49 protein-coding genes (2 of these 49 running past the window's edge) are annotated in these 57,671 nt (G+C 43.2%); 32 read left to right on the top strand and 17 right to left on the bottom strand.

Annotated features, from left to right (window positions below):
• Nucleotides 1-162 carry the beginning of an NUDIX domain-containing protein gene (locus tag GQR89_RS15880; RefSeq protein ID WP_158770944.1) on the bottom strand. Its footprint begins 453 nt before the window's first position, so the window shows 162 of its 615 coding nt (coding positions 1-162); its start codon is at nucleotides 160-162; its stop codon lies beyond the left edge, outside the window.
• A gap of 72 nt (nucleotides 163-234) precedes the next feature.
• Nucleotides 235-1,452, bottom strand: a complete 1,218-nt coding sequence (locus GQR89_RS15875; RefSeq protein WP_158770943.1) for a multifunctional CCA addition/repair protein — start codon at nucleotides 1,450-1,452, stop codon at nucleotides 235-237.
• 239 nt (nucleotides 1,453-1,691) lie between these two features.
• On the opposite strand from GQR89_RS15875, the gene GQR89_RS15870 reads away from it, so the two are divergent.
• From GQR89_RS15870 to GQR89_RS15830, 9 genes are all read left to right on the top strand, one after another.
• Nucleotides 1,692-2,603, top strand: a complete 912-nt coding sequence (locus GQR89_RS15870) for an ExeA family protein (protein ID WP_158772292.1) — start codon at nucleotides 1,692-1,694, stop codon at nucleotides 2,601-2,603.
• Nucleotides 2,596-3,678 (top strand): general secretion pathway protein GspB, encoded by a 1,083-nt coding sequence (locus GQR89_RS15865; protein ID WP_158770942.1) that lies wholly within the window; start codon nucleotides 2,596-2,598, stop codon nucleotides 3,676-3,678. The genes GQR89_RS15870 and GQR89_RS15865 overlap by 8 nt, the downstream gene beginning before the upstream one ends.
• Before the next feature lie 68 nt (nucleotides 3,679-3,746).
• Entirely contained in the window at nucleotides 3,747-4,682 is a 936-nt protein-coding gene (locus tag GQR89_RS15860; protein WP_233268989.1) for an ABC transporter substrate-binding protein, read from the top strand.
• 974 nt (nucleotides 4,683-5,656) lie between these two features.
• Complete coding sequence (locus GQR89_RS15855) at nucleotides 5,657-5,833, top strand: hypothetical protein (protein ID WP_158770941.1); 177 nt, start codon at nucleotides 5,657-5,659, stop codon at nucleotides 5,831-5,833.
• 53 nt (nucleotides 5,834-5,886) lie between these two features.
• On the top strand, nucleotides 5,887-8,907 hold the full coding sequence (locus GQR89_RS15850; RefSeq protein WP_158770940.1) for a TonB-dependent receptor: 3,021 nt from the start codon (nucleotides 5,887-5,889) through the stop codon (nucleotides 8,905-8,907).
• A 134-nt stretch (nucleotides 8,908-9,041) separates the two neighbouring features.
• Nucleotides 9,042-10,523 (top strand): tryptophan halogenase family protein, encoded by a 1,482-nt coding sequence (locus GQR89_RS15845; protein ID WP_158770939.1) that lies wholly within the window; start codon nucleotides 9,042-9,044, stop codon nucleotides 10,521-10,523.
• Between the two features lie 140 nt (nucleotides 10,524-10,663).
• Complete coding sequence (locus tag GQR89_RS15840; RefSeq protein ID WP_158770938.1) at nucleotides 10,664-12,226, top strand: tryptophan halogenase family protein; 1,563 nt, start codon at nucleotides 10,664-10,666, stop codon at nucleotides 12,224-12,226.
• 357 nt (nucleotides 12,227-12,583) lie between these two features.
• Complete coding sequence (locus GQR89_RS15835; protein ID WP_158770937.1) at nucleotides 12,584-14,125, top strand: MFS transporter; 1,542 nt, start codon at nucleotides 12,584-12,586, stop codon at nucleotides 14,123-14,125.
• A gap of 47 nt (nucleotides 14,126-14,172) precedes the next feature.
• On the top strand, nucleotides 14,173-16,644 hold the full coding sequence (locus GQR89_RS15830) for a GH36-type glycosyl hydrolase domain-containing protein (protein ID WP_158770936.1): 2,472 nt from the start codon (nucleotides 14,173-14,175) through the stop codon (nucleotides 16,642-16,644).
• 140 nt (nucleotides 16,645-16,784) lie between these two features.
• Here GQR89_RS15830 and GQR89_RS15825 read toward each other — a convergent pair whose 3' ends face one another.
• From GQR89_RS15825 to GQR89_RS15785, 9 genes are all read right to left on the bottom strand, one after another.
• Complete coding sequence (locus GQR89_RS15825) at nucleotides 16,785-17,249, bottom strand: CreA family protein (RefSeq protein WP_158770935.1); 465 nt, start codon at nucleotides 17,247-17,249, stop codon at nucleotides 16,785-16,787.
• Between the two features lie 61 nt (nucleotides 17,250-17,310).
• Nucleotides 17,311-18,333 carry a LacI family DNA-binding transcriptional regulator gene (locus tag GQR89_RS15820; RefSeq protein ID WP_158770934.1) on the bottom strand — a complete coding sequence of 341 codons (1,023 nt, stop codon included), beginning with the start codon at nucleotides 18,331-18,333 and terminating at the stop codon, nucleotides 17,311-17,313.
• A gap of 262 nt (nucleotides 18,334-18,595) precedes the next feature.
• The gene (gene leuD / locus GQR89_RS15815; protein WP_158770933.1) at nucleotides 18,596-19,222 is read right to left on the bottom strand and encodes a 3-isopropylmalate dehydratase small subunit; all 627 of its coding nucleotides are present in this window, start codon (nucleotides 19,220-19,222) and stop codon (nucleotides 18,596-18,598) included.
• Between the two features lie 15 nt (nucleotides 19,223-19,237).
• On the bottom strand, nucleotides 19,238-20,644 hold the full coding sequence (gene leuC, locus GQR89_RS15810) for a 3-isopropylmalate dehydratase large subunit (RefSeq protein ID WP_158770932.1): 1,407 nt from the start codon (nucleotides 20,642-20,644) through the stop codon (nucleotides 19,238-19,240).
• Nucleotides 20,645-20,658: 14 nt separating this feature from the next.
• Nucleotides 20,659-21,759, bottom strand: coding sequence for a 3-isopropylmalate dehydrogenase (leuB, locus tag GQR89_RS15805; protein WP_158770931.1), 1,101 nt, complete (start codon nucleotides 21,757-21,759; stop codon nucleotides 20,659-20,661).
• A gap of 6 nt (nucleotides 21,760-21,765) precedes the next feature.
• Complete coding sequence (gene leuA, locus GQR89_RS15800; protein WP_158770930.1) at nucleotides 21,766-23,325, bottom strand: 2-isopropylmalate synthase; 1,560 nt, start codon at nucleotides 23,323-23,325, stop codon at nucleotides 21,766-21,768.
• A 336-nt stretch (nucleotides 23,326-23,661) separates the two neighbouring features.
• Complete coding sequence (locus tag GQR89_RS15795; RefSeq protein WP_158770929.1) at nucleotides 23,662-24,324, bottom strand: hypothetical protein; 663 nt, start codon at nucleotides 24,322-24,324, stop codon at nucleotides 23,662-23,664.
• A 79-nt stretch (nucleotides 24,325-24,403) separates the two neighbouring features.
• The gene (gene eno, locus GQR89_RS15790) at nucleotides 24,404-25,696 is read right to left on the bottom strand and encodes a phosphopyruvate hydratase (protein ID WP_158772290.1); all 1,293 of its coding nucleotides are present in this window, start codon (nucleotides 25,694-25,696) and stop codon (nucleotides 24,404-24,406) included.
• A 77-nt stretch (nucleotides 25,697-25,773) separates the two neighbouring features.
• The gene (locus GQR89_RS15785; protein WP_158770928.1) at nucleotides 25,774-27,405 is read right to left on the bottom strand and encodes a CTP synthase; all 1,632 of its coding nucleotides are present in this window, start codon (nucleotides 27,403-27,405) and stop codon (nucleotides 25,774-25,776) included.
• Between the two features lie 220 nt (nucleotides 27,406-27,625).
• Between GQR89_RS15785 and GQR89_RS15780 the strand changes: the two genes are divergently transcribed.
• Nucleotides 27,626-27,988, top strand: coding sequence for a response regulator (locus GQR89_RS15780; RefSeq protein ID WP_158770927.1), 363 nt, complete (start codon nucleotides 27,626-27,628; stop codon nucleotides 27,986-27,988).
• A 72-nt stretch (nucleotides 27,989-28,060) separates the two neighbouring features.
• On the opposite strand, the gene mutS is transcribed toward GQR89_RS15780, so the two are convergent.
• Nucleotides 28,061-30,730: a DNA mismatch repair protein MutS gene (gene mutS, locus GQR89_RS15775; protein ID WP_158770926.1), complete on the bottom strand. Its 2,670-nt coding sequence runs from the start codon at nucleotides 30,728-30,730 to the stop codon at nucleotides 28,061-28,063.
• Between the two features lie 122 nt (nucleotides 30,731-30,852).
• On the opposite strand from mutS, the gene pncC reads away from it, so the two are divergent.
• The 4 genes from pncC to recA all read left to right on the top strand — a co-directional run bounded on the left by pncC (nucleotide 30,853) and on the right by recA (nucleotide 33,622).
• Nucleotides 30,853-31,332, top strand: a complete 480-nt coding sequence (gene pncC / locus GQR89_RS15770) for a nicotinamide-nucleotide amidase (protein ID WP_158770925.1) — start codon at nucleotides 30,853-30,855, stop codon at nucleotides 31,330-31,332.
• Between the two features lie 85 nt (nucleotides 31,333-31,417).
• A complete protein-coding gene (locus tag GQR89_RS15765; protein ID WP_158770924.1) occupies nucleotides 31,418-31,789 on the top strand; it encodes a DUF3224 domain-containing protein in 372 nt (123 codons plus the stop codon).
• A 98-nt stretch (nucleotides 31,790-31,887) separates the two neighbouring features.
• The gene (locus GQR89_RS15760) at nucleotides 31,888-32,298 is read left to right on the top strand and encodes a GFA family protein (RefSeq protein ID WP_158770923.1); all 411 of its coding nucleotides are present in this window, start codon (nucleotides 31,888-31,890) and stop codon (nucleotides 32,296-32,298) included.
• 283 nt (nucleotides 32,299-32,581) lie between these two features.
• The gene (gene recA, locus GQR89_RS15755) at nucleotides 32,582-33,622 is read left to right on the top strand and encodes a recombinase RecA (RefSeq protein WP_158770922.1); all 1,041 of its coding nucleotides are present in this window, start codon (nucleotides 32,582-32,584) and stop codon (nucleotides 33,620-33,622) included.
• 197 nt (nucleotides 33,623-33,819) lie between these two features.
• Here the strand turns inward: recA and GQR89_RS15750 are convergent, their stop codons facing one another.
• Together GQR89_RS15750 and GQR89_RS15745 are read right to left on the bottom strand one after the other, a co-directional pair.
• Nucleotides 33,820-34,158 (bottom strand): EscU/YscU/HrcU family type III secretion system export apparatus switch protein, encoded by a 339-nt coding sequence (locus GQR89_RS15750; RefSeq protein WP_158770921.1) that lies wholly within the window; start codon nucleotides 34,156-34,158, stop codon nucleotides 33,820-33,822.
• Between the two features lie 36 nt (nucleotides 34,159-34,194).
• Nucleotides 34,195-36,912, bottom strand: coding sequence for a flagellar hook-length control protein FliK (locus GQR89_RS15745; protein WP_158770920.1), 2,718 nt, complete (start codon nucleotides 36,910-36,912; stop codon nucleotides 34,195-34,197).
• Between the two features lie 338 nt (nucleotides 36,913-37,250).
• Between GQR89_RS15745 and ccmA the strand changes: the two genes are divergently transcribed.
• From ccmA to GQR89_RS15695, 10 genes are read left to right on the top strand one after another with little or no spacing between them, the layout of a single operon-like run.
• Nucleotides 37,251-37,880 (top strand): cytochrome c biogenesis heme-transporting ATPase CcmA, encoded by a 630-nt coding sequence (ccmA, locus tag GQR89_RS15740; RefSeq protein ID WP_158770919.1) that lies wholly within the window; start codon nucleotides 37,251-37,253, stop codon nucleotides 37,878-37,880.
• A complete protein-coding gene (gene ccmB, locus GQR89_RS15735; RefSeq protein WP_158770918.1) occupies nucleotides 37,877-38,545 on the top strand; it encodes a heme exporter protein CcmB in 669 nt (222 codons plus the stop codon). Before ccmA ends, ccmB begins: the two co-directional genes overlap by 4 nt.
• Entirely contained in the window at nucleotides 38,545-39,291 is a 747-nt protein-coding gene (locus GQR89_RS15730; protein WP_158770917.1) for a heme ABC transporter permease, read from the top strand. Before ccmB ends, GQR89_RS15730 begins: the two co-directional genes overlap by 1 nt.
• 3 nt (nucleotides 39,292-39,294) lie before the next feature.
• Nucleotides 39,295-39,552, top strand: coding sequence for a heme exporter protein CcmD (gene ccmD, locus GQR89_RS15725; RefSeq protein WP_158770916.1), 258 nt, complete (start codon nucleotides 39,295-39,297; stop codon nucleotides 39,550-39,552).
• Nucleotides 39,542-40,036, top strand: coding sequence for a cytochrome c maturation protein CcmE (ccmE, locus tag GQR89_RS15720; protein ID WP_158770915.1), 495 nt, complete (start codon nucleotides 39,542-39,544; stop codon nucleotides 40,034-40,036). Before ccmD ends, ccmE begins: the two co-directional genes overlap by 11 nt.
• A gap of 1 nt (nucleotide 40,037) precedes the next feature.
• Nucleotides 40,038-42,071 (top strand): heme lyase CcmF/NrfE family subunit, encoded by a 2,034-nt coding sequence (locus tag GQR89_RS15715; protein WP_158770914.1) that lies wholly within the window; start codon nucleotides 40,038-40,040, stop codon nucleotides 42,069-42,071.
• A complete protein-coding gene (locus GQR89_RS15710) occupies nucleotides 42,071-42,643 on the top strand; it encodes a redoxin family protein (protein WP_158770913.1) in 573 nt (190 codons plus the stop codon). Before GQR89_RS15715 ends, GQR89_RS15710 begins: the two co-directional genes overlap by 1 nt.
• Nucleotides 42,640-43,089: a cytochrome c-type biogenesis protein gene (locus GQR89_RS15705; RefSeq protein ID WP_158770912.1), complete on the top strand. Its 450-nt coding sequence runs from the start codon at nucleotides 42,640-42,642 to the stop codon at nucleotides 43,087-43,089. The genes GQR89_RS15710 and GQR89_RS15705 overlap by 4 nt, the downstream gene beginning before the upstream one ends.
• Complete coding sequence (ccmI, locus tag GQR89_RS15700) at nucleotides 43,086-44,354, top strand: c-type cytochrome biogenesis protein CcmI (protein ID WP_158770911.1); 1,269 nt, start codon at nucleotides 43,086-43,088, stop codon at nucleotides 44,352-44,354. Before GQR89_RS15705 ends, ccmI begins: the two co-directional genes overlap by 4 nt.
• On the top strand, nucleotides 44,351-45,115 hold the full coding sequence (locus tag GQR89_RS15695) for a VacJ family lipoprotein (protein WP_158770910.1): 765 nt from the start codon (nucleotides 44,351-44,353) through the stop codon (nucleotides 45,113-45,115). The genes ccmI and GQR89_RS15695 overlap by 4 nt, the downstream gene beginning before the upstream one ends.
• Before the next feature lie 106 nt (nucleotides 45,116-45,221).
• Here GQR89_RS15695 and galE read toward each other — a convergent pair whose 3' ends face one another.
• The 3 genes from galE to GQR89_RS15680 form a co-directional block, all read right to left on the bottom strand.
• Nucleotides 45,222-46,238, bottom strand: coding sequence for a UDP-glucose 4-epimerase GalE (gene galE, locus GQR89_RS15690; RefSeq protein WP_158770909.1), 1,017 nt, complete (start codon nucleotides 46,236-46,238; stop codon nucleotides 45,222-45,224).
• A 4-nt stretch (nucleotides 46,239-46,242) separates the two neighbouring features.
• Nucleotides 46,243-46,542 (bottom strand): DUF6170 family protein, encoded by a 300-nt coding sequence (locus GQR89_RS15685; protein WP_158770908.1) that lies wholly within the window; start codon nucleotides 46,540-46,542, stop codon nucleotides 46,243-46,245.
• Between the two features lie 139 nt (nucleotides 46,543-46,681).
• Nucleotides 46,682-48,169, bottom strand: coding sequence for a peptide MFS transporter (locus tag GQR89_RS15680; protein WP_158770907.1), 1,488 nt, complete (start codon nucleotides 48,167-48,169; stop codon nucleotides 46,682-46,684).
• A 560-nt stretch (nucleotides 48,170-48,729) separates the two neighbouring features.
• On the opposite strand from GQR89_RS15680, the gene wecA reads away from it, so the two are divergent.
• From wecA to GQR89_RS15640, 8 genes are all read left to right on the top strand, one after another.
• On the top strand, nucleotides 48,730-49,794 hold the full coding sequence (gene wecA / locus GQR89_RS15675) for a UDP-N-acetylglucosamine--undecaprenyl-phosphate N-acetylglucosaminephosphotransferase (RefSeq protein ID WP_158770906.1): 1,065 nt from the start codon (nucleotides 48,730-48,732) through the stop codon (nucleotides 49,792-49,794).
• Nucleotides 49,795-50,266: 472 nt separating this feature from the next.
• Nucleotides 50,267-52,027 carry a polysaccharide biosynthesis/export family protein gene (locus GQR89_RS15670; RefSeq protein WP_158770905.1) on the top strand — a complete coding sequence of 587 codons (1,761 nt, stop codon included), beginning with the start codon at nucleotides 50,267-50,269 and terminating at the stop codon, nucleotides 52,025-52,027.
• 18 nt (nucleotides 52,028-52,045) lie between these two features.
• Nucleotides 52,046-52,831, top strand: a complete 786-nt coding sequence (locus GQR89_RS15665; RefSeq protein WP_158770904.1) for an ABC transporter permease — start codon at nucleotides 52,046-52,048, stop codon at nucleotides 52,829-52,831.
• Nucleotides 52,828-53,478, top strand: coding sequence for an ABC transporter ATP-binding protein (locus GQR89_RS15660; protein ID WP_158770903.1), 651 nt, complete (start codon nucleotides 52,828-52,830; stop codon nucleotides 53,476-53,478). Before GQR89_RS15665 ends, GQR89_RS15660 begins: the two co-directional genes overlap by 4 nt.
• A gap of 2 nt (nucleotides 53,479-53,480) precedes the next feature.
• Nucleotides 53,481-54,932 (top strand): lipopolysaccharide biosynthesis protein, encoded by a 1,452-nt coding sequence (locus tag GQR89_RS15655; protein ID WP_158770902.1) that lies wholly within the window; start codon nucleotides 53,481-53,483, stop codon nucleotides 54,930-54,932.
• A gap of 47 nt (nucleotides 54,933-54,979) precedes the next feature.
• Entirely contained in the window at nucleotides 54,980-56,023 is a 1,044-nt protein-coding gene (gene gmd, locus GQR89_RS15650) for a GDP-mannose 4,6-dehydratase (protein ID WP_158770901.1), read from the top strand.
• Nucleotides 56,007-56,918: a GDP-mannose 4,6-dehydratase gene (locus GQR89_RS15645; protein WP_158770900.1), complete on the top strand. Its 912-nt coding sequence runs from the start codon at nucleotides 56,007-56,009 to the stop codon at nucleotides 56,916-56,918. The genes gmd and GQR89_RS15645 overlap by 17 nt, the downstream gene beginning before the upstream one ends.
• Nucleotides 56,911-57,671, top strand: partial view of a glycosyltransferase gene (locus tag GQR89_RS15640; RefSeq protein ID WP_158770899.1) — the start only. The gene runs 1,738 nt beyond the window's last position; 761 of the gene's 2,499 nt are visible here — the first part of the coding sequence; the start codon lies at nucleotides 56,911-56,913; its stop codon lies off the right edge, out of view. Before GQR89_RS15645 ends, GQR89_RS15640 begins: the two co-directional genes overlap by 8 nt.

Below are 57,671 nucleotides of genomic sequence, written 5' to 3'. Positions count from 1 at the left end.
AGAAATAGGTAAAAGTTGGCGGAAGGTATCATCTTTCTCAAGAGATGCTCGCTGTCCAAGCATCAGATCAGCGCTATTTAGTTCGTACTCAACAAATCCATGTTCGCGGTTTTTTACAGTCTCAGATTTAATGCACACAATGTGTTCTTGGTGTTTTTTCATAAAGTATCTCGATGTTGGATATGTATTTGCGTAGCTGGACTATGGTCTGGTTGCTACAAAAGCGGACGAGTATTATGCCACGTTTGCGGCAATAGCATGAATGCGTTTTTGACTGAGTTGCTGTTTTATTTCCACGCCTTTGTAACCTGCTTGCACTATTTCTTGTACGTTGACCTCTTTGGCGAGCAAATAGGCTTGCCAAATATAATCTGCGTTGGGGTAGGGGCGCTCTTCAAAGCCGGTTCGCCCTTTCGCATCCGCAGTGCAGGCCAACAATAAATCAGCAAAGCGCTCAGGTTTTCGCCACACGTCACATTTGTCTAAAAAATCATTAATCGTGGCGGCTTTGAGCTTAAACGCGTGATGCACATGACTATGAAATTCACTCATTAATAACGCTAAATCACGACAGTCATTGGGTACTTTTAGCCGCTCACAAAGGGTGTTAATGGGCGCGAGGCCACGTTTTTCATGCCCGCGGTGTGATGGCCATTCTTCTGGTGGAGTTAAACCCTTGCCCAAGTCGTGTACTAAGGCGGCAAAACGCACACTAAGTTTCTTCGATACGCGTACAGATTGCTCAAGTACCATCATGGTATGAATACCGGTATCTATTTCTGGATGCCATTTGGCCGGGTTTGGTATGCCCCATAAACAATCTAATTCAGCAAACCATACCTTTAACGCAGTGCACTCGCGCAATGTCTCAAAATACACTTGCGGGGTATCTTCAAGCAGGCTTTTAGCCGTTTCGACCCACACACGTTCGGCGCTTAAATTCGCAAGTTCACCCGATTGGCTAATCTCGCGCATGAGTACTTTGGTTTCATCGGCAATGGTAAATCCGTAACTTGCATAGCGTGCAGCGAAGCGAGCGACGCGTAAAACGCGCAGGGGATCTTCAACAAAAGCGTTCGATACATGGCGTAAAATACGCTTATTAAGATCGCCTTGACCATCAAATGGGTCGATGATATTTCCAGCGTCATCCATAGCCATGGCATTCACCGTAAGATCCCGGCGCATTAAGTCTTGCTCAAGGGTGACATTGGGCGATGTATCGCATTCAAAACCCGCATAACCTTGACCTACTTTGCGTTCAGTGCGAGCCAAGGCATATTCTTGTTGGGTGGTTGGGTGCAGAAATACCGGGAAATCTTTACCTACCTGCTGGTAACCCTTAGCAAGCATGTCCGCTACGCTCGCACCCACAACAACCCAGTCTTTATCTTTTATCTGGCGATTAAGGAGTTTATCGCGCACCGCCCCACCGACTAAATATACCTGCATACATACCTTAAATAATAAAATCACCTTATTATGCCTGATTTCCACAGATAGCAAAAATCTTCGCTGATTGACAACGTGCGTTATCCTTCGAATCAACGTCCTGAAAAATTATCAACTTGTCGTTCGAAGAGGTCTAGACATAGGCTGTTTCACTAAACTCGGGTATATCTTTGACAAGTTTAGATGAAGTGGTTAGTTTATCTTCCGCTTATCCTCAAACTGCCATTAGAATCGTTGTTATGTATCTCAATTATTTCGGACTCTCAGATAATCCGTTTTCCATCGCGCCCAATCCCGCGTACCTATACATGAGCCCCAGACATAAAGAAGCCTTAGCGCACTTAACGTTTGGTTTGCGTGAAAGCGGCGGTTTTGTGATGCTAACTGGGGAAGTGGGTACGGGTAAAACCACTGTATCGCGGAAATTAATGCAGCAACTACCTGATAATACGCAAGTAGCCATGGTACTTAATCCGACATTATCGGCCATAGAGCTACTTGCCACCATTTGCGATGAACTAGGAATCGAATACCTTTATGAGAGGGCGAGTCTTAAATATTTTACTGATTTGATCCTTAATAAATTAGCGACCAATCATAACAGCGGCTTAAATACGATTTTGATTGTAGATGAGGCTCAGCATCTGTTACCTGAAGTGCTTGAGCAATTGCGTTTACTAACAAATCTCGAAACAAATCGAGAAAAGTTGTTGAAGGTGGTGTTGATAGGCCAGCCTGAATTACAACTGCTACTTAAACGCAATGAATTGCGTCAGTTGGCTCAGCGGATCACGGCTCGTTATCATCTGTTACCGCTCACCTCAGGCGAAGTGAAAGCCTATATTAGTCATCGCTTGAGCGTGGCAAATGGCGACAGTAGTATTTTTAGCCCCGGCGCGTTAGGTGCGGTGTATCAAGTGACGGGAGGTATACCCAGAGTTATTAATTTATTGTGCGATCGCGCGCTAACCTTGACGTTTACTAAGCAATCCCCCGTGGTACACACCCATATTTTTTATGCCGCAGCTGAGCAGATTTTAGGCGCTGATGTGGTCGCGCAGCGCAGGGGGAAGCAACGACGCTTAATATTAGCGCTCTTGTTTGTCGTCGCCTTGGGTGTAGGTTTTTTCGGAGGCAGATGGTTTGGATAATATCGTAAACATAGACGCGTTATTGCCTGGCATGGTGATTGTTAAAATTACCCAACAGAATGGCCCGATAAAAATACGTAAGTCAGGCCTAGTAACCAGTATGGAAATGGTCATTGGGCTCGGTGAGATGGGGGTTCAACAAGTGGAGATTGACCCAGCACAAACCGTCGAAATAGATAAACCAAAAGTACAAAAGTCACAGACGCAAAAGCTATTAGAAAGTGAGCGTTTAAGTGAGCATGGCGCAAATGCGGCTGTGTCTGATCAGTTCAATCGCAGCTTATTTCTGCCATCAGTGCAAGCATTGCCGTCACGGTGGCATTACTATGCGAAGCCGTTAATGCAAGGTTTTCTGGTTATTTGCATCGGTTTTGCATTGGGGTGGGGTGCGTCAGTTGCGCCAACGTGGCTGGTAAAGCTTGATATGACAGGGGAAACGATACAAATCAATGATAACGAACATATTGATTTAGCGCCGCAAGCGGCCAATTCAAATCCTGCGGGCACTAAGCTTGTTGTTACCCAAACTAGTGAAGGGGCAAAAGATGTCGTCAGTCCTGAAACGCTTCCAATTTCGAAAACTGAAACGGTCAATACCTCGCCAAATGCTACTCAGCCCAAGCAAGCACAATCAGAGCGCGCAGCCAAAACAGATCGTAACGAATCACAAGGTGAAATGGTAAACACGGTTAATAGTGCGAGTAACTGGAATAATGGGACGGATGAATCGAGTTCTAGAATCTCAGCAGATTTACTAAAACGATTTGAAAAAGCCATTACCGAAATAGACAATGAACCGAATAAACCGTTTGAAACAACTCAAACGAAAAGCGAAGACACTCCCCGTATTGATCAGTTGCCAGCTTGGGTGCTCACTCGTTTACCTCCTATGATATTTTCAATGCATATGTATTCGTCCTCTGAACAAGACCGCTGGGTCGAGGTTAACAACAGACGACTTCACGAAGGAGATATGATCGACAATAAGGTGCGTATCGAACACATAGAGCAGCAAAACGTCATCCTGAATTTCCAAGGGCAAACATTTAGTATGTCAGCTCTTAGCGAGTGGTAAACAGTCAACACCGCAGACCACCTGGTTAAACACGTCATTGGCTAGAAATAAACGGTTTAATGTGCATAATGCGATTACTGAACACCGATTATCGCGATTATGGACACATAACAGACATGTTAGCCAAGGAACTGCACTGCATCACTGCTATATTGATATCAGTGTCTTGCATGTGGCTAAGTTTTATCAGCCACGCAAGTGAATTAAAAATTCAGAGTACGTCAAAGGCCAGCCAGCAGAGCGAGCCACTAGAAAACCGTACTTTTGTGGCGAGTGTCTCTGGTACTTCTCCCGCGCTTGTAAATTCGACCAGTGAACGGATCAGATTGGCAACGGGAAAAGGTTATTATCCTTATGTCTCTCAACGATTGCCTCAGGGGGGATGGTCACAAGCTTTGGTTACAGGCACATTTTTAGAAATGGGTCATAAGGTTGATATTCATACTTTACCTTGGGGGCGCGGTCAGATGTGGACCGAAGAAAAACGATTTTTAGGAACATTTCCCTATGTTTATTCTGCGCAAAGAGCAGAGAAATTTTTCTTTTCCACTGCGATTAATTATATTTCTGTGCGTTTCTATGTAGCTAAGACTTCCAATATCACTGATGTTCAGCAGTTAAAAAATAAGCGTTTATGTCTTCCTTTTGGGTATAGCGACGATTTTGTCGATGATGGTGTCATTGAAAAACTAAATTTAAAGATAAATCGGGTACTTGATGGCGCAGCATGTATTGGCCACGTACAACGGGGGTGGAGCGATGCAGGGCTAACCAACAGTTATGTATCGTTAAATGAGGTAAGTAATAATCGGTTGAATGATAGCGAGTTACGCGTGCTACCTACAGACCTAGAAAAAGTCGATTTGCATTTTATTATTTCTAAATCTTACCCTGATGCCCACGCTTGGATTGAAAAATTCAATCACGCATTTAACACCCTATCTAAAGATGGCCGCAAAGGTGCCATAGACCAAAAATTTATGCAGTTAATCGATCTCCAATAACACCAATTAGCAATACTACGTAAATTAACCGAATAAAGTGAAAACGCTTTCTATCTGTTTTATCTAGGCGGGCTATGCAAATAATTATCTCATTGTTATTTCGCACAGAAATGACGAGCCTAGATGTGTGGGGGGAATTTAGGTTGCTAGCCGTTTCTCAGGAACACTTTATCCATCAGTTTCCAAAAATATAGCGATTTTACAAGGGCTTACATATGGACAAGGGCATCGGCGTTTACCCCCTCATATGAAGCTAATGGGGCCTGCGTTTAGCTATTAATAGCTGATTTGCAATTGTTCTTTATTTCACATTGTGGTGATAAAGTTTTAGAGCCTCGCCTTATACTTGATGAGCCAAACGTTTAGTATCGGAATAATGAACTACTCGTTATCTTCTAAGAGTGACAGTAGCTGAAACAGCTCTGTTACTTTCACCTTTGATTGACTAAAAATACCTAGACATCGACGAACTCCACTCTTCTTGAAAGTCTTTCTGTAACGCCCATGATGAAATATTAGCAGCGGCTAAACACAGATATGTTTCCGTTTTCAGGCTTTTTATTCCGAGAGAATTTAATGCTTAATTTTAAAGGTAGATAATTTAACCGCAATACTTTAATGAAATTAAGAGTTGTTAATAAAGGTGACTAAATTGAGTGTGACAGTTTGTAGATAATTCAATGACTTTAAGTGTTATTTGAAAGTTTATTTTTAACATTTATATATTCGCACATTATAAAAAATAGATTTCTTTGATTTTTAATTATCCACTAAACCCCTCTATTTATGGGATTGTAATGAGGTGTCGTTAAATTTAACGCCGAATTTGTCATAGTTATGACCGATTTTTTAATACCCCATATCACTAAATTGCATTAATGTATTTATAACATTTGACTATCCTGCTGGCGTAAGTCTAAATTTCAAAACTATTGAACAGTAAAATGTTGACGAAATGTTAAAATAACCCTAGCATGATGAAAACGTTTACATTGCGTGGTTTTTTTAGCGTAATGGATGAAGCGCATACCGAAAAATGCCATGCAATACGCATTGCAGCGAAGTACCTAGCAGTACAATGCATTTTAGTGACGCGTTTCTTAAGCATGGTGAATAAGTGGGGGCAATTTGAAATAGGTACTTCCCCCTAGCTTGGATCGTTTTCAAGTAACTCTACTAATAGAAACACAAAGGACACACAATTATGAACACATACGCGAAGTTTAATAAATCGCTGCTAACCAAAAGTATTTCGATACTGCTAGGCAGCGCGGTGCTTGCACCGGTAGTCGCTGTTGCACAAGAAACGGCCAGTGATCTGGAAGTGATCCAAGTGCGTGGAATGCGCTCTAGTATTCAAGAATCTATGGGTATTAAACGTGATTCGGCAGGGGTAGTAGATGCTATCTCAGCTGAAGATATCGGTAAGTTCCCAGATACTAACCTAGCGGAATCCTTGCAGCGTATTACCGGTATTTCTATTAGTCGGAGTAACGGCGAAGGGAGCCAGATCACAGCTCGAGGCTTCGGCCCTGATTTTAACATGGTTACGCTAAACGGCCGTGCTATGCCCGGAGCAGCTATACCTGGTGGCGGTGGCACGCCTAATTCGCGGGCATTTGATTTCGCAAACCTAGCCTCTGAGAGTGTGCGCGGCGTTGAAGTTTATAAAACAGGTCGCGCAAGCATCGCTACCGGCGGTATTGGTGCAACAGTTAATATTAAAACCGCTCGGCCTCTTGAGGCTGTAGAAAGTGGCTTTACCGGCTCAGTGGGTGCTAAAGCATTAATGGACACCACAAATCGAGTGGGTGATGACGTGACACCAGAAGTGTCAGGCTTCTTTAACTTTGTTGATGACGACGGTATTTTTGGTGTGTCATTGTCGGCCAGTGTGCAGGAGCGAGATAGCTCTGCAGTGGGGGCATTTGTTAATGAATGGCGCGTTAACCCTTATGAGGGCACGATCCCTCAAACGCCTAATCAGACGGATCCAAGCTTACCAGGTTTTAACGGTCCTGCGGTCGTGATAAATAACGGCCCTGCTGATGGGCAGCTATTCGCTATTCCTGCAGATTTACGTTACTCCATCGCTGATCGCGAGCGTAAACGGACCAATGCACAGCTGACTTTTCAGTACGCACCCAGTGAAGATTTAACCGCAACTTTAGATTATACCTACTCTAAGCAAGATTTATTTGAAGCGCGCGCTGAGCAATCAATTTGGATGGATGACGGTTATTTTTCTGAACTAACATTTGATGATGGTATCGTTAAAACACCGGTACTTATTGAACAAGAACGTCGTGATTTATTGCCACGAGATCTAGGTTTAGCAATGCAAGAACTAAACCAAATTAATGAAAATAAATCCATTGGTTTCAATGTTGAATACCATGTGAATGATAGATTAGCCTTGTTCTTCGATGTGCATGATTCATCGGCTGAAGGTCGTCCTGATGCGCCTTACGGTACGTGGGCCAATCTAGGTTTAGGCGCTAACGTGAATCGTGGTCAAGGAGCTGATTTCTCAGGTGAGTTCCCTATTATGACCGTGGATTTTGATGATGTTTCGCGTGATAACCTAAATGGCAATGGGGTGCTTGACCAAGACGATGTGGGTACCGCTATTCTTGATATGAACTTTAATTCGCAGCGCACAGATATTACTCAGTTCCGTTTAGACGGTGAATACGCATTTGATGACGGCGGTATTAACTTTGGTGTTGAATCACGCTCAATGGAGAGTACTTCATTACAAGCGTTGACCCGCCGTACCATGGGGAACTGGGGGATCGAAAACCCTGGTGAGTTACCAGCAGATTATTTAACGCCATTTAGTTTTGCAGATGAATTTGAAGACTACAACACTAACGGTATCTTTAGCCAAGGGTTTACAGGTAGCGTGGCGCAACTTGGCGCTTTTGCGGCCCAAGAATACGGCTTTGCCTTCGAAGCGGATAATCCTTACGCAACTAATCGTACTATTGAAGAAGATATATTTGCTGCCTATGTGGAGTTCGAATTAGACGGCGAACTAGGTGGTCGTCCATATAATATTTTGGCCGGCGTACGCTACGAGAGTACAGATTCAAAATCCGTTGCTAATATTAGTTTACCAAGTGCAATAGCATGGGAGGGAAACAATGACTTCAACGTGCGCTTTGGCTCTGAAAGCCAAGATGTGGCAGTTGACTCTGACTATGACCATGTTCTGCCGAGTATCGATTTCGACATCGAAGTTATAGATGGTGTGAAAGCGCGTTTGTCTTACAGCAAAACCATTGCACGCCCGACATATAATAATTTGAGCGCCGCCGCTTCTGTTGGCACGCCAAGTGGACCAACCCTCATTACTCAGGGGGCAACAGCCACCGCGAGTTCTGGCAACCCGTCACTTGTGCCGTTAGAGTCAGACAACCTCGATTTGTCGGTTGAGTATTACTTTGAAGATACCAGTTATGTGTCTATCGGGTTTTACGATAAACGCGTGAAAAATTTTATTGGTAATGAGCAAGTAGAAGAAAACATATTTGGTTTACGTGATGCGACAGCTGGTCCGCGTGCAGAGGCGGCAGCAGCAGAGCTTGAGCGAATTGGCCAACCATTAACTGATACCAATCTGTTTAACATGGTTGCTGCCATGGAAAACAACATTGCGTACGATTCACTAACCATAGAACAATTTGAAGCTCAATATGATGTATTGCCTAACGAGGATGACCCATATTTGACGTTTATAAACTCAAAACCGGTCAATAATAAAAGCGCGAATATATATGGCTTCGAACTTGCTGCGCAGCATTTCTTTGGTGATACCGGCTTTGGTATTCAAGCTAACTACACGACAGTTAATGGTGATGTTGGTTATGACACAACCGCTAATCCATCAGTAACTCAATTTGCGCTAGTGGGGTTAAGTGATACTGCCAACCTTGTGGCTATGTATGAGAAAGATGGTTGGCAAGGGCGTATCGCTTATAACTGGCGTGACAAGTTCCTTGATACTACCAGTCAATACGTGAATGAACCGGGTTTTACTGAGTCTTATTCGCAAATTGATTTTAACGTGTCGTACCAAGTGAATGACGACTTATCGGTATTTTTAGAAGGGATTAACATTACCGAAGAGAACAGTCGCCGTCACGGTCGAACATCAGCTCAATTGTGGAACTTAGAGCAACTGGGCGCACGTTACGCGCTCGGGGCTCGTTATACATTCTAGAGATTTAATGAGTGTGTGTGCCTGTAGGTAAGCCGAGTTAATCGGCATTTCATAAGCCGCGATTTATCGCGGCTTGTTTTTTAGTTATATTAAAACAAATGCACTACACAATTACACGAAGGTAGAGGTCGGTCTTGAATAGCGAAAAAGTTCAGAAGGTGGTGATCGCAGGCGGAGGGACAGCTGGTTGGATAGCCGCGGCTTCCTTATCCAAATTACTGGGAAAAACACTCGATATTACATTAGTGGAATCTGACGATATTGGCACCGTTGGTGTAGGGGAAGCAACTATTCCGCCCATCCGTACACTGCATAAGTTACTCAATATTGATGAGAAAGCCTTTATGCGTGCCACCAATAGCACATTTAAGTTGGGGATCGAGTTTAATAATTGGGGGCAAAAAGACGATACTTACATGCATTCATTTGGTGTAACGGGAAAAGAATGTTGGGCCGGAGAATTTCATCATTTCTGGCTACGGGGCAAAGAACTCGGAATCAACGCACCTTTCGGAGATTACTGCTATGAGTTGCAAGCATCAAAGCAGGGTAAGTTCGCGTTTTCCGCTAACGCGCCAATGAATTTTGCGTATCACTTAGATGCGACCCTTTATGCGAAGTTTCTACGTGATTTTTGTGGTGAATCAGTTACGCGCATTGAAGGTAAAATTCAGTCTGTTAGTAAACATACCCATAATGGCTTTATCTCCTCGTTGACCCTGGAGTCAGGCCAAGTAATTGACGGAGACTTCTTCATTGATTGTACCGGCTTTAAGGGACTGTTAATTGAAGAGGCACTGCATACCGGTTACGAAGACTGGTCTCACTGGTTACCTTGCGATAGCGCTATTGCAGTGCAAACACAAGCTAATTCCGATCCACTGCCTTATACCCGCTCTACAGCTCATGATTTTGGCTGGCAATGGCGGATACCGCTGCAAAATCGAGTCGGTAATGGCATGGTCTTTTGTAGCCGTTACGTGAGTGATGAAGAAGCGAAAGAAGCACTGCTGGCGAATTTAGATGGTAGTCCAATCAATGAGCCTAGAGTCATTAAGTTTAAAACCGGTCGCAGGCGTAAAGGATGGAATAAAAACTGCGTTGCCTTAGGTTTGGCAAGTGGCTTTGTAGAGCCATTAGAATCCACCAGTATTCATCTGATTATGACGGGTATAGTGCGCTTGATGCGTTTATTCCCATTTGATGGGATACACCAATCTGCCATTGATGAGTACAATGAAAAGCTAACGAGTGAGTTACATAGCATTCGTGACTTCATCATATTACATTACAAAGTGACTCAGCGAGAAGACTCACCATTTTGGCGTCATTGTCAGAACATGGATGTGCCTGCATCCTTAGCTCATAAAATTCATCTATTTAAGGAAACGGGTCGTGTGTTTCTGGATGATGGCGATCTCTTCCGAGTGGATTCATGGACCCAAGTCATGCTGGGGCAAGGTTTAGAGCCGAAGCAGTATCATCGTATCGTGAATGAGATGAATGACGATGAACTTCAGCGTTTTCTGGCAGGCATGCGCAAAGCAATTGAGCAGCGTGTTAGCAGCTTACCGAGTCACCAACAGTTTCTTCAACGTTATTGCGCTGCAAATTAACCAGGCAGGATAATAAGAGAATGAAATACATGAGATGAATATTTTGGATTAAATCCTATCAAATACGATAGTATTTGTTTATTCGATGCTCGCTTATTGGGCAACACTGGGCACTTTACGTTTTAGATTGGTAGTAATAAATGAATAACCGCAGTATTAAACAAATTGTCGTGGTCGGCGGCGGCAGTGCGGGTTGGCTAACCGCCGGTATTATAGCCGCTGAACATCAATGCGGCTCTAGTGACAGTCAACTTCAAGTAACATTAATTGAATCCCCAGACGTTAATATTGTTGGGGTAGGTGAGGGGACTTGGCCTTCGATGCGTAATTCATTGCAACGCATAGGGATAAGTGAGACTGAATTCATCCGTCACTGCGGCGCTTCTTTTAAACAAGGTTCAAAATTTGTCGGCTGGAAAGACGGCGCTGAAAAAGACTTCTATTATCACCCTTTTGTGGTGCCTAACGGTTATGGTCATGCAAATCAATACAGCACATGGAAGACCTATGGTGCTGAGCACTCCTTTGCCGATGTCGTCAGTGCCCAAAGCCAAGTGTGCCAAGCTGGACTTGCACCTAAGCAAAACGCTACCCCTGAATACGCGGGTGTGCTCAACTACGGTTATCATCTAGATGCAGGTAAATTTGGTCAGTTGTTACAGCAACACTGCACCGCAAAATTGGGGATCACGCACATACAAGACCATGTTGAAGGCGTGCTTAGTCATGATAATGGCGATATCAAATCGTTGATGGTTCGTGATTACGGTGAGCTTACAGGTGATCTATTTATTGATTGCACCGGCGCACGTTCTTTATTGCTAGGCCAACACTTTAATGTGCCTTTTATTGACAAAAAATCTGTCTTGTTCAATGACAGTGCTATGGCGTTACATGTGCCTTACATCAAATCTGATACGCCCATTGAATCAGCAACTGTTTCGACTGCACAAGAAGCCGGTTGGGTTTGGGACATAGGCCTTCAGGATCGCAGAGGTGTAGGGTATACCTACTCCAGCGCTCATATTGATGATGAGCAAGCTGAGCGCACACTGAAGTCATATGTGGCTCAGTCGATAGGTGACGAGCAAGCTGCTAAGTTACAGGCGCGTAAAATTTCTTTTGAGCCAGGGCATAGAGCACATTTCTGGCATAAAAACTGTGCCGCTGTAGGTCTATCCGCTGGTTTTTTAGAGCCCTTAGAAGCCTCGGCGTTAGCACTTGTTGAGTTGTCGGCTACGGCTATTGCCGAAAATATGCCCGTTACTAGGGAGCATATGCAGGTCACGAGCGATAATTTTAATCGGCGCTTCTTGTTGCACTGGGAAAATATTGTTGAATTTTTAAAGTTGCATTACGTATTGAGTGAACGCAGTGAGCCTTACTGGCAGCAGATGCGCGCACCTGAATCAATTTCATCACGGTTACGTGCTTTACTCATACAATGGCGTTTCCAGCCTCCGAGTCGCAGTGACTTTGTACAAAACGAAATTATGTTCCCTTCTGCTAGTTATCAGTATGTGTTGTATGGCATGGGATTTGATACGGTAAACGACGTATCTTCACGGGTATTCGACCAACCGCAAAGTGCGATGAAAGATTTACAAGAAAACCAACAACAACTGCGTAAATTAATGAGCGGCTTGAAAAGCAATCGAGATTTGCTTTCTCATGTTCAACGTTACGGTTTTCAAAAAATTTAGGTTAATACTCTCCCTTTATTTATCGCAACATTCTCGATAAACCTCTTCTTATTCTTTTTTATGTCAGGTGCCTAGGACTTACTCCTCCTATGGGCACCTTCGCTTTATTGCCTATAGCAAGAAGCAAAAGGGTTCGCTAAATTTTGTTTTGTACGCTCATTGAGAAAAACACACAAAAAAGCTTGAAAACGTTTTCATTTGCAATTAACGTTAGGTTAACAATGCACGGAAATGGCAATTCCTTTCAGGCTTTATCCATAATATGTGCTGACGCAAACGCCCCAAAAAGGCATTGGATATAGGAATCATAACAATGCGCCAACGCATCCAGAACATGTTTGTTAGGAAAGTATTTTCATGATCAAATTACCCCTTTACGAAAAGATTGGTTATGCCATGGGGGATGCGGCTGCCAATTTAGTTTGGCGAGGCGCACTTGCCTACTTAGCGGTTTTTTACACGGATACTTTTGGTTTAACTGCTTCAGCAGCCGCTATCTTATTTTTAGTGGTACGTCTATCTGACGGTGTAACAGATATTATTATGGGCATGATTGCCGATCGTACCCATACATCATGGGGTAAATTTCGGCCATGGATATTTTGGTCGACACCTTTTTTGTGTGCTTTTATGGTGCTGTGTTTTACCACGCCCAATCTCAGTGACAGTGGCAAGTTAGTTTACGCTTACCTAACCTATATAGGCTTAACACTGGCATACACAGTTAATAACGTGCCTTATTCGGCGCTGATGGGCGTGATGACCGAAGATGATAGAGAACGCACCAGTTTATCTGGCTTTCGTTTTGCTGGGGCCTTTTTAGGCGGCTTGTTCGTTATGGGCTTTTTACCTAGCTTAGTCGCTTTACTAGGTGATGGAGATGACGTACAGGGGTACCAGTACACTATGTATGTTTTCGCAGGATTATTGATGGCGCTGATGGTCACTTCGGTAGCGACTACCAAAGAGAGGGTTGCGCCAGTCGAGCATGCTAGAAGCAGCTTGCGTAGCGAGTTGTGGGACTTGACTAAGCAATCTCCCTTTGTGCTTATTCCTCTGCTATCCATGTCGCTGTTCTTCTATTACCGCAATCTATTGACGGGCGTAATTTTCGTGTTGGTTTTTGCCACTGCTACTTGGCTGGTGCGCCGCATGCTGAATCGTCCTCGGGGAGATGTTTCCGGAACACAGCAAGATATGCTCGATTTATTGACCAACAAACCTTGGCTTATCTTACTCGGCATGGGCTTTTTGACCATGATGTTCAACGGTATCAAGTACAGCGTTATTGCCTATTATTTTAAGTACTTTGTCGGCGATGAACTGCTAACAGGGCAATATTTTATAGCATTGCTGGTGGTGTCAATTTTGGGCGCGTTGTGCACCAGTTACTTGGCTAACAAATTAGGTCGCCGCAATTTATTTATTGCTGCCTTGCTGTGCAGTAGCGCATTAACGAGTGGCTTTTATTGGCTACCCGGTGAAAATATTACCTACATCTTTGTTCTTGGTTGTGCCGCCGAATTTTTTGCTGCGATGATGCCTACCTTGTTCTTTAGCATGCTTGGAGACGCCGCTGACTATTCTGAGTGGCGTAATGGTCGTCGAGCGACCGGTCTGGTTTACTCAGCCGGCACGTTTGTGCAGAAAACCGGTAACGGCTTCGCGGGCGCTTTAGTGCTGGTGGTACTGGCGGGTTATGGCTACAACGGTATGGACGCAACCACTATTGCCGCATCATTGCCAGGCATGCAACAGCTTATGAGCTTTATCCCTGCCGCCTTTGGTGTTGCGGGGGCATTGCTAATGTTGTTTTACCCCCTTAGCGATAAAAACCAGCGTCAAATCAATGCGCAGCTTGTTGAGCGCCGTAATGCTTTATCCACACATCATCAATAGCGCTTTTGCCTCAGTGCAGCGTAATTCACCAAGAGAGATATTTACCCATGACCAAGCCATTCACTGACGCCAAAGACAATTCATTTGGCTATTTTGATGATAAACAAAAAGAATACGTAATATCGACGCCATTTACACCAACACCTTGGATTAATTACCTTGGTAATGATGGGTTCTATGGATTGATATCGAACACGGCTGGGGGCTACAGCTTTTATCAAGATCCTAAGTTTCGCCGCTTAACCCGTTATCGTTACAACAGCGTACCAGTTGACACATCGGGTCGTTATTTCTATTTAAAATGCGATGACGAAGTATGGTCTGTTTCGGGACGTCCAGTTGATAACCAACCCGAAAGTTACGAGTGTCGTCATGGTATGGGCTACAGTCGATTTTTAGTCAGAAATCTAGATATAGACTCCGAACTTACTTGTTTTGTACCGTTAGGGGAAAAAGCGGAAGTGCACCGATTAACCCTTAAAAACTGCGGTGCTCGACATAGAAAAATTAGTCTATTTTCATACATTGAATGGTGTCTGTGGAACGCAGAAGATGACGGCGCTAACTTTCAACGTAACTTATCAACCGGTGAAGTAGAAGTTGAAGGTAGCGTGATTTATCACAAGACCGAATACCGAGAGCGTCGCGACCATTATGCTTTTTATTCGGTTAACCAACCTATTAGTGGGTTTGATACAGATAGAGAAAGCTTCCTAGGACCATATCGTGGTGTAGACAATCCTTTGTGCGTTGAAACCGGCAAAGCGAGCAACTCTCATGCTCATGGCTGGTCACCGATTGCGTCTCATCATTTAGAAGTAGAACTAGCTCCTGGCGAAGAGCGTACATTGGTATTTGTGCTCGGTTACTGCGAAGTGAACAAAGCGCAAAAGTGGCAATCTCCAGGTGTGATAAATAAGGCGTCTGCTAAAGAAATGATTAGCCGCTACGAAAGTGCGCACAGTGTTCAACAGGCACTTAATGCCCTCGCTACGCATTGGGATAAATTACTCGGTAGATTTCAGTTAAACAGTCCAGACAAAAAGTTAAATCGTTCGCTGAATATCTGGAATCAATACCAAAACATGGTGACGTTTAATTTATCTCGCAGTGCATCCTTTTTTGAATCGGGTATTGGACGTGGTATGGGCTTTAGAGATTCTAATCAAGACACCATAGGTTTCGCCCATATGGTGCCCGAGAAAGTTAAAGAACGTATCTTAGATTTGAGTGCCACCCAAAAAGCTGACGGCTCCGCATACCATCAATATCAACCTTTGACAAAAAAAGGTAATGCCAACATCGGTGGTAATTTTAATGACGATCCCATGTGGATGGTGTTATCCACAGTGAATTACATTAAAGAAACTGGCGATTTTTCAATATTGACTGAAAAAGTGGGTTTTGATGGTGATAACGAAGGAGATCCTGATCATTTCGAGCACTTACGCCGAGCGTTTGATCATGTTGTTAATAATATAGGTCCCCATGGCTTGCCATTGATTGGACGTGCGGATTGGAATGACTGTTTAAATCTAAACTGCTTTTCAGAAGATCCTAATGAGTCCTATCAAACTACTCAGCGTGGTCAATCAGATGTAGCTGAATCCCTAATGATTGCTGGGCAATTTGTGCTTTACGGCCAAGACTTTGTGCAGTTATGTGAACAAATTGGTCAAGTTGAATTAGCCAAGTATGCTCAGCGGCACGTTGATACTATGCGAGATGCAGTGCTCAAACACGGCTGGGACGGTGAGTGGTTCTTGCGTGCCTATGATGCTAGGGGTAAAAAGGTAGGCAGTCACGAGAACCAAGAAGGCAAAATTTTTATCGAATCACAAGGTTTCTGCGTAATGGCAGGTATCGGCATGAAAGATGGAAAAGCTCGCCAGGCACTTGATTCTGTTGAAAAGCATTTAGCAACGCCACACGGTATTATGCTCAATCAACCGGCATTTAGTGGCTACGATAAATATCTGGGTGAAATTTCTTCTTATCCTCCTGGATATAAAGAGAATGCGGGGATTTTCTGTCATAACAACCCGTGGATCATGGTGTCTGAAGCGATGCTTGGGCGAGGCGATAAGGCCTTTGAGTATTTTGCCAGCATTTCTCCGGCTTACCTACAAGACGTGCAAAAACTGCATAAAACTGAGCCTTATGTTTACAGTCAAATGATTGCTGGTAACGATGCAGCCACCCCAGGTCAAGCGAAAAATTCATGGTTAACAGGGACTGCTGCTTGGTGTTTTTATGCGGCAACGCAGTACATTTTGGGTATTAAGCCTGATTATAAGGGCTTAACTATCACGCCATGTATTCCAGCAGACTGGCCTAGCTTCGCAGTGTCTCGCCGGTTTCGAAATGCTCACTACAGCATAGAGGTACGCAACCCAGACAGAATAAGCTCAGGCAAAATAAAATTGGAGATTGACGGTACACAGATAGCCGGTAACGTGATTGATTACAGCCTATTTAACGGCGAGCATCATGTCATTGCGACCATTATAAACGGTTAATGACAACATGGTGTACTAGAAAAACGCTCGGATGCATACATACTTTCTGAGCGTAATAAATTCTTAAAAGATAGTTTCCTCATTCGCTCCCTTTAGGCTTAATTGCATTTAGGGAGCGTTTTTTGCTATAGCGATTTAAGCTACGAACCTGTATAGCTGTTAAAGGCTTTTGTGCCCCACAACGGCACGGTTGACAGGCTATGTTTAAAGCTGCCAGAGGTTTCTTTGGTGGAGTACGACACGTACATCAGTGTTTGACTGCTAGGGTCAAAAATACGACGTATCTTCATGGTTTTGAAAAAAACACTTTTGGACTTTTTAAATACCACATCGCCCGATGCTGACTTATCTATTTTGGCAATCATCTCTGGGGTGATTTCTCCTGTTTGACGACAGGAAATCGAGCTGTCAGAAGGGTCAGAAAAGCTTAGGTTCGCTTCAATACTTGCCACATGGCAGGTTACACCACTGATAAGTGGGTCCTGCAGAATATTCAGTTTGATATCTTTGGTGGTGAATAAACCTAAGCTTACATCACCGACTTCATTCGAGTCACAGGCAGTTAAGAGTAGCGCGCTACCAAGAATAGCTAATATTTTTTTCATACATCACTCACTAAAGGTATTTCCCATAGTGTAATGGATTTTAAGGATGATAAAAATCCTATTAACGATCAGTAGGGACGGGTCCTGTGCTTTGACGAACCATTAGTTTAAACGGTAGTTCAATATAACGACCTGGCTCTGACTTACCATCGAGTTGTTCAAGTAACAATTCGATACATGCCTTGCCTATTTCTTCTAACGGCTGATGAATGGTCGTTAGGGCAGGGGTCATTAATCTGGCATAGCGGATATCGTCAAAACCCATAATCGAAATATCTTGCGGAATGCGGAAACCGTTTTCTTGCAGCACGCTCATTGCGCCGATGGCCATGTCGTCACTAAAACAAAATACCGCAGTGGGCCGCATGCGTAGTTTTAGGAGTTGCTCCATGGCGCCCATACCTGAATCTAATCCATAATCCCCGCGGATAATTAATTGTTCATCTATTTGGATACCTGCATTTTTTAGTGCGCTTTTATAGCCATCGAATCGTTCTACCGTACTGGGCGTATCCGTTGGCCCCATAACCGCAGCAATACGTTTATGGCCTAAACTAAGTAGGTGTTCCACAGCCGTGCGCGCACCCGACACATTGTCGATCATTACCTTGCTGATCCCTTCAACGGGGATCGATTCGCAAGAGTTGACCATGGGGGGTAATTGTTTCAACACCGGCTGATTTTGGGTGAGTTTAAAAGGCATGTGAAAGGTGAATAATAGTACGCCGTCAGCTTGGCCTGATTGCGCCATTCCCGCGTAATGCTTTTCGCGCTCAATTAAGCCTTGGGTATCGCCAAGCAGAATTGAGTAGCCAGCCTTTTGTGCTTCTCGTTCAATAGCACGTATAATGCCTGCGTTTACCTGATTGGTAATATCCGGCATCACCACAATAATATTGCCACTCTTTTGGGTGCGTAAGTTGGCGCCGAATCGACTTGGGGTATATCCCCCTTCTTCCACTGCTTTCATCACTTTTTTGCGGGTTTCTTCACTGACGATATCTGGATTACGCAAGGTGCGTGATACCGTTGCGGGGGAAACACCAGAGATGGCCGCAATATCTTTTATGCCTAACTTAGCCAAAGAGTTCTCTCTTGCTGGGGTAACGGATAAACCATAGATTAGCGCCAGAACGCTTAGCTGTAAACGTTTTCAATTTTAGTGGCGCGATAACAGATCGCAATGTTGTAAAAAGGCTATGTTTATTAATATGTTAAATGAATTAAAGCGTTTATCGTTAGCAGAATAATGGGAAATGACATGATTTTCATTTGTATGATAAATGACCTGAGGGCAAGGTAACTGCTATTTTCAAGCAGCTACCTTGTTACTTTTTAGCTATGAATCAACACTGCCATGCAGATTGTTTAGCTTCGAACGCACTAATTTTGTCATTAAGTTCAAGCGTCTGACCAATGGCATCTAAGCCTTTGATTAGATTATTCTTGTGATGAGGTGCAATGTCAAAAGGGATCACTTGATCATTAAAGCGCACTTCTTGCTGGGGTAAATCTACTACTACCTGACAACTTGAGTCTTGTGCAACAGCGTCAAACAAAGCATCGATTTGTGCGCTTTGTAGTTTAACGGGTAGCAAGCTGTTATTGATGCAGTTACCGTAGAAAATATCGGCAAAGCTGGTGGCAATAACGACTTTAAAACCGTAGTCGTCTAACGACCAAGGCGCATGCTCGCGACTCGAACCACAGCCAAAATTTTCACGGGTAAGTAAAATGCTGGCACCTTGATATTCAGGTTTGTTAAGCACAAAGTCTGGATTCGGCTCTTGCTCATGTAAGTCTAAATAGCGCCAATCATGAAACAGATGTTTTCCGTAACCGCTCTTAGTAACCGAGGTTAAAAATTGCTTAGGAATAATCTGGTCTGTATCCACATTCGCTTGATTTAATGGCGCGACGTGGCCGGTATGCACACTGATACCGGAGCTTGCTGGGGTAGATTGATTGCTCATGTTAATTCCTAATTATTAATCGTTGGCAACGAAGTCGCGAGTATCGGCGAAATGCCCTGCTAAAGCAGCGGCAGCAGCCATGGCTGGGCTAACAAGATGCGTACGAGCGCCGCGACCTTGACGACCTTCGAAGTTTCGGTTGCTGGTTGATGCGCAGCGATCTCCTTGACTCAAAATATCATCGTTCATACCAAGACACATAGAACATCCTGGTAAACGCCATTCGAAGCCGGCCTCGAGGAATATCTTATCTAATTGCTCAGCTTCCGCTTGCGCTTTGACTGCAACAGAGCCTGGTACAACAATGGCCGTTACGTGACTAGCAACTTTGCCTTGCTTGGCAATAGCGGCAGCGGCGCGCATATCTTCTATCCGGCCATTAGTACAAGAGCCAATAAACACATGATTAACTGTTAATTCTGATAATTTTTGACCTGGCTTAATATCCATATATTTAAGGGCTTTAACCGCGGAATCACGATCTATCGCGTCACTAAAGTCTTCCGGTGCAGGGATAGGTTGATTAACGCCAATAACTTGACCTGGGTTAGTTCCCCACGTCACCTGAGGGGCAATATCTTGGGCTGAAAGCTCTATGACGATATCGAAAGTCGCATCTGCATCAGATTTCAACGTTTTCCAATAAGCGACGGCAGCATCCCAATCAGCACCTTTGGGCGCATACTCACGGCCTTCAAGGTAATCAAAGGTAGTTTGGTCAGGAGCAATAAGACCTGCCTTTGCACCAGCTTCGATGCTCATGTTGCATACGGTCATACGCTCTTCCATGCTCAAGCCTTCAATGGTGTCACCGCAATATTCGATGACGCAGCCTGTTGCACCTGCATGACCAATCTTACCGATAATAGCTAAGATAATGTCTTTTGCTGTTAAGCCTAGCGGGCGAGGGCCAGTCACTTTGACTTGCATGCACTTGCCTTTACTTTGCTTCAAGGTTTGGGTTGCAAATACGTGTTCTACTTGTGAAGTACCGATACCAAAAGCGAGAGCCCCGAAAGCGCCGTGCGTCGCTGTATGTGAATCGCCACAAACAACTGTTGTGCCAGGTTTAATCAAACCAAGTTCCGGCCCCATTACATGCACTATGCCTTGCTTTTGATGACCCACTGGAAACAACTGAATATTGTGTTTTTCGCAATTATCCGCAAGAGTTTGTAACTGTAATTTGTTCGCAGGACCGCACGCATCAATGGCCAAAGAGCGGGTGGATATGCTGTGATCCATGGTGGCAAATGTCAGATCAGGACGGCGTACTTTGCGTCCCTTTTGCACCAAACCGTCAAATGCTTGGGGAGAAGTGACTTCATGGATAAGGTGGCGATCGATATACAATAATGCGTCGTCGCCGATTTCATCGACAATATGTGCCTGAAAAATTTTGTCGTATAAGGTGGTACTCATGTCTGGTCTTTCCTTTAAGCGTTTGCGGTGGCGATAATATTGGCGATGTAATCGCCTACTTCACTGGTCGATTTGGCTTGGTCACGATTCTCTGCACTGAGTAGTTCACCGGTTAATATGCCATCGGCAAGGGTTTTAACTACTGCTGCGTCAATTGCATCGGCAGCATCCGTTAGGTTCAAGCTAAAACGAAGTAGCATGGATGCTGATAGAATTTGTGCAATCGGGTTAGCGATACCTTTACCTGCGATATCCGGGGCTGAACCACCCGCAGGTTCGTATAAACCAAAACTTTCGCCGTTAATACTGGCTGATGGCAATAAACCCATTGAACCCGTAATCATGGCGCATTCATCAGAGATGATGTCACCGAATAGATTCGAGCATAACATCACATCAAAATCGCCTGGGTAGCGCAACAATTGCATAGTCGCATTATCGATATAGATATGTTCTAGGGTCACTTCAGGATAGTCTTTAGCGACTTCCTCGGTCACTTCACGCCATAATCGGCTGCACAACAACACGTTGGCTTTGTCTACCGACGTTACCTTCTTACCGCGCTTCTGAGCTGCTTCAAACGCACTGATGGCGATACGACGGATTTCTTTTTTACTGTAGCGCATCGTGTCGAAGGCAAATTGTTCTTCGCCTTCACCTTCAATGCCTTTAGGCTGACCAAAATAAATGCCGCTAGTTAGTTCACGTACCACAAGCACGTCAAAGCCACTGGCAGCAATATCAGCCCGTAATGGCGATAAGGCTTCTAACCCTGGATAGATTTTTGCCGGGCGAAGATTACTGAACAAATCAAAATGACCGCGAAGGGCAAGTAGGGCTGCACGCTCTGGTCGCTGCTCTAAAGGAAGGCTGTCCCATTTAGGGCCACCAATAGAACCGAATAAGATAGCTTGAGCTGCTTCACAGCCTTTTAACGTCGCAGGAGGCAGTGCCTCACCGTGGTTGTCGATGGCAATCCCACCGACATCAAATTCATTTAGGGTGAACGAAATATTAAACGCTTGCTCTACAGCTGATAAAACCTTCTTTGCTTCTTGCATGACCTCTGGGCCAATACCATCTCCTGCCAACACGGCAATATTGTAATTCGACATGTGTTCCTAGACTCCAGCAATCTGTGTTTGTTGTTTTTTCTGATGATCAATTCGATCGGCTAAATGGGTGTTGTTTAATACATGGATCAGGGCTTTGACGCCAGACTCGACGATATCTGTGGCTAAACCGATGCCATTAAAACGGCGACCGTTATATTCAACGACGACGCTCACTTGAGCTAGTGCATCGGCCCCTTCTCCTTTTGAGTCGAGTTTGAAATCGACGATATCAAGCTGTTCGTGACCTAACACTTTGATAATAGCGTTGTATGCAGCATCTACTGGGCCATTGCCTGTGCATGACTCAATGATTTCTTCATCGCCAACCTGTAATTTAACGGTGGCGCTAGGGATGATCTCTTTGCCTGAACTTGCTTGTAAATAAAGTAACTTATAGTGCTCGTCCGCGGGTTTTTGCTTATCAAAAAACAATAAGGCTTCAAGGTCATAATCAAACACTTGGCCTTTTTTGTCGGCTAATTTTACGAATGATGCATATAAGGTATCTAAATCGTAGTCTTGTGCTTTATAACCCAACTCTTCAAGACGGTGCTTGATAACGTGGCGGCCTGAGCGCGACGTTAAATTTAAATTATTTTTGTTTATACCCACACTTTCTGGGGTCATTATCTCATAAGTATTTTGCGCTTTTAAGACGCCGTCTTGATGGATACCAGAAGAATGACTAAAGGCATTTGCACCTACAATCGCTTTGTTCGCTTGCACTGGCATATTACATAGCTGACTGACCAATTTAGAGGTGCGAGAAATTTCCTGACTGCGAATATTGGTGTTTAAACCCAACATGGCTTGGCGGGTTTGTAAAATCATGGCAATTTCTTCTAACGAACAATTACCAGCGCGTTCGCCAATACCGTTGATTGTGCATTCAATTTGACGTGCACCGTATTCAACTGCCACTAATGAATTGGCAACCGCTAAACCTAAATCGTTGTGGCAGTGCACTGAAATAACCGCTTTATCGATATTGGGCACCCGATTAAACAAGTTTTGAATAATGCCACCAAACTCAGTTGGTGTGGTGTAACCCACAGTATCGGGAATATTAACGGTGGTTGCCCCTGCATTAATGGCTGCTTCAACCATTCGGCATAAGTAATCAATAGGTGTGCGGCCAGCATCTTCACAAGAAAACTCAATGTCGTCTGTGTAGCGACCTGCATGCTTAATCGCTTTTACCGCCATTTCAACCACTTCATCTTGTGATTTACGTAACTTGCTCGCTACGTGAATGTCAGAGGTAGCAATAAAAGTATGTATTCTAAATTGTTCAGCCACGCTTAATGCTTCACCGCAGGCATCGATGTCTTTTTCTAAGGCGCGAGATAATCCGCAGACAGTGGCATTTTTGATTTCTTTGGCAATACTACGTACCGATTGAAAATCGCCCGGTGACGATACTGGAAAGCCGGCTTCGATGATGTCAACGCCAAGTCGCTCTAGCGCAAAAGCAATTTGTAGCTTTTCTTTCATACTCAAGCTTGCCGCTAGTGCTTGTTCGCCATCACGTAACGTGGTGTCGAATATTTTGACCTGGTTGGACATATCTTTTCCTCTTTTAAATGACGCGCTTTTAAAGCGCTTTAAACGAAAAAACCCGTGCTAGGCACGGGTTTTTAGTTATTGTTTGCGTTTCGCTTACAACCTACCCGTACAGTCTTGCTGTCAGCAGAAGTAGAGTTGATAGTAAAAATATTTTCATTTTATATTAAGCTCAAAACGTCAGTGCGCTATTTGTAACTCTTTGGATGGCATGCGTCAACCTTAGTTAACAAATCAACATATAACAAAAATGCATATAAACTTGATTTATCAGGGAAAACAGGTGGTCTGACTAGTTTTTTAGTGGGTATTGATGTGAATTGTGCAGAATAATTCTGCTTATCGAAAATTTTTCCAATTAATACTGCCGGAAAGTAACAGCTCTCTGAGGGTTAATGTTCGAGGATGACTACGACCTTTGTGGTTCCAAGTATGTCCACAGCAGGCGGCTGAAAAGATGGCGTTACTAGGACGCAATAATACATATTTACCGAGCGCAGCATGATCACGAATATTGCTACTAGAGCGGTCAATGTCATTGGTTCCATTCATAGCAAACCAGCCAAATTTATTGCTATGCAGTTGCTGAGTATCGGTATCAATGCGGTCAATAGAGTCTAATTCTAAATGTTCACCATTTATGTTTTTCACATAAATTACAACCGGCAGACCCGATCGAGCATATTGCACAAACCATTGGTGCGTTTTATCTTTATCGTGTCTTCTACCCATGCAGGTAGCACTTTGTTTTGCTTGCCAGCTGGCGTTATGCACATCAACAGACAAAGGGCCTGTATGGTGAATGAAATGATATGCGGCGCGTTTAACATGATGGCGTAGACCACCTAATTTGCGTTGTAGCAAACTGATATTAGAGATGGGTTGGTGGGCAAGAGTAATTAGTTCACGCTCATACAAAGCATTACAAATTTCAGCAAAATGGGTCTGCTGCTGTGAGTCAGAGAATATATTTACTTGGGGTTGCGCGGGAGGCGTCACCATAAGAAATGAGGGGCAGCAAACGCTGCCCGCTTACATCTAAAAGGCTTTAGCATATACTAAAGCACTTCAGATATAGGTCTTATTGACCCTTTATTTCTTTACGTCCGCCGTATGTTGCTGCATCACCTAGCGCTTCTTCGATACGCAATAGTTGATTATACTTAGCAACACGGTCAGAACGACACAATGAACCTGTTTTGATTTGTCCTGCAGCTGTACCAACCGCTAAATCAGCGATAGTTGCATCTTCAGTCTCGCCACTACGGTGAGAGATAACTGCCGTGAAACCAGCAGCTTGTGCCATACGAATGGCTTCAAGGGTCTCACTCAATGTTCCGATTTGGTTAAACTTAATCAAAATTGAGTTAGCTACACCATTATCGATGCCGCGCTTAAGAATTTTGGTATTAGTCACAAACAAATCATCGCCAACAAGTTGTACTTTGTCGCCAATTTTTTTGGTTAAGCTTGCCCAACCGTCCCAATCGCTTTCATCAAGGCCATCTTCAATAGAGATGATAGGGTACTTAGCTGCAAGATCAGCTAGGTAATCACCAAAGGTTTCTGAATCGAATACTTTGCCTTCGCCTTTAAGATCATATTTACCATCTTTGTAGAACTCAGATGCAGCGCAATCTAATGCTAACGTCACGTCTTTATTCATTACGTAACCTGCATTTTCAACGGCTTGAATAATCACTTTTAGTGCTTCTTCATTTGAGGCAAGGTTTGGTGCAAAACCACCTTCATCACCAACGGCAGTGCTCAAGCCTTTAGCAGAGAGTACTTTTTTCAAGCTATGGAAAATTTCAGCGCCCATGCGCAATGCTTCACGGAAGCTAGGTGCACCAACGGGTTGAACCATAAACTCTTGAATATCAACGTTGTTATCAGCATGCTCGCCACCGTTGATGATGTTCATCATAGGGACAGGCATTGAGTATTTACCCGGTGTGCCGTTAAGCTCAGAGATATGTTGATACAAGGGAATTTTCTTTTCAATTGCAGCCGCTTTAGCGACCGCAAGAGATACGGCAAGAATAGCGTTAGCACCAAACGTTTCTTTGTTTTCAGTACCGTCTAAATCGATCATGATTTGGTCGATTTTCTTTTGTTCAAATGCACTATTACCAAGCAGGGCAGTGGCGATATGTTCGTTAATCGCGGCTACCGCTTTCAGTACACCTTTACCTAAATAACGGCTTTTATCACCATCGCGCAATTCTAGCGCTTCGCGTGAACCAGTAGATGCGCCAGATGGTGCAGTCGCTCTGCCCATTGTGCCTGACTCTAAGTATACATCTGCCTCAACCGTAGGGTTACCACGAGAGTCCATGATTTCACGACCAATGATTTTACTGATGTTTGACATATTTGACATATTTGTAGCCTTGTTATAAAAAATTATCGTTTACCTGAGAGCAGATACGCTTAGTTTTCAATCGTTTGCTAATTATTATTTTTATAATATTCGCCCGCGGCTTTAACAAATCCTTCAAACAAAGGATGACCGTCGCGAGGTGTAGAGTTAAATTCAGGGTGAAATTGCCCCGCCACAAACCAAGGATGATCGCCTAGTTCGATGACTTCTACTAGACGTTTGTCAGTAGACAGACCAGTTACTTTCAATCCGGCTGCTTCTAACTTGTCACGTAAGTTGTTATTTACTTCATAACGATGACGATGACGTTCGTAAATCTCAGATGAGCCATACAACTCATGTACCTTGCTGCCAGGAATTAAATGACACAACTGGCTACCCAAGCGCATGGTGCCGCCCAAATTTGATTCTTCAGAACGCTGTGCGGTGCTGCCATCAGCATCTAGCCATTCAGTGATCAAGCCAACGACAGGATAAGGCGTTTGCGGATCAAACTCTGAACTGTTGGCGTTTTCAAGGCCAGCAACATTGCGCGCAAATTCGATAATGGCTACTTGCATACCCAAGCAAATACCTAAATAAGGAACTTTTTGTTCACGGGCATACTTGGCTGCTGCAATCTTGCCTTCGATACCACGCTCACCGAAACCACCAGGCACTAAAATTGCGTCACAACCGTTGAGAATTTGATCTCCTTTGCTCTCGATGTCTTGAGAGTCAATGTAACGAATATTAACGGTCAAACGATTTTTAAGTCCAGCATGTTTAAGCGCTTCATTAACTGATTTGTAGGCATCAGGTAGCTCAACGTACTTACCGACCATGGCGATTGTTACTTCGCCAACCGGGTTAGATTCTGCGTATAACACCTGTTCCCATTCGCTCAAATCCGCTTCTGGGCAGTCTAGGCCAAAGCGTTGTACAACAAGCTCGTCCATACCTTGTGCTTTTAGTGCTGCTGGTATTTTATAAATGCTATTGGCGTCTTTTAGGGAGATAACCGCTTTATCAGCTACGTTGGTGAAAAGAGCAATTTTTTGGCGTTCGTTTGAAGGTAATGCATTTTCTGAACGACAAACCAAAATATCAGGCATTATGCCGATTGAGCGAAGCTCTTTAACAGAATGTTGCGTAGGCTTGGTTTTTACTTCGCCCGATACTGCAATGTAAGGCACCAATGTTAAGTGCATATACATAGCATGTTCACGGCCTACTTCGGTGCCCAATTGACGAATCGCTTCTAAGAACGGTTGTGATTCAATATCACCTACGGTTCCACCAATTTCAACAATAGCTATATCAACGCCTTCAGCACCGGCAACGATACGGCGCTTAATTTCATTGGTGATATGCGGTATGACTTGAATTGTTGCGCCTAAGTAATCACCACGACGTTCGCGTTTAATGACTTCTTCGTACACACGGCCAGTTGTAAAGTTATTGCGTTTAGTCATACGGGTGCGAATAAAACGCTCGTAGTGACCTAAGTCTAAGTCGGTTTCAGCGCCGTCGTCGGTGACAAATACTTCACCATGCTGAATGGGGCTCATTGTGCCTGGATCGACATTAATGTATGGGTCGAGCTTCAACATGGTCACATTAAGACCACGTGCCTCTAGAATAGCAGCGAGTGATGCAGCAGCAATGCCTTTACCAAGTGATGAAACGACACCACCTGTGACGAAAATATAGTTTGTCATGAGTACCCTAAGGCGTTGGAGTTGAGTAAGATTTTTTTAATACTGATGTAGTCGAGCTCCCTTTAAAAGGCGTGACATTATTCAGTACCGGACGGCGTAACAGTATACGTAAATACGACCCCACAGACAATTGAAAAGAGCCTTAGGTTTGCAAAAAATATACAGATTATGGCATTTTATTGGTTTACACTGTGGACCAAATAGTCAAAGGATTAGCTTTATGGATAAAATGCGTCCCATTTTAGTGGTTGATGATGTCGAAGCCATCTGCACTTTTATAAGTACTGTGCTGCAAGGGAATGGCTATATGCAGGTTGATACAGCGAGCGATTCGGCTGAAGTGATGGCCCGAGTGTGCCGTAAAGATTATCAGCTTATCTTAATGGATATTAAACTACCCAAAGTGGATGGTTTAGAGTTATTAAGTATTCTTCGTGAAGAAATCCCCGAGGTGAAAATCGTTATGTGTTCGGCTGATACGTCGGAAGAAACGGTAAATCTGTCATATGAAATCGGCGCAGTTGGTTTTCTTGAAAAGCCGGTAACACCTATGAGTCTCCTTAGTTTAATGGAGCGTCTGTAAAACAACGGCTCACCATAAACGTTACATGCAATATTTAGCTTAACGTTTATGGCAAGTTATGGCCTTTCAAGTCTATCTGACTAATTTCTTTAATTGATATAAATAATCAAGCGCCTGTTTCGGTGTAAGATCATCCGGTTGTATGTTGTGTAACAGATTCTCAGCTTCACTAACAGGCGCTAATAAATCTAATTGAGTTTCGCTCTTTTCCTTAGGAGGGGCAGTTTTGATTGGGTTTGGTTGACTCACCAACGGCTCTTGGTTCCCAGCACTGCCAGTTTCAAGCTCATGTAATTTTCGCTTGGCGGCTTGCACAACTTGCTTCGGCACGCCAGCCAATTGTGCAACTTGTAAACCATAACTCTTATTAGCCGCGCCATCTTGTACCGCATGCATAAAGCGAATGGTATCGCCATGTTCGACAGCATCTAGGTGAACATTCGCCAGTTCGGGCAGTGAATCAGCTAGACTGGTCAGTTCAAAGTAATGGGTGGCAAATAAGGTAAATGATTGAAGCGTAGTGGCGAGGTATTCGGCACAGGCCCAAGCGAGAGACAAACCGTCATAGGTACTGGTGCCTCGGCCAATTTCATCCATTAACACTAGGCTATTGGCCGTCGCATTATTTAATATATTCGCAGTTTCAGTCATTTCAACCATAAAAGTCGAGCGACCAGAAGCAAGATCGTCTGATGCACCAATTCGGGTAAATATACGATCGATAGGACCAATTCGGGCATCTTGGGCAGGAATATAACTGCCGATATAGGCCATTAAAACAATTAGCGCTGTTTGGCGCATATAAGTTGATTTACCGCCCATGTTTGGACCTGTTATCACCAGCATTCTGCGCGACGGATTCACTTCAATCGGGTTGGCAATAAACGGCGCATCCGACACTTGCTCTACCACAGGATGACGACCCTGACTAAAATGAATGCCACTTTGGGCACATAAATCTGGGCAATGGTAATCTAGGCTCTCGGCACGTTCCGCTAGGTTCGTCAGTACATCTAGCTCGGCAATAGCGTCAGCACTTTGCATAAGCTCTTTTAGCTTTGGTAGCAGTAAATCGAATAACTCTTCATACAGGCGCTTTTCAAGGGCTAACGAGCGACTTTGGCTACTCAGCACATTGTCCTCATGCTCTTTGAGCTCAGGAATAATATAACGCTCGTTATTTTTTAACGTTTGACGACGTACATATTCCACTGGCACAAGATCTGACTGGCTGCGGCTAACTTCAATAAAGTAGCCATGTACACGGTTATAACCCACTTTTAAGCTGGCAATGCCGGTACGTTCTTTTTCACGTAATTCCAATGCTTCTAAATAGTCTGTTGCGCCTTTTGACAAGGCTCGTAAGTGATCAAGCTCTTCGTTATAGCCTTCTTTTATCACCCCGCCATCACGAATTAACACCGGTGGCGCTTCAATTACTGCACGTTCAAGTAATTCAGCAAAGTCAGGATACTGACTTATTTGGGCAGCAAGTTGCGGTAAATCACTATGCTGGGCGTTTTCTATTTCATGCTCAAGGTAGCTTTGAATATCAGGTAATAGTGCGAATGCTTGGCGTAATCGTGCAAAGTCTCTTGGACGAGCACTGCGCAAAGCCAAACGTGCTAACACGCGCTGCATATCACCTATTTTTTTAAGTGCGCTTTGCAATTGGCTATATGGCGAACTCATTAGTGCATGAATATTACGCTGACGGCCCTTCAATATTGTTACGTCAGTTAAAGGGCGGTGGATCCAGCGTTGTAGTAGTCGACTGCCCATGGCAGTGGCTGTTTTGTCTAATATGCTAGCAAGGGTGTTTTCTGTGCCGCCAGATAAATTAAAGGTCAGTTCTAAATTACGTCTTGTCGCAGCGTCCATAACAACTGTGTCATTATGCGATTCAAGTACGATACGATCGATATGCGGTAATGCAGCGCGCTGAGTATCTTTGATGTATTGCATTACGCAACCTGCTGCGCATATACCTACTTGATGATTCTGGACCCCAAAACCAGATAATTCGCTGGTGCCAAATTGGCTGGTTAACTGGGTAGTGGCGGTTTGTAAGTCGAACTCCCATTGGGGGCGACGACGTAAACCTTTGCGCTGATTGATTAGATGACTGTAAGCAAAATCATCAGGGTATAAAAGCTCAACGGGATTCGTGCGTTGTAATTCAGCTGCAAGCGCTTCTTCACCTGCTAGTTCGCACAATGTGAAACGACCACTGGTTACGTCCAGCGTGGCGTAACCAAATACCAAGGCCTGATTAGTCTTTTGTACAGCACAAAATACTGCCGCCAGTATACTGTCTTGTTTATCGTTAAGCAGGGCTTCGTCAGACACAGTCCCAGGGGTAACAATACGTTGTACGCGGCGCTCTACGGGCCCTTTGCTGGTGGCTGGATCGCCAAATTGTTCGACGATCGCTACTGATTGCCCCATTTTGACTAATCGTGCTAAATAGTTTTCAACCGCATGATAGGGTACGCCTGCCATCGGGATTGCATTACCGCCAGATTTGCCTCTGGCCGTAAGAGAAATATCAAGTAACTCGGATGCTTTTTTTGCATCATCAAAGAAGAGCTCATAAAAATCACCCATACGATAAAACAATAGAATATCTGGATGCTCAGCTTTTAATTTCAAATATTGCTGCATCATAGGTGTGTGTTGCTGCAAAGAAGAGGGGTTGGTTTTAACCGACTCGGCTGATGATAACGTATTCGTTTTAGGCATTCTGGATGGCACTCTTGTTTGTATCGCTTTTAACGCTTTGTTTCATTATCAATGTTTGGCATGCTAATGAAGCCCGCTAAGTAAAATTAGCGAGTCAGATAACCCCATGATGGATGCAAAATATGACAAACAATTCAATTCAATTAGCGCAACAACTCGGTAAAAAGCTACAGCAATTAGGCTGGCAAGTAACCTGTGCTGAGTCGTGCACTGGAGGGGGCATAGGATACGCCATCACAAGTACATCTGGAAGCTCAAGCTGGTTTAAAAGTGGCTATATTACCTATTCGAATGAAGCGAAACACACCCTTTTAGGCGTGAGTGAGCAAACCTTAATCGACTTTGGGGCAGTGTCTAAACCTGTGGTAGAACAGATGGCGCTGGGGGCTGCGCAAGCTGCCAACGCTAACATGGCTGTTTCCGTCAGTGGTATCGCTGGGCCTGATGGCGGTAGCGCAAAAAAGCCAGTCGGTACGGTTTGGTTTGGTTTTGCCGTTAACGGTGAGGTGTCTACGCATTGCCAGTGTTTTAATGGTGACCGGCATCAAGTCAGGGAACAAGCAATAGAGTTTGCTTTGCAGCAACTACTGGCGCTGTGTTAATTCAGTTCTGCAGTAAAAATTTTGCTAAACATAACACTGGTTTATTCTAAATTGGCCAAACCCATCAATTGAGAGAGCAACTATCATGATCGCAGTAGGAGCATTTGAAGTTAATTTAGCAGCGCAAAATGATGAAACTGCGCCAGTAGGACGCATGTTAATCGATAAAACCTACACTGGAGCGTTAGTGGGTAAAGGCGTAGGGCAAATGATCAGTAAGCGTACTGAAAATGGCACTGCCGTGTACTTCGCCATCGAGGAGTTTGAGGGCAGTCTCGCGAATAAAAAAGGAGGTTTTACCCTGCTGCACAAAGGTGAAATGTCAGCTGCGGCCCAATCGTTAGAGATTACAATTTTGACTGGCTCGGGAAGTCATGATCTACGTGAGATTAGCGGTAAAATGCGTATTATTCAGCAAGAAGATAAGCACAGTTATGAACTGGAATATCATTTATAGCGTACAGTTTCTATTATTACCGCTCAATGCATTACGTGTGATTATTAATTTACCGTGGACTAACAACGACAAAAATGCGCATTTACCGGATAAACTAAGTGGAAAAAATAATAGGTAGTTGCCTATGCAGTAGTGTGCGTTTTGAATGTGATGATGTGATAAAACACTTTCATTTATGTCATTGCTCGCAATGCCAAAAAGCGACAGGTTCAGCTCATGCATCGAACCTATTTACTGAGATTAATAATATTACATGGCTTGCTGGTGCAGAACTGGTCAAGCGTTACGACGTGCCCGGACGTAGCATCTCAAATGCGTTTTGTGGCCAGTGCGGAAGTGCGCTACCTTATGCGTCTTTATCTGGTAAAGCCTTGGTGATCCCGGCAGGTTGTTTAGATAATGCATCAAGTACCCAACCGCAAAGCCATATTTTTTATGCTGAGAAAGCGAGCTGGTACGAACCTGCGTTAGGCAGCATAAAATACAATACCTTACCCAGCGAAGAGTAATCAAATATGTTGTTTTGTTGATTAAAAACTCTGCGCACGTATAACCTTGCATAGAAATGACACTAAGTAATGGGAGTGTAGGGGCTAGTATTGGCGAATAAGACAGATATCTGCCCGCTGTACCGTACAATAATATTAATTTAAAATTTAGTTATGTTACGTCAATCAACGACTTTGTTGTCTTAACAAAGGCCCAACATGACTATTTTTAGAAAGCGACTTGTAACTGTATGGTTGTACAGTATAATAACAAAATAGAATTTCAAATTCCGGAGACCGAAGAATGGTTACTACGACAGACAAAAGCAAAGCATTAGCCTCAGCAATGGCCCAAATTGAAAAGCAATTTGGCAAAGGCTCAATTATGAAATTGGGTGAGAATAGAACAATGGATGTAGAAACTATTTCTACAGGCTCGCTGGGTTTAGATATTGCTTTGGGCGCTGGCGGCTTCCCGATGGGACGAATTGTTGAGATTTACGGGCCTGAGTCAAGCGGTAAAACCACTTTGACGCTTGAGGTTGTTGCTGAAGCTCAACGTAACGGTAAAGTATGTGCTTTCGTTGATGCGGAACATGCCCTTGACCCAATCTATGCCGCAAAATTGGGTGTTAATATCGATGAACTTTTGGTCTCTCAACCTGACACGGGTGAACAAGCACTAGAAATATGTGACATGTTAACGCGCTCTGGTGCTGTCGATATTATAGTGGTCGATTCAGTCGCCGCCTTAACGCCAAAAGCAGAGATTGAAGGTGATATGGGAGACAGCCATATGGGTCTTCAAGCCCGAATGCTTTCGCAAGCAATGCGTAAGCTGACAGGTAATCTAAAACAGTCGAACACGATGATGATTTTCATCAACCAGATCCGCATGAAAATTGGTGTGATGTTTGGTTCTCCTGAGACGACTACTGGTGGTAATGCCCTTAAATTCTACGCGAGTGTTCGATGTGATATTCGCCGTATAGGGGCTGTAAAAGACGGTGATGAAATCACAGGTAACGAAACCCGAGTAAAAGTGGTTAAGAACAAAATTGCACCGCCCTTTAAACAAGCTGAATTTCAGATTATGTACGGTGAAGGAATTAACAGAGATGGCGAGTTAATTGACTTGGGCGTAAAACACGGATTTGTGCAGAAGGCTGGCGCTTGGTATAGCTATGGCGAAGAGCGTATCGGACAAGGTAAAGCAAATTCAACCAAATATCTCAAAGAGCATAAAGAAGTGCGAGACGAACTGAATAAAAGACTCAGAGATTTACTGTTAAGCCCTAAAGATCCTGCACCGAAAGAAGCGGTGGTTCCAGAGCAAGAAGAATAAATTATAAGTAGAAGAATACGTTCTTCAACTTTGTATAAACGAAAAGACCGTCGACTGACGGTTTTTTTGTGCCTATTTAATGAGACCTAAAAAAGTTTATGTGCTCATTGATTCGAGGTGGTGAGGGAATGTTAAAAAACAATACTAAGTATGTTCAATCAAAGAATTGCAGCGGTATAACTCACGCAACCATCGAGTTAAACATGTTTTGATACCTTGTTATAATCCTTGGCCCAACTCTCTGGAAACTTGCCCTGCAGCACGTAGGAAAAACTAATAAGTTCTGCGATGACGTGATAAAGCTGTTCAGGGATTTCTTGACCTAAATCTAAGCTCGCTAGAAATTCACTTAGATAAGGATCTTCATGGATCAATACACCACTTTCTTTGGCCAAGGCGATTATCTCGTCGGCTAATTCGCCAAATCCCTTTGCCACCACCAGAGGTGCATTTTTTTTATCCCCGTCATGATGTTTTATCGCGACAGCACTCTTAGCCTTCGGGTTATCTGTATTTGCTTTATCATTGCCTGACATACGGTCTCTACTTTTATCTTTAAGCCAAAGTGTAAATTAAACTTGCGTTTGCAATAAGTGATAGGGACGTTGACGCAAGGTGTCAGGTATTTTCCCCAACTGACATTGGCTTTTGGTGACTTCAATTCCTAATGCAGTGAGTCGCTTATTAAATAGCGGCAAAAAATTCATTACTTGGTGTTTGGTTTGTTCATTAGAGGTATAAAAATCGAGTTCTAAGGTTCCTTCGCGTAGCTTAGCTTTTGTCAGCACCTCACCTAGGTCGCCAGCGTTTAACTTAACAGTTAAATGCCAAATACGATTATTCTGTGTATTTTCGTCGCTTGCCTCTTCTTCATTTGCACCGTGCTCTCGGCGGATCATTAGTTCTATGTCTTGCAGTTTATTACCAAAAGCAGAGGGTAGGGTATAATAAAAGCTGTCTTGCCCTTGCAGAAGTTGCTCCGCATTACCGATTTTGCTGCTTTGATGACCGGCAAATAAACGACTGATTTCCCGTAATATTTGGTGTTTTTGTTCTAACTGAGCAAATTCATTTAGTCCTTTGGAATTTACCGTCGTATTGCTTTTACCTGTGTTGCTGGAATTTGCATTTGGCTCTGAGCCAAGTAACGAACTAAGACCACGTGAAAGTTTTTCACCCTGATTGGGCTGGTTGCGAGCAAAGCGCGACGCCAAAGATATTTGTATTAAAGTGACCAAACCGCTGAGCATACCTTGGCCTGAAGCAGGACTGATAATTTGCGTTGCATTTAAACTAAGCGCAGAAGCGGTCAGCAATTGACGTATTTGACTGACATCTTGCTCCTTACCCTGGGGGACCCCTTCCTTTATTTGTCCGAGCATCTGCTCTTTTAATCCTTTAATCGACGGCTCATCAATAAACTGATTGTCCGTCAATGCAGTGGCTATACGACTTAAGGCATCGCTAGGTTGCTCTGCTCTAGCTTGTACTACCCGTAGTAACGTATGCAAAACCTCTATGGCTTGTGCCTTCACAGTTGGAGTCATAACCGGTGCTGTAATAGTCGGGGTGGCGGCAGGTTGAACATTTATCGGTGCATTACCTAAAGTTTGCGCCGCAACAGAGGGTGTTTCAGACGATTTAGGATTAGCCGTTTTACTCGTATTGTCAGTTGGCGGCGCCGCAGTTACTTTTTGCATTTGCACCTGAGTATCAGCTACTTTTATCGACGATTGCGTTGTGCTTTGTGTCGAAGTGAGCGGTACTTGCCCACCGACTTTACCCTCTGAATGGGTTTGCCCTGAAGCGATGTTCTGAGTTGCTCGTTTATCACCGCTAAAAGCATTAACTATCTGGCTTAGACCTTCACGCACTGCTGCCACAATAGGCGTACTGACTTTTTGCACGGTTTCAGTTGTTGCTGTTATCGGGGCTTTCTGCTCAGCAGAAGCTTGATTAGCTTGAAGCACATTCGTTAACGGATTGGTACTTAGTTTAGGTGATGCTACCGGTATTGCGCCATTTGCTATTTCCATTATCACGCGCTGGGTTTGCGCATTTACCGGTAGATTCAATGTTTTCACCAATTCAAGCACGGCACCGGCGTTTTGCTGAGTGATATTGATGTGGGCACTGGCCCGAGGCTGAAATTGGGCTAATGTTTCCGGATTACGAATAGCTGCGCTGCCATCTTTATTAATATTCAATTGTATTTTACTGGGTGGCAAATTTTGCAGGGCGTTAATAAGTGACGCGTTATCAGAAGAAACTTTACGTAAAGTGCTGGGGGAGTGGGTTAGCCCTGAATATTCCTGACTAGAAGGCAGAGTTGTTGCGCGTTGCAATACTTGACTCAAAACTTTGCTGTCTATGGTTAATTGCGTGGTGGGCTGTTTATGCGACACGCCAGCGTTTAACGCGCCGCTTACTAACAACTGCTTGATGGCCGGCGCGAGTTGTTCCAATGATGCTTTCGCTGGAATACTCTGTGCGTTAGGTGTGGTAGCAGTGAGTAATACTTGCCATTGATTGCCGATAGGTTTCAATTTGAGATTAACGGCGTCACCAGTTGTGATGGCTGACTGTGCACCGGCGATCACATTAAGACTGACAGCAGGTTGGTTCGGGTTTCGACTGATGCTTAAAGTGAATTGATTCCTTACACTGCTGGTCACCTGGGCTTGCGTCGTCAAAAGTGCAGGCGGTATACGCGCAGCCTGTAATTGATTGGGTGGTAAACTTAAAATTCGTTCCAACTGCTGGCTGCTTATCGTATTTGTCAGTGCGCTACGATTCACAGGTGTTTGCTCGGTGCTAACAAATTGCAGAATTGGGTTTGCTACTATTTTTTGTGCTTGTGCTTGTGCTTGGACTTGGATTGCAGTCGGACTTTGTCCTGAACTATTTATAATGCTTGTCACGGCCGTTGTTAGAGCAGAAATTGCATTTGCATTGGTTTGACTAGTCGTTTGAGTTTTAGCTGGCACAACTGTGCTTATAGCGGCGTTAGCACTGGCTGTGGAAGCTGCGACTAAATTATTAGCACTATTCGCAGCGGCGCTGGTAACACTGACGTTATAGCGTTGTTGTATATCGAGCCGTCCCTTGATATCGGCACTGGGTAGTACGACTGTTTGGCCTTGTGCAGTGGCGCTCACGCTGACTTGATTAGGCGAAACTTGCTGCACAACTACCTCTGCGCTTTGACGCTGGGTATTCGTCGACGCAGCCACTTGTTGCGCTTGAGTAGCGGTTGTTTGCGTCGTTGTTGTGAGTGGGCTATCAGACATAGATGATTTATCGGCCGCGAGCGAAGAATATTAATCTAAATGTAGCACGAACCATCTTTAACGTTACCACGGTTCTCGTGCGTCGATGTAAATGGTCTATATACCAATTTAATTGCATTGATAAACCCCTCGAATTAGCCTGCGATAATTATTAAATAAGCGTCTATTAGCCGGATTCAGTCTGTGAGTATTCTAAATATCCAAAGGAATCATTCTTTAGGCCCCTAAAATTGCATCTTTAGTACATGAATTGATACGACTTATTTGTTTTTCTAAGTATTCCAGCCTGCGGTGCTGTGGTATTATCGCGACGTTTTTTTGTCGATTAAAGGTCTATTTTGCCGTTACTTTCTGCCCATGAATTGTCCGTGTCGAAGCGCGATAGATTGCTGTTTAGTAAGATAAATTTGTCTGTGTCGGCGGGTGATTTGATGTATATCAAAGGGCCAAATGGTGCGGGCAAGACGAGTTTACTGCGAGTATTAACGGGTTTGGTTAGTCCTGATGAAGGACTCGTAACTTATCGTGAGCAGGATATTGTAAAATTTCGAGACGTTTTTCATCAGCAGTTATTGTACTTCGGCCATGCATTAGGGGTTAATCGCAGTCTGAATGCGCTGGAAAATTTACACTATTGGTGTTCTCAACATGGTGTACATCCCGACGAAGCAGAAATTTATGCGGTGTTGGGTACATTGGGTTTAGTTGGACTTGAAGATGTTCCCGTTAATAACTTATCAGCGGGCCAGCAACGTCGTGTAGCATTGGCGCGATTTTGGTTAAAAACCAGCGCTGAAGTGTGGATTTTAGATGAACCCTTTACTGCACTAGACGTACAAGGCATAGCGTTACTCAATAAACGAATTGTCGAGCATTTACAGCAGGGTGGTTGTGTAGTGATGACATCTCATCAGGCGCTGGATGTGAATTATCCGACTAAAGAGTTAGTGCTGGAGTACCGCATATGAGCGAGTCGTTAAACGCAATTTTTCGTCGTGACTTGGCTTTGGCGTATCGCCAGCGTTCCGAGTTGATGCAACCAATGATGTTTTTTATTTTAGTGATTAGTTTGTTCCCGTTAGGCATTGGGCCAAATCCTGACATTTTACAAAAAGTTGGACCGGGGGTTATCTGGGTGGCGGCAATCCTTTCCTCTCTATTAGGGATGGAGCGATTATTTAAAGACGATTACAACGATGGCTCGTTAGAGCAAATCATGTTGTCTGCTACGCCGTTACCAATAGTAGCGTTAGTAAAAGTGTTTGCTCATTGGCTGACCAGTATTGTGCCGCTTTTATTATTGTCGCCGTTGTTGGCGCTGTTCTTAAACTTGACTGAAGACATGTATTGGGCGCTGTTGTGTACATTACTATTGGGTACACCGTTGCTGAGTCTGGTTGGTGCAATAGCGGTGGGATTAACGCTAGGGTTAAATCGCGGTGGTGTGCTATTAGCACTCTTATTACTACCGGTTTTTATTCCTTTGTTAATTTTTGCCACGGCGGCCGTAGAAGCGGCGTCATTACAATTACCCTACAGCGCACAATTAGCCATTATTGGTGCGATGTTATTAATCTCTTTAGCGATGGCACCTTTTGCCATCGCCTATGCATTACGAGTGAGTCAAAACTAATGTGGAAATGGTTACATCCTTATGCAAAAACGCAAAATGCTTATGAGTTGTGTGAGCGTTTACTACCCTGGTTTGTTGTATCTGCGCTTATCACTTTTGTGGTTGGCATGGCTTGGGGGTTAGCATTTGCGCCTGCTGATTATCAACAAGGTGATTCATTCCGCATTATTTATATTCATGTTCCTAGCGCGATTTTATCTATGGGGGCATACAGCGCCATGGCGATAGCGGCCTTTATTGGTTTGGTATGGCAAGTCCGTACCGCGTTTATGGCTATGATTGCACTCGCACCAATTGGTGCGGTGGTTACTTTTATTGCATTGTTCACTGGCGCTGCATGGGGCAAACCTATGTGGGGTACATGGTGGGTGTGGGATGCACGCTTAACATCAGAGTTAATATTACTGTTCTTATATTTAGGGGTAATTTCTTTATATGCCTCCTTCGAAGATAAGCATCAAGCAGGCAAAGCGGCTGGTGTTATGGCCATTGTGGGCGTGGTCAACCTACCTATTATTCATTTTTCGGTGGAGTGGTGGAACACACTGCATCAAGGCGCGAGTATCACAAAATTTGCTAAACCTTCGGTTGCGCCAGAGATGCTTTGGCCTTTGCTAATTAGCATTTTAGGCTTAGCGTTAGTTATGGCTGCTATTTTTATTCGTCGCTTACAAAACGAAATTGTACGCCGAGAGCTAAACCGCCCTTGGGTGCAAACGCTTGTTAGCAAGGCAAAGGAGAAATAACCGATGCAATTCGATAATTTAAGCGCATTTTTTCACATGGGAGGCTACGCATTTTATGTGTGGTTATCGTTTGGTGTTAGCGTTCTAGCATTGGTGATTTTAGCGGTCGATGCAGTGCGCCAGCAAAAAGTGTTGTTTGACGCCGTTGAAAAAGAGCAAGCGCGTAAAATACGTATTAAAGCCGCCCAAGCAAGTGCAAAGCAAAATCGACTTGATACCCAGAATATATCGCAAAACGAGGAAGTAACCCATGAACCCTAGACGTCAAAAACGCCTGATAGTTGTGTCTGCTATCGTATTGGTGATCGGCGCAGCGATTGGCTTAATGCTGTATGCACTTAGTCAAAACATTGATCTGTTCTATACCCCTTCAGAGGTAATTGATGGCAAGCAAATTGGACAAGTGAAGGAAATTCCTCAAGTAGGTCAGCGCTTGCGAATTGGTGGCATGGTCGTACCTGGTTCAGTGAAAAGAGATAATGAAAGCCTAGCGGTCAGTTTTGATTTAATTGATACCGGTCCCATCGTCACCGTTAGTTATCATGGTTTGTTACCGGATTTGTTTCGTGAAGGGCAGGGGATAGTCGCCACTGGCGTGTTAACGTCCACCAATCACATTAAAGCGCATGAAGTATTAGCAAAACACGATGAAGAATATATGCCGCCTGAACTGGCTGAAAAAATGAAGGGCATTAAACATGTTAAGCCTTCAGAGGCCTATACGGCACCAAAGGTGAGTGGATAATATGGTTGCTGAATTAGGTAATATCTCTCTGGTTTTAGCGTTATTAATGGCGATCTCGTTAGCGATTTATCCGATGTGGGGGGCCCACAAAAATCACCTCAAATTAATGTTAATGGCAAAACCGTTAGCCATTGGTATGTTCGTATTTACGCTTATCGCTTATATCTGTTTAACATGGGCATTTGTGCATGATGATTTTAGTCTAGCGTATGTGGCGAGCACGTCTAATAGCACTTTACCCCTAAGATACAAGTTTACTGCTGTATGGGGCGGCCATGAAGGATCGTTCTTGCTTTGGGTGATGATTTTCTCCATATGGACAGTTGCCGTCGCGCTTTTCAGTAAAGCTATCGAGCTAAAAATGGTCGCCAGGGTGTTATCAATACTGGGTATGGTGGCCATTGGTTTCTATTTGTTTATGTTATTAACGTCAAATCCGTTTGATGTGTTGCTGCCTTTTTATCCGGTTGATGGGCGAGACTTAAACCCATTACTACAAGATTTTGGCATGATCATCCATCCCCCCATGTTGTATATGGGCTATGTTGGGTTTTCTGTTGCATTTGCTTTTGCACTTGCGGCCTTGATTTCTGGTCAATTGGATTCAACCTGGGCCCGTTGGTCACGCCCTTGGACAATCGCTGCTTGGTCTTTTTTAACCGTAGGTGTTGCCTTGGGTAGTTGGTGGGCTTACTACGAACTCGGTTGGGGAGGCTGGTGGTTCTGGGATCCAGTAGAAAATGCTTCGTTTATGCCTTGGCTTGTGGGCACAGCCCTTATGCATAGCTTAGCGGTGACTGAGAAACGTAAAGTATTCAAATCTTGGACCGTTTTATTAGCGATAGCCGCGTTTTCACTTAGTTTGTTAGGTACTTTTTTAGTGCGCTCAGGTATTTTGGTTTCAGTGCATTCATTTGCCAGTGATCCAAGCCGAGGTATGTTTATACTTGGCTTACTGGTCATTGTAATCGGTGGGTCGTTATTACTTTTCGCGATCCGTGCGCCTCAGCTTAAGGGCGCTGGTCGTTACCAGTTATTTTCTCGCGAAGTCTTACTTGCCGGCAATAATGTGTTTTTAACTGCTGCGTGCTTAGTCGTGTTGCTAGGTACCTTGTTGCCTTTAGTTCATAAAGAACTGGGAATGGGTTCTATTTCCATTGGTGCGCCTTTCTTTAACCAAATGTTTAGTTATTTGATTGTGCCTTTTGTGCTGATAATGGGTATCGGCCCCTTATCTCGCTGGAAAAACCAACCACCGTCAGCTTTGTATAAACAGTTGATGATTGCACTTGGTTTAAGTTTATCTGCGGCTTTGTTAGTGACATCGAACTTTGAACAAACTGCATATATGGCAACATTAGGCATGGTATTGGGCTTCTGGATTGTCGTGACCACCATCATGGAAATTCATCAACGCATTAACGCCGATAAAACATTATCCAAGCAGCCTATTTTTAGTGCGCTTAAAAAACTAACGCCAAGTCATTGGGGAATGGTGATGGGGCACCTTGGGTTTGCGGTGTCTATTATGGGCATTACCTTGGTCAGTCATTATAACCAAGAAAAACATGTGCGTATGGCCTACGGTGAAACCGTTCAACTAATGGGCTACGACTTTACCCTTAAAGGGGTGAGTAACCTTCAAGGGCCAAATTATACCGGCTATCAAGCGCATGTAGTGGCCAGTCGAGATGGAAACGTTGTGGCTAACCTTGAAGCTGAAAAACGTTTTTATACTGTGCAGCGCAACACGATGACCGAAGCGGGTATTGATACAGCAATTAATCGTGACCTCTTTGTCGCCTTGGGTGAACAATTAGACAATGGCGATTGGGCTCTGCGTATTTATGTTAAACCCTTTGTGAACTGGATATGGGCAGGGGCGTTTATTATGGCTTTTGGCGGCATTCTATCTATATCTGATCGGCGCTATCGTATGCAAAAAATTAGTAAAAAAAGACCATCAGTAAACGTCGAGAAGTCTGCTCCAGTCTTACCTGAGGTTTCCCATCAAGATACGGCGGAGTCTCGTTAATGAAAAAAATATCGTTATTTATCTTACCTTTAGTTTTGTTTGTAGGCTTAGCGGTTTTCTTGTTTCAGGGCTTGTTTAGTAATCCTAGGGAACACGAATCTCCGCTGCTTAATCAGCCAGTACCAAGTTTTATTCTGCCTGATTTAATGGATACTGATATTACTTACACCACAGAAGTTTTTGTGGGCAAGGTGACCTTGCTCAATGTATGGGGTGTTTGGTGCGTAACCTGTGCGGTAGAAATTCCGTATTTAGAGCAACTTAAAAACGACGGCAAGCATATTGTCGGATTGTATTACGATCAGGATATAGACCCCGATTTTGGTATTAAAACGGTAGCACGCGTGCAGCAAGAAGTTGATCAGAAGCTCGGTCAACTAGGTAACCCATATGCGTACAATATTTTTGATGTGAAACGTGATTTGTCACTAGATTTGGGGGTGACGGGCGCGCCTGAAACGTTCTTAATCGACAAACAAGGCAAAGTGCGCATACACCATATTGGCGATATAAACCCTAGGGTATGGCAGAAAAAATTTGAGTCTGTTTACGAGGAGTTAGTCGCTGAATGACGCGTTTTATACTTTTACCCTTTGCCTTCTTTATGCTGCTAAGTTTCGCTAGTTATGCAAGCGAAGAGACCTATCAATTTGAAACTGACGCACAGAGCACAATGTTCTTTGTGCTGACTAAAGAGCTGCGTTGCCCCATGTGTCAGAATCAAAATATTGCGGATTCCGACGCTATGATAGCAGCAGATTTACGCCGTAAGGTTTATCAATTGGTGAATGAAGGCCAATCTCGCGAACAAATTATTGATTATATGAAGCAGCGTTACGGTGATTTTGTTTATTACCAACCACCTGTTAATGCAACCACGGTTTGGTTGTGGTTATTACCGGTAATCTTTGTGTTGTTAGGAATTGTTTTAGTTGTGCGCAGCCGCCAACAAAAACCAGTGACGCAAGACAAAGCTAAACTAGAAGCCGCCGAGAAGTTGCTGGAGGAAGATAAGTGAGTGTTTTTTGGATAGCCGGTATTGCACTGGTATTAGTTGCGATTGGCTTTGTGGTCTTTCCTTGGTTTGTTAATGGGCATAAGCGCGAAGATACTTTGACCAACACGCGCCTTATTCGCCAACGATTAGATGAACTGGTACGAGAGGAACGCGAGGGGCAATTAAGCGCCAGCGATAGACTAGAGACAGAAAAAGATCTAAAGATTGCGCTACTAGACGAGCAACCAAACCAGCAGCAAAGTACCAGCTCGGCGAAAGGGATTTTAGTCGTTGGAGGCCTGCTGAGTGTTGTTGCCGTCGCTGTTTTGTATTGGCAAGTGAATAATGTTTCTGCATTGAATCAGTGGCAGCAAGCAATTGAACGCTTGCCAGAGCTGGCAGAGCGTATTGTGACTCAAGGAGATGCGTCTGTTAACGAAGAAGATCTGCAACAATTTGCTTTGGGGCTGCGTACTAAATTGCAGAACTCAGACAACGACGCAGTCGGCTGGACTTTATTGGGCCGAGTGTATGTTGCGATTAATCATATTGAAAGCGCCATAGATGCGTTCGAGCGCGCACTGGAAATTGATCCTAATAATATCGAGACGCTGGCCAGTTACAGCCAAGTATTATTGATGGTTAATCAAGCGGAATATTTAACCCAAGCTAAGCTGTATTTAAACAGAATTCTTGAGCTTGATCCTCAGAATACCGGGGCGCTGGGTATGTTAGCCATGGCCGCGACGCAGCAGGGCGACAAGCCATTGGCAATAAAAACATGGCGGAAGTTGCAAGAATTTGTGCCAAAAGACGCTCCTATCTACCAATCGATCGAAGCGCAAATTGCTGAATTAAGTGACACGGCGCAAGCAAAAGTGACCACGAGCCCGGCTGATGCTGTTAATTCGACTAACTCGCCAGAGGCAAGTAAGGCACTTGTTTCGGTTACCATCACCCTTGATGACGTGTTGAAGAGCAAGCTACCTAAAGAAGCCTTCTTGTTTGTATATGCACAAGATGCAAGTGGCGCAAGTAGAATGCCTGCTGCAGTAGTTAAAATGCCATTGGCTGAATTACCGATTACAGTGGATTTGTCAGACAGCAATGCAGTGATGCCGACCCTTACTTTATCGCAGTTATCTCAGGTTCGATTAGTCGCCAAAATATCGACCACAGAAAACGTAATGCAGGCAAGTGGAGACTTGCAAGGCTCACTGGAAATCGAGCTCGATAAATCAAAAACAAAACATTACACGATACTAATAAATGAGGAATTACAGTGAATAAGGTAAAAATTGCTGCGCTATTTTTAGTGCTATTAACATTGGGGGGATGCGCTTCAAGTAATAAAGCAGACGAGCAGGCACAGCAATATAACGATCCCAAAGATCCCTTTGAATCTGTTAACCGGGCATTTTGGGATTTCAACTACGATATACTAGACAATTATGTATTACGGCCAGTAACGGTCGTTTATGTTGATTACACCCCGCAGTTTGCGCGTACTGGTTTGTACAATATGGCACTGAATCTGGAAGAGCCATCAAACTCCGTGAATAACCTGCTGCAAGGTAAACTAGATGGCATGCTTATCAGTGTTGGGCGATTCTTGCTCAACTCCACCGTTGGCTTATTAGGCACTATCGATGTAGCGACTGAGCTAGGTTTAGTGCGTAAAGAAGAAGAATTTGGTGAAACCTTGGGTACATGGGGCGTAGGCACAGGGCCTTATTTGATGATCCCTGCCTTAGGCCCCAACGACATTCGAAGTGGAGTGGGCGACATCGTTGATACGTCTTATTCCCCTTTAGATGCGCTTAACTTCTATTTCGCAGCCTTTAGAACGGGTATTAAAGTATTAGAAAGCCGCGCGGCTGTGATGTCTCAAGAACAGCAACTTGAACAATCAGTTGACCCGTACAGCTTCGTAAAAAATGCTTATTTCCAGAATTTAAAGTTTAAAGTAAATGACGGGCAAGTAGAGCAAACCAAAGAAGAAGAAGCGTTAGACGATGATATTGATGCTTTTTTAAATGATCTATAAGAATTCATTTTCCAGCCATCGTTAATAACAAAAAAAGCCCAGATAACGTCTGTTATCTGGGCTTTTTGTTAGTCTGGCTAATGTTAACGCTAAGGTTAAAATATACTTATTTATAACCGTTAGGGTTATTAGATTGCCAATTCCATGAATCACGGCACATATCAGCTAAACCCTTCTCGGCGTTCCAGCCCAATGCTTCACTGGCCATTTTAGGGTCTGCGTAACATGCAGCAACATCGCCTTCTCGGCGCGGCACGAATTTATACGCAATGGTTTGTCCGCTTTGTTTTTCAAACTCTTTGACCATATCGAGTACACTGTAACCTTGGCCAGTTCCTAAGTTATAGGTGACTAAGCCTACATCCTGTTGCAGCTTGGCTAACGCTTTAAGATGCCCAGCGGCTAGGTCTTCTACGTGAATGTAATCTCGTACGCCTGTGCCATCGGGGGTGTCGTAGTCATTGCCAAATATTGACAGGAATTCACGCTTACCAGTTGCCACTTGGGTAATAAATGGCATTAGATTGTTAGGGATCCCGTTAGGATCTTCCCCAATGCGCCCTGAAGGGTGCGCACCTGCTGGGTTAAAATAACGCAATACAGCGATATTCCAGCTTTTATCTGATTTGTACAGGTCGCGCAGTACCAACTCAACCATCAACTTAGATTGGCCATATGGATTTGTCGGTTCACCTGTGGGTAAACCTTCATGTAAAGGGAGTTCAACCGGATCGCCGTATACCGTGGCTGATGAGCTAAAAACAAGGTTTTTGACGTTATGTTTAGCCATTGACTCACACAATACAAGCGTACCGTATACGTTGTTGTCGTAGTACATCAAGGGCTTTTCAACTGATTCACCTACTGCTTTGAGACCAGCGAAATGAATAACAGAATCGATACTGTGTTGACTAAAGACTTTATCAAGCACGGCCGTATCGCGAATATCACCTTCAACGAAAGTTGCTCGTTTGCCCGTAAGCTCTTCAACACGCGCTAGCGCTTCTTTAGATGAATTGCAGAGGTTATCAAGCACAACAACCTTATTGTTGTTTTCCAACAGTTGTAGAACCGTGTGGCTGCCGATGTAGCCAGCGCCGCCTGTTACTAAAATGGTTTGCATCGATTTACTCTCCTTGAGGGTCAGTTGGGGGAAGGTACTTAGCGCACAAGCTGTATTGAATGGGCCTGAGTACGAGCGGGTACAAGGCGGCAACGAGTGCAGCCCAAAGCAATGAATACCAACTTTCAGTGCTTCTAAATATTAGGATAAATATGGGTAAGAGTACCGCTAATTTTAAAACATTTAGCAGCAGTTTTTCTGGCCCAGTCAGCTTATTTTGTGCTTGTTGAATTAACGCTAAACGCTCGGTAAGCGGTAACTGAGAAATACTAGGAATGTCACGGGACGAAAAATAGATATTCATTTTACCCTGGCTTATGTAAAAGAAACGCCCAGCTGCATTTCAGCAGATAGGCGTCTTTTATAATATTATACTATTAATTGCACTGCCACTGGCAAAATGTAATTAACTAGCTGGTCGGTTGACCTAATCTAAACATATTCTACGCACGTTTATTCTCAGCAAGCTTTTCCCATGCTTTAGTTTTAAAACTAACAAGGAAAATAACAATGCCAATAGCGATGGTGAATAAGCTAATTTGTAAATACAGATCAGGCATGTCTTCGACTTTGTTTGGGTCGAAATTACCAGCAAGCAAGCCAGCTATCACATTACCAATAGAATAAGTCAGTACGAATACGCCCATCATCTGGCCTGCAAAACGTTTTGGAGACAACTTACTTACCGCTGCTAATGCAACAGGGCTTAAGCATAATTCACCGACTGTATGCAAGAAGTAAGTAGCCACTAACCAATAAGGTGCTACGCGTAAACCTGTAGCAGCTGCTTGTGCCGCAAAGAACATTACCAAGAAACCAGTGGCCATAATAATTAGGCCAACCGCACATTTCAAACCGTATGAAGGTGTTAACATGCGTTTAGCTAAGTTTATCCACAATGCCGCGAAAAAAGGTGACAACAGAATAATGAAAAATGAGTTAGCTGATTGGAACCAAGCGGTAGGAATTTCGAAATCACCCAGCATTCGTTCAGTATAATCACGGCCAAAGAGGTTCAATGACGAACCTGCTTGCTCAAAGCCCGTCCAAAAGAATATAGAGGCTAAGCAAACTAAAAATAGTGCGCCGACGCTGCGTTTTTCATTACCATCTAAGTTACCTAAGAAGAATATACCCGCGTAATAGGCTAAAAATACCACCGTAATCGCAATGGCTGTGTATTGCGCCATTGTTACAGGGTCGAAGCTAAGTTGACCGCTGATCATGGCGTACGTTAAAACAGCCAGACCAATTAGAAAAAGGGTAATAATTTGCCATGCCCGTTTATTACCTGCGGCAGACATAGCGACCATCGGCTGCGCGCCAGCACCATCTAGCTTATGCAGGGTTAAACGATATTGAATTAAACCAATACCCATACCGATAGCTGCGGCACCAAACGCCCAATGCCAACCCATTTCAACTTGAAGGTAACCACAAACAAGGTAGCCAATGATTGAACCTAGATTAATTCCCAAATAATAAAGTGTGTACCCACTATCACGGCGACCGTCGTTATCTGCATACAGTTGACCCACCATTGCGCCAATATTCGGTTTAAGCAAACCGGTGCCTAACACCACTAATACTAGACCGACGAAAAAAGTAGAGTCATTGGGTATGGCCAGTACTATGTGGCCTAACATAATAATAATTCCACCGTACCAAACAGCCTGCTGTCCGCCAATTAAGCGATCGGCTATCCAGCCACCTGGCAAACCCATAAAGTAAACCGCACCCGTGTATAAGCCATAAATGGCGGTAGCAGATGCAACGGTTATCACTAAACCGCCCTCTTGAATACTTGCGGTCATAAAAAGCACCAATAAAGCACGCATGCCATAATAACTCATGCGTTCCCACATCTCTGTAAAGAATAGGGTGGAAAGGCCCCCTGGTTGGCCTAAAAAATCTTTGGTTTTTGTTGTCATATTACCTGCCGTAAACCACGTTAGCGTCTTTAAATAATAAAGAAACATGAATGTAAGACGCTAAACAGTCTGGTTATAATTATTGTTTTTGCCGACTACTCTAACGGTAGTTAACGATTTTCAGCCACGTTTATACTAGAGCCAGCGGGTGATGACAAGAAAGCGGATGAAATCTTGTTTTATTTTACTGTGCAGGGCTTAATACTGTTAAGCGAAAAAATATTGGCGGCTGCCTATTATGCGGCCCCAGACTTATAGGGGTAGAATGATTAAATTAGTAGCATTTTGGCAACTTACTTTTTAATCTATTCGAAATCTTTACAGTCAATAAATTACGAGTACAAATTTTAACGTTTAAATGCTGGTAATAGAGGTTCTTGATTTGCTAACATACCGCTGCAATTTCTCCGGTGGTGAATCAATTGACTATTTTAGTCAACTCCACTTTAGGATAAGAACTATTTTCGCCTGATTTTTATGTATTTCTGTAGGAAAGGTGTTGTTGGGGTTTAGATTGAAAAGTGTTTACGGCAATACTTCGAAAAGGAATATAAAGTAGTATGTTCGCTCATTTGGAACTTTTTCCGATATTTACGGCAGCTTTTGTCGCATTTGTTTTGCTTATCGTGATGACACCGATGGCGCACCATCTTGGCTTGGTCGATGAACCAGGGCAACGTAAACACCACCGTGATACCGTGCCGTTGACGGGCGGCGTAGCTATATTTATGGCTGTGCTTATTGCTAGTTTTGTAACAGATGTATGGCTTAAAAATGGCTCATTGTTCTTTACTGCTGCAGCCTTCATTGTTCTTCTTGGCATGTTAGACGACAAATTCGACTTGAGTCCCAAAGGTCGATTATTCTGTCAATTCGGTGTCGCAGCCATTATGGCGTGGAGCGCTCAAAACCATATTAGCTCTTTGGGCGATATATTAGGTACGGGCAGTTCAGACCTCGGTATTTTCGGTTATTTTTTCACCCTTGTTTGTGTAGTAGGCGTGATTAACGCTTTTAATATGATTGACGGCATTGACGGGTTAGCCGGCGGAATGAGCCTAGTTGTGCTCAGTGGCGTGGTATTTTTACTTATATTCTCAAATAACAGCAGTGCAATAATGGGCCCCATGCTTATTATTGCGGCGATTGTTCCCTTTTTAGCATTTAATCTCAGCTGGAAAGGCTTTAAAGGCAATAAAATTTTTATGGGTGACAGCGGCAGCATGTTCGTTGGTTTAACCATAGTGTGGTTAATGGTTGATTATACGCAAGGCAGCAACCCTGCTATGCGACCCATAACCGCAGCTTGGATTATCGGTTTACCATTAATGGATATGGCGGCAATTATGTATCGCCGAGCGCGTAAAGGTCAGTCAATGTTAAGACCTGATCGTCAGCATCTACATAATATTTTTATGCGTGCTGGGCTTTCTTCCCGTCGTGCATTAGCGGCCATATTATTGCTAGGTTGCGGCTACGCCTCAGTTGGTATTTTAGGTGAAATATATAAAGTGCCAGAGTCTTATATGTTTGCCAGCTTCATCGTATTACTCATTGTTTATAGTTTTGTTATTCAAAATATATGGATAATTCTGCGTTTTATTCGCGATAAGCGAGCTGCTTAATTAAATAAGGCTATTCGGGTAGTAAAATTTACGCCTGTTTAGTCCAAGTCATTTTACTAATGTGCGGCTTCGCGTTAGTCTTCACCCACTGAATTTTAGACCCTATGTTGTGTATGAATAAATATTGTTATTTTTTGGCAAGCGTCATGCTTTTTCAAGGCTGTACAAGTATCAGTCAACCGACTGCTAGTAGGCCTCTTGTGGAGCATGAGTATGTCATTGCGGCCCCAGCAGAAAGCGATCTTATGCAGCGACAGCTAACGCATAGTACAAGCGGATCAATCATCAGTTTAGACAATGATTCAGGTACGGTAGGACCGAAATTTTTTGCCGCAACTGGAGCGACTTGTCGTAAAGTATTTTTAACTATGAGTGGACAAACCGTATTCTGTCAAAATGAGCTAAAGCAGTGGTATAGAGTTAAGTCTGTTATTTCTGAATATGCTGAAAATTCACGTGGAGGAGCCCAGTAATGAAACGTATTCCATTATTTTTCCGCGTTATCAGCGGTATGTTTTTTGTATTTTCGTTTGGTATTTCGGCACAACAAAGTGCTTCTGAAGATCAATTGCGCCAAGCACGCGCTGCAGCCGGTGAAAGCCAGCAAGTAGACGTATCGCAATATATTCAATCTGGCGGTAACAACACTGGGCGTGGCTCTGATGTAAATGTACCAGGTAGCAATAATGCCAGACCAATGTCTGAAGAAGAAATGGGCTTACCCCCTCCTTTTGGCGCAAACTTATTCGATGGTGGCTTTGAGTCTGAGCGCAGTGATGGGCTAAACAGTTCATATTTAGTGGCTCCCGGCGATAAATTATCCATTCAAATGTGGGGCGCTGTGAATAGTGCCAACGTGGTTACGGTCGATAACCAAGGCAATGTGTTTATTCCAGATGTAGGGCCAATTAAAGTTAAAGATGTGCCTGCTAACAGAGTTAACAGTACTGTTACCCAAAAGATAAAATCAATTTATACCAATAACGTCAGTGTTTACGTTAATTTGCTTACTGCTACGCCTATCAGTGTCTTTGTAGCAGGGCCAGTAGAAAGACCCGGCCAATACGCTGGTTTAGCGTCTGATTCATTATTATTCTTTTTGAAGCGAGCCGGTGGAATCGATTCGTTTCGTGGAAGCTACCGGAATATTAAAGTCTTACGTCACGACAAGGTTGTTTTGGAATACGATCTATACGACTTTCTTAAAGAAGGTAAGTTAGAGGCATTTTCGTTTAAAGACGAAGATGTGATTTTTGTTGCAGAGCAAGGTCCTATGGTGACGGTTGAAGGCTCGGCTCGATACCCCTTTAGATTTGAATTAGAAGCAGAGCAAGCCGCCGGACAAGATCTCATGTATTACGCACGGCCATTGAGTAAATCTAGCCATGTGGCGATTACGGGTAATCGTCAAAATGGCTTCGTATCGGTTTATCTACCTTTGGCTGAGTTTTCAAGTTTTACCATGGAAGATGGCGACACCGTATTATTTAACGACGATATCCGACCGCAAGTGATAAGCGTTCAAATATCAGGTAGCTACAAAGGCCAGTCATTTTACACCGTCGAAAAAAACACTCGTTTACTCGATTTGCTTAGTCATATTGAAGTCGACCCAAAACAAGCTAACTATGGTGCGATTTACATAAAGCGTGAGAGTGTAGTCGAGCAACAAAAAGCCTTGCTCGAAGAGTCTTTGCAGCGACTTGAAAGAAACATATTTACTGCGCCAGCATCAAGCAGCGGTGAAGCATCTATTCGTGCTCAAGAAGCTCAGCTAGTGACACAATTTGTTGCCAGAGCCCGCGCCGTGGAACCCTTGGGTAAAGTCATCGTGTCTGAAAACGGTAAGGTGGCAAATATTCGTTTAGAACAAGGTGACGAAATCATCATCCCAGCGCAGACTGACTTAATTCAGGTCGCAGGGGAAGTGCTCATGCCTCAAGCCATCGTTTACAACCCTAATGCAACCCTTACGGACTATGTAGCATGGTCAGGTGGCTTTAGCGATCGAGCTGACGATGAACGCATCGCAATCGTACATGCTAACGGTTTAACTAGCTTTATGGCTGGCGATAGTGACTTGTGGTTTACTGGTGAGCAAAGTAATCAACTTGCGCCTGGCGATCAGATCTTAGTTCTTCCTAAGGTTGATACTAAGTTGCTGCAATCAATCAAGGATATAACACAAATTATCTATCAGATTGCCATTGCTGCCAACGTAGCAAGAGATTAATGAGCAGACTGATTTAGCATGACTGCCGTTACTAAAAGAAACAAATGGGAAATATGGCGTGATGTAATATTCGCGCTTTTTGCTCGTGAAATTCGTACAGGATTTAATGATAAATTAGGCTTGAGCTGGGCCATCTTCAACCCAGTCATCTTTATTTTTGTCCTATCGTTTTTACGTGGTCGGTTAGGTGGAGAAGAAACACACACCATACCTACCTTTACATTTATGGCAATTGGGATTTTGTTTATTCAAAGTTTTCTGCAAACCATGAATGGTTCGTCTCGCGCCATAATGAGAAACAAAGCGCTATTTGCTTTTAGGCAAGTACAACCCATTAGTGCAGTAATTGCTGGTGCACTGTTTGAGTTATTGGTAAAAATATTCGTTATCACTGGAATAATAATAATAATGTACTTCATGGGGATGGATCTAAAAGTTTCTAACCCTTTATTGTTCTTAGCCTGTTTTTTCCAGTTATGGCTTTTTGCCGTGTCATTAGGTTTGCTTTTCGGTATAGCGGAGATGTTTATTCAAGAAATAAGCAAGGTAAAAGATTTACTGACTCGGCCATTATTTTTCATATCGGGAGTCTTTTTTTCGCTACAAGATTTCTCTCAAGAATATTGGCGTTATCTAGATTGGAATCCAGTGTTGCATGCTATAGAGCTAGCGCGATATTCAGTCCATTCAACTTATGGAAATGAAGGTGTTAGCTTACAATATCTTAGCTGCAGTGTTTTAATTTTCTCTTTCGCAGCACTCGCTATTTACCATGTTTCATGGAAACAGGCAATAAGTCGATGATACGGCTAGAGAACGTCACAAAATACTATCCTTCGCGTTTAGGTAAACAGTATATTTTCAAAAATCTGAGTTTCGATATTCCTTCTGGTCATAATATAGGTATTTTGGGCTCAAATGGCGCAGGTAAGTCTACCTTATTTCGATTATTAGCCGGAAGCGAATATCCTAATAAAGGCCGAATTATTACTGACCTTAGTCTGTCTTGGCCAGTGGCGTTAACGACTGGTATACATCAACAAATGACAGGGCGCGAAAACACTCGCTTTATTGGTAAAGTAAATGGTGTAGCGGATTTGGATACTTATGTAAAACGTGTGATGGAGTTTGCTGAATTAGGCGAAAAATTCAATTTGCCAGTAAGAAACTATTCAAGTGGTATGAAACCTCGATTGGCATTCGCATGTTCTATTGCAATCGATTTCGACGTTTATCTAATCGACGAAGTAACATCTGTTGGTGATGCCAAATTTCGCAAAAAAGCTAAAGAAGCATTGTTAGAGCGAAGTGAAATAGCGAACGTGATTATGGTGAGTCATGAAATGGATGAAATCAGGCAGTTTTGTGATAGCGCAATCGTTCTACACAAAGGTGAATTAACTTTTTATAACGATCTCGAGCAAGGGATCAAACAATATCAGGCTTTATAAATATGACCCAACAGGCTCAATTAGAGTTAGAAGAGAGGTTTCGAGTATTACGTGCAGCACTGACGGCAGAGCAGTGGTCGGATTGGCATGACTTAAATGCACGAGTAGACGAGCTTGCTCCGGTTGATATCGCACTAGCGTTCAGGCTTATGCAACGAGTGAAGAATCTTAATCCTACAGAACAAAATATACATCGACTAACTGAATTGCAAAAACAAGCATTAGAAGAGATACCCGCATTAGCGGTAACATCTTCACGAGAATCTAAAGGTGCACGATTGTTAAATAATGCTCAGACCCTTAAGGAACAGATATCAGGAGTGTTTTCACACCCCCAATTTGCAAAGTTTAAGCGGCCTTTCACCGTATTTGTGGTCTTACCTTTTCTTATATTTTCTTTCTATCAAATTCTACTTGCAAGTCCAAGATACGAGAGTCAATCAAGGTTAATAGTTAGAGAACCCGACAGCATGGCAACGCTAGACCCTACAATGGCACTGATGTCAGGGATTGGTGTTGGTAGTGGTAGTTTAGATACTGAATTAGTGAAAGCTTTTATTTATTCTAACGACATGTTGGACTACCTAGAGAATAAGTTAAGTGTAAAAAAACATTATAGCGATAACAAATATGATGTTTTTAGCCGAGTTGCTGATGATTCAAGCAGAGAAAGTCTTTTTAGTTATTACTCAGATAAGGTAACAGTTGAGATAGACGATGAATCACAAGTCCTTAGCATTTTTGTGCAAGCTTTTGAACCTGATTTCGCTAAGTTAATGAGTTCAAATATTGTCGAACACGCCGAATGGTATATAAACGAAATTGGACACAATCTTGCTAAAAAACAACTTGAATTCGTTAAGTTAGAGCATCTCAAGGTCGAACAGCGATTGCAAGAGGCGAAGACCGCATTGTTGGCCTTCCAACATCGACATGATTTACTTGATCCAGAAGCCGAGGGGATCGCTTTACAAAAGATAACCTATCAACTTGAAAGTGAAGTTGCAGCAAAACGTACCGAACTTAGGTCATTACGGAGCAGCATGAGTGATAATGCGTCACAAGTTATTCAGGCTATCTCTCAACTGGAAAGCATGCAATTGCAACTTGAAAATGAAAGAGCTCGACTCACACACCGGCCAAAAGACGATGATATTTTACCTGATGATGAAAAAGATCTAAGTGTTAGTCAAATTGTAGCTAAATTTAGTGACTACAAGATCAACATGGAGCTGGCACTGCAGGCTTATACATCCTCACAAATTTCTTTAGAGAAGTCTAGAATAGAGGCATACCGTCAGTTAAAATATCTGGTTGTTGTTGAGTCGCCGACGAAACCAGAAGAAGCTAAATATCCTACAGTGTTTTACAACATCAGTTTGTTTCTAGCTGTGATTATTATGATTTTTGGTATTGGCCGTATATTGGTGGCAACAGTTGCTGAATTGCGATGAGCCTAAGATAGAATTAAACACATCACTAACGAAAAAAGAAGACAATTATGGATAAAAATAAAGTAGCAGTTATAACCGGAATCACAGGCCAAGATGCGGCATATTTAGCTGAGTTATTGCTCGATAAAGGATATAAAGTTTTTGGTACGTACCGTAGAACTAGTTCAGTTAATTTTTGGCGTATAGACGAATTGGGTTTGCAAGAACACCCCAATTTAACGCTTGTTGAATATGACCTAACCGACTTGTCTTCGAGTATTCGTTTGTTGAAAGATACTAAAGCTAACGAAGTATATAATTTAGCTGCTCAAAGTTTTGTTGGTGTTTCGTTCGATCAACCGTTGACCACCGCTGAAATTACAGGAATTGGTCCTGTGCATTTATTAGAAGCTATTCGTATTGTCGATTCAGGCATTCGTTTTTATCAGGCATCAACTTCTGAGATGTTCGGTAAAGTACAGGAAATTCCTCAGGTAGAGTCGACCCCATTTTATCCAAGAAGTCCTTATGGTGTTGCTAAACTTTATGCTCATTGGATGGTAATCAATTATCGTGAGTCATACAATATTTTCGCGACGAGTGGCATTTTATTCAATCATGAGTCACCGTTACGTGGAAGAGAGTTTGTTACTCGAAAAATTACCGACAGCGTGGCGAAAATTAAGTTAGGTAAACTTGATGTCTTAGAGTTGGGTAATATCGATGCTAAACGTGATTGGGGGTTTGCAAAGGATTATGTCGAAGGTATGTGGCGTATGTTACAAGCGGACAAGGCTGATACCTATGTCTTGGCCACAAACCGCACCGAAACTGTTCGCGATTTTGTGACTATGTCATTTAAAGCTGCAGGCATCAATATAGAATGGTCAGGTAAAGAAGAAAGTGAATTTGCTACAGATACTGCTTGTGGCAAAGTTGTAGTGAAAATTAATCCTAAATTCTATCGTCCCGCTGAAGTTGAATTACTTATAGGTAACCCTGTTAAAGCTGAGAAGGAATTGGGATGGAAGCCGACGACTAACTTGGAAGAACTTTGTAATATGATGGTAGAGGCTGATATTAGGAGAAATAAACTTGGATTCTCATTCTAAACCAACCGCTTTAATTACCGGTATAGACGGTTTTACCGGTCAGTACCTAAAAAAGACGCTTGAAAATCAGGGGATATGTGTGTTCGGTACCACACACTCCCGCTGCAATATCAAAAATAGCTATGTAATGGATATTACTGACTCATTAGCTGTAAGTAAGGTAATAAATTTAGTTAAGCCTGATTACATTATTCATTTAGCCGCTATTTCTTTTGTTGCTCACTCAGACCCTACTGAGTTTTATCGTGTTAACGTAGTGGGCACAGAGTGCTTGCTACAGAGTATTATAGACTCGGGCCTATCTTTAAGAAAAGTAATTATATCCAGCAGTGCTAATGTCTACGGAAATTCATCTGCGGAACAGATATCTGAAAATATATCACCAGAGCCTGTAAATCATTACGCTTGCAGCAAAATGGCAATGGAAAAAATAACAGCAAATTACTTTAATCGGCTACCTATTATAATAACTAGACCTTTTAATTATACGGGGGTAGGCCAAGCAGAGCATTTCTTAGTTCCTAAAATAGTCGCTCATTTCAAAAATGGTAAGAAAAAAATTGAATTAGGTAACACCGATGTTTACCGTGATTTTTCGTCCGTCGAATTTGTGGTTCAAGCGTACGCTAGCCTTTTAAATTCCGATGTCAAAAGTGAAATCATCAATGTTTGCAGTGGTCATAGCTATTCTTTACAGGAGATAATTGAAACTTTAGAAGAACTCGCCGGTTATAAGATAGAAATATGTGTCAATTCGGATTTTGTTAGAGCTGATGAGGTAAAAAAAATCACCGGTGATAACAGCAAGTTATTAACGATAGTCCCCAAGCTTTATATAAAAAAATTGGCACGGATATTAGAAGATATGTATTTAAACGGAATAAAAGATGATTGAAAATAAAGAATATCAAGGCTTTTTGGACGCAGTCGAAAAAAATAGGTTTATCGGTTGGGCTCGTGAAGTTACATCGAATTCAGTCGTCAATATAGTTGTTGCTATCGGTGATTTGATCATTAAACAGGTGGTAGCGGATAATTTTAGATCAGACCTTAAAGATAGTGGAATTGCCGATGGGAAATTTGGTTTTGATTTCTCTATCAGTAACGCTAGTTTAAATCTCGCAAAGGAATCTAAAAAGGGAGTTTCTCTATTCATTGAAAATATAAATGGCTTTTTGATTGCTGAAGTAAATTTGAGTAATGGTATTTTAAATAAAGAAGCGCAACAACTTTTTGGGGCTATTGCTGAAGAGTATATTTGTGCTACTCAGGAAGCTAACATAGAGTTTGATAAATTGCTTGATATCCCTAAAAGCTCATTTCAAAGAAGTCTGACTCCAAAAGTTACTACGCCACTATTAGAAAAAATGTTCGTAAATTCAGCTAATAAATCTGATGCTTCGGAATATTATACTTTTCAAAGAAAACCATCTTTAAGCCCCTACCTTGAATTTTGTCGGCATAGATTTAGAGCTGAAAAAATGTTTGATGTTAATACTAATACTGTTGATATCGATAATTTTTATATGTGGTATGTTGAATTTTATAATGGCACTCAACGTAAGTTTCTAAAGCCACCATTTAGTCGAATCGATTTAGAGTATTTAAATGAACTAATAATATTACCTGGTTGTACATTTCAATTATC

The sequence above is a fragment of the Paraglaciecola sp. L1A13 genome (genome assembly GCF_009796745.1).
GTDB lineage: Bacteria > Pseudomonadota > Gammaproteobacteria > Enterobacterales > Alteromonadaceae > Paraglaciecola.
This window is presented reverse-complemented; position numbering and strand designations above follow the sequence as displayed.

What these genes read in the sequence shown, in the direction of transcription:
- galE (WP_158770909.1), bottom strand. Translation starts at nt 46,238, where the DNA reads ATGCAAACCATTTTAGTAACAGGCGGCGCTGGCTACATCGGCAGCCAC.
- GQR89_RS15745 (WP_158770920.1), bottom strand. Translation starts at nt 36,912, where the DNA reads ATGTCTGATAGCCCACTCACAACAACGACGCAAACAACCGCTACTCAA.
- pncC (WP_158770925.1), top strand. Translation starts at nt 30,853, where the DNA reads ATGACAAACAATTCAATTCAATTAGCGCAACAACTCGGTAAAAAGCTA.
- GQR89_RS15705 (WP_158770912.1), top strand. Translation starts at nt 42,640, where the DNA reads ATGACGCGTTTTATACTTTTACCCTTTGCCTTCTTTATGCTGCTAAGT.
- GQR89_RS15850 (WP_158770940.1), top strand. Translation starts at nt 5,887, where the DNA reads ATGAACACATACGCGAAGTTTAATAAATCGCTGCTAACCAAAAGTATT.
- mutS (WP_158770926.1), bottom strand. Translation starts at nt 30,730, where the DNA reads ATGCCTAAAACGAATACGTTATCATCAGCCGAGTCGGTTAAAACCAAC.
- gmd (WP_158770901.1), top strand. Translation starts at nt 54,980, where the DNA reads ATGGATAAAAATAAAGTAGCAGTTATAACCGGAATCACAGGCCAAGAT.
- GQR89_RS15680 (WP_158770907.1), bottom strand. Translation starts at nt 48,169, where the DNA reads ATGACAACAAAAACCAAAGATTTTTTAGGCCAACCAGGGGGCCTTTCC.
- GQR89_RS15660 (WP_158770903.1), top strand. Translation starts at nt 52,828, where the DNA reads ATGATACGGCTAGAGAACGTCACAAAATACTATCCTTCGCGTTTAGGT.
- GQR89_RS15710 (WP_158770913.1), top strand. Translation starts at nt 42,071, where the DNA reads ATGAAAAAAATATCGTTATTTATCTTACCTTTAGTTTTGTTTGTAGGC.
- GQR89_RS15870 (WP_158772292.1), top strand. Translation starts at nt 1,692, where the DNA reads ATGTATCTCAATTATTTCGGACTCTCAGATAATCCGTTTTCCATCGCG.
- eno (WP_158772290.1), bottom strand. Translation starts at nt 25,696, where the DNA reads ATGTCAAACATCAGTAAAATCATTGGTCGTGAAATCATGGACTCTCGT.
- GQR89_RS15655 (WP_158770902.1), top strand. Translation starts at nt 53,481, where the DNA reads ATGACCCAACAGGCTCAATTAGAGTTAGAAGAGAGGTTTCGAGTATTA.
- GQR89_RS15785 (WP_158770928.1), bottom strand. Translation starts at nt 27,405, where the DNA reads ATGACAAACTATATTTTCGTCACAGGTGGTGTCGTTTCATCACTTGGT.
- GQR89_RS15860 (WP_233268989.1), top strand. Translation starts at nt 3,747, where the DNA reads ATGCGATTACTGAACACCGATTATCGCGATTATGGACACATAACAGAC.
- GQR89_RS15835 (WP_158770937.1), top strand. Translation starts at nt 12,584, where the DNA reads ATGATCAAATTACCCCTTTACGAAAAGATTGGTTATGCCATGGGGGAT.
- ccmE (WP_158770915.1), top strand. Translation starts at nt 39,542, where the DNA reads ATGAACCCTAGACGTCAAAAACGCCTGATAGTTGTGTCTGCTATCGTA.
- GQR89_RS15765 (WP_158770924.1), top strand. Translation starts at nt 31,418, where the DNA reads ATGATCGCAGTAGGAGCATTTGAAGTTAATTTAGCAGCGCAAAATGAT.
- GQR89_RS15795 (WP_158770929.1), bottom strand. Translation starts at nt 24,324, where the DNA reads ATGGTGACGCCTCCCGCGCAACCCCAAGTAAATATATTCTCTGACTCA.
- GQR89_RS15665 (WP_158770904.1), top strand. Translation starts at nt 52,046, where the DNA reads ATGACTGCCGTTACTAAAAGAAACAAATGGGAAATATGGCGTGATGTA.
- ccmB (WP_158770918.1), top strand. Translation starts at nt 37,877, where the DNA reads ATGAGCGAGTCGTTAAACGCAATTTTTCGTCGTGACTTGGCTTTGGCG.
- leuA (WP_158770930.1), bottom strand. Translation starts at nt 23,325, where the DNA reads ATGTCCAACCAGGTCAAAATATTCGACACCACGTTACGTGATGGCGAA.
- GQR89_RS15825 (WP_158770935.1), bottom strand. Translation starts at nt 17,249, where the DNA reads ATGAAAAAAATATTAGCTATTCTTGGTAGCGCGCTACTCTTAACTGCC.
- leuC (WP_158770932.1), bottom strand. Translation starts at nt 20,644, where the DNA reads ATGAGTACCACCTTATACGACAAAATTTTTCAGGCACATATTGTCGAT.
- GQR89_RS15840 (WP_158770938.1), top strand. Translation starts at nt 10,664, where the DNA reads ATGAATAACCGCAGTATTAAACAAATTGTCGTGGTCGGCGGCGGCAGT.
- leuD (WP_158770933.1), bottom strand. Translation starts at nt 19,222, where the DNA reads ATGAGCAATCAATCTACCCCAGCAAGCTCCGGTATCAGTGTGCATACC.
- GQR89_RS15685 (WP_158770908.1), bottom strand. Translation starts at nt 46,542, where the DNA reads ATGAATATCTATTTTTCGTCCCGTGACATTCCTAGTATTTCTCAGTTA.
- GQR89_RS15855 (WP_158770941.1), top strand. Translation starts at nt 5,657, where the DNA reads ATGATGAAAACGTTTACATTGCGTGGTTTTTTTAGCGTAATGGATGAA.
- GQR89_RS15780 (WP_158770927.1), top strand. Translation starts at nt 27,626, where the DNA reads ATGGATAAAATGCGTCCCATTTTAGTGGTTGATGATGTCGAAGCCATC.
- recA (WP_158770922.1), top strand. Translation starts at nt 32,582, where the DNA reads ATGGTTACTACGACAGACAAAAGCAAAGCATTAGCCTCAGCAATGGCC.
- GQR89_RS15730 (WP_158770917.1), top strand. Translation starts at nt 38,545, where the DNA reads ATGTGGAAATGGTTACATCCTTATGCAAAAACGCAAAATGCTTATGAG.
- GQR89_RS15670 (WP_158770905.1), top strand. Translation starts at nt 50,267, where the DNA reads ATGAAACGTATTCCATTATTTTTCCGCGTTATCAGCGGTATGTTTTTT.
- GQR89_RS15875 (WP_158770943.1), bottom strand. Translation starts at nt 1,452, where the DNA reads ATGCAGGTATATTTAGTCGGTGGGGCGGTGCGCGATAAACTCCTTAAT.
- leuB (WP_158770931.1), bottom strand. Translation starts at nt 21,759, where the DNA reads ATGTCGAATTACAATATTGCCGTGTTGGCAGGAGATGGTATTGGCCCA.
- GQR89_RS15715 (WP_158770914.1), top strand. Translation starts at nt 40,038, where the DNA reads ATGGTTGCTGAATTAGGTAATATCTCTCTGGTTTTAGCGTTATTAATG.
- GQR89_RS15830 (WP_158770936.1), top strand. Translation starts at nt 14,173, where the DNA reads ATGACCAAGCCATTCACTGACGCCAAAGACAATTCATTTGGCTATTTT.
- wecA (WP_158770906.1), top strand. Translation starts at nt 48,730, where the DNA reads ATGTTCGCTCATTTGGAACTTTTTCCGATATTTACGGCAGCTTTTGTC.
- ccmD (WP_158770916.1), top strand. Translation starts at nt 39,295, where the DNA reads ATGCAATTCGATAATTTAAGCGCATTTTTTCACATGGGAGGCTACGCA.
- GQR89_RS15750 (WP_158770921.1), bottom strand. Translation starts at nt 34,158, where the DNA reads ATGTCAGGCAATGATAAAGCAAATACAGATAACCCGAAGGCTAAGAGT.